Here is a 57,671-nt window from a genome sequence, read left to right on the forward strand (position 1 = left end):
GCCCTAAAACGATAAGTATGAAATTAAAACAATATTGTTTATTAGCATGTTTTGGACTATTTGCACAAAACCTAATAGCTCAAGAAGGCTTGCCAGTATATTCAGATTACTTAACAGATAATTATTACGTTATCCATCCTTCTATGGCAGGTGTAGCTAATTGTGCTAAAATTAGACTTACAGCACGTAAACAATGGTTTGGAGTTGATAATGCACCAAGTTTACAAACCTTAAGTGTAAATAGTAGGTTAGGAGATTCTCCTTCGGCAATTGGTGGTATTGTTTTTAATGATGCTAACGGTTATCATTCTCAAGTAGGTGGATATTTAACATACGCACATCATATTATGTTCTCAAGAAATGAGATAGATCTTAATATGCTATCTTTTGGGTTAAGCGCAGGATTTATTCAATATAAATTAGATGAAACCGAATTTTTGAGTGATGGATTTGATCCTATCATCGCAGGAGTAGAACAAAGTGCAACTAATTTTAATATAGATTTTGGATTCTCATATCATTTACTTGATTTTTATGCACATGCAACTGTAAAAAATGTATTAAAGAACGAAGGAATTAATTTTAATGAACAAGGTCTAAGCTACGATAACCTTAGAACATATTTATTTTCTGCAGGAAATACCTTTAGTAAATATGGGAGTGATTGGAGTTATGAGCCTTCTATTATGGTAATGCATAGAGATGCAACAGATGAAACATCTTTTGACATCAACGGTAAAGTTTATAAGAAAATGGAATTTGGTAAACTTTGGGGAGGATTGTCTTATAGAAGAAGTTTAGATGGTGCAGAATTCAATAATGGATCAGGAGTTAGTAGTCAAAAACTTCAGTATATAACACCTTTTATTGGTGTGGATTATAACAATTTTGTGTTTGCATACACCTACTCTTATCAAGCTAATTCAGTAGTGTTTAATAATGGAGGATTTCATCAATTAACACTAGGTTTTAATTTTAACTGTAGACGCGAGAAATTTGAATGTAACTGTCCTGCAGTAAACTAATATAGATATGATATTTAACAAATGCCAAAACATATTTAATGTCTTGGCCTTTGTTAGTTTAATATATTAGTTAATATGATTTTACCAGTAATAATTTTTCTTTTTAGCTTGAGATTTAATAGCAGATATTAAAGCATCTCCTAACTCATTATCAACCTTAGATTGCGTTTTTAAAAATGCTTTTCGTTTAGTATTTAACTCTTGGATCTGTTTCTGAATATCTAAGCGTTCTCCTTTTTTTCGACTTACGAAGGCTTTAATTTCAGCTAAAGATTTGTTTTTTAATTCATCAGGCAGTTGTTCTTTTTTTACAGATTCAAAATCAAAATCTTTTTCATTTGAGGCGTCAACTAAATCCCATTTAGAATTATTATAGAGATGAGAACTCTTACTTACTGTTCTGCTAACAGCATTAGCTGTACTGTATTCTTCGGCATTAGTATCTTGCTCTTGTTGTAATGCTACTTTATTCTTGCCTGTATTACCATAGGCAATATAAGTTTTGTTAAGAGCAATATTTAACTGTAAAATGGTATCATCATAAGGTGAAGCAATGTGTATCGTTGCTTTGTTATGATTTATTGCCATATAATTTCCACCAGCTATATCAGCACCATCTTTCCAGAATGAGGAGATACCTTGATTATAATCGCCACAGAAAATAGTATTCACTACGATATCTTTTTTTGAAGCATTTTCAGAAGCATCCTGATAGCTAACCGAACCTTGTGTGAAAGGTTCATTGCCAGCAATGAAGATGAGTTTTAAATCACTCTCATTAGTTCCCCAACCTAATTGATTTAATGAGGTTTGTATAACATAACCGCAAAATTCATTTCCACCATTGGTCGTTAAAGAAAATAGTTCTTTAGAGATTTCATCCAGATCACTACTAAATCCAAGAACTTGTCTTATGTAACCTTCTTTATCGTTTAAATTATCATTGCCATACTCATATAAAGCAATTTTTAAATTTGGCTTTTCATTACCACATTTAGCGTAAGATAATTCATTAACTATCTGCCACAATTGTGCTTTAGCTTGGTCAATTAGACCATCCATACTATTGCTAGTATCTAGCAATAAAGCAACTTTGATATGTTGCTTTTTAGGAGGATCTATTTGTTTTAATTCTGCTAAGACCTTCTCATCATTTTTTGTTTTTGCTACACAGGATAAAAATCCTAAGCAGAAAACTAATACTAGTGTTGTTTTTAATACATGTTTCATTGTTTTCGTTTTTTGATTTATGCGTAAATATATTTTGAAGAAATTTTTGCTACAATCTATAATGAGTAAACAAGTCGTTTTAATGAGTAAACTGCCCTTAAAATTGAGGCATAATATCTTTTTTAGAGATTATAAAGCTAGTCTTAGCTGTTAGGTATTTTATATTGTCAAATAATGTGTGTAGTTTAGTTTAAAATCAATTTGTTAATTCTTGAAAACAAACCTTAAATGCATAGCCTTAATTCTGTTACTTAGTAGCATTGAAATCGCTTTTTCGCAAACTCAATTTAAAGAAAATCAAATCTTTACAATAAGAGGATTAGTAAGAGAAGAAGTATCACAAGATCCTATAAAAGATGCAAGGATAGAAGTTAATGGTAACTATTTAGGAAATACGGATTACGATGGTGGATTTAAAATAAAAGCAAAAATAGGAGATCAATTAATTGTTACTCATAATGATTTTGAAATCGTATATCACACCATTATTAATGATGACAAAATAATTATTGAAGTACAATATGCACCATCACCAATTGAGGTAAGTAGAAAAAAAGCTCAAACCTTTAATCAAAATATAGATTCTGCTAAAATCTATCTAAAAAATGATGTTGAGAAAAGTTTAAACTATGTAACAGAAGCACTCAAAAATACAAGCTCGAGAAAAGAAAACAGATTAGCCTATGAAACTTTAGCAGATGTTTATGCCTTTTGGAAACAATACGATTTAGCTATTATTAATTATAAAATTAGTCTTCAAAACGTTGACTCTAATGATGTGTCATTAAAACTTGGAGAGGTTTATAGGTTAAATAAAAACACCGAAGAAAGTATAGCAGTGTTAAATACCCTTAAAAATTCACGTTTAACCAATTGGCAAGACGTTATTTTATATGAAAATCTAGGAGATTCATATTTGCAAGCTAAAAATTACAGTGCTTCAATCACAGCTTATGAGAAAGGCTTAAAGATAGCTCAGAACCATTTAATTACACCAAAAATTACTGATCTAAATTCTAAAATAGCACAAGCATATACTAGTAAAGGTAGCATAAATAAAGCCAAAGAGTATTTTGGTAATTCTTTAAAATTAGCAAATAAAGAAAATAAAAAGCGTGCTTTAGAAGAAGCGGTTATTGTCGCAGATTTTCAAAATACAAATAGAGAATATGATGAAGAAATTGAACTAAGAAAAGATGCTGTGGACGTTATTGATGACTTGGAGTTAGATTCTCTAATAGATAATACAAGCGCTTTAACACCTCAAAAACAAAACTATAAAATTGGTAATGCCTTTTTCCTGCAAAAGGATTACGATAGTGCTATACCATATCTAGAAAAAAGTATAATTCAAGCCGATGAGCGCGAGGATTTAGTAGTAAAGAAAGATGCTGCTAGAAAATTGTCTGACGTTCATAGAGATGCTGGAGATTTTGATAAAGCCAGAGAAACATACGATTTTTATACTAACGTTGTCGATGAGTTATATATAAAGAAAGAGCAAGAATTATCTAGAGTAGATAGATTTAATAAAAAAATATTAGAGAGCGCTATACGAATATCAAGTTTAGAGAGCGAAAGAGTAGTTTCTCAAAGTAAGTATGAAGTTACTGAAGAACGCAGTAAAAGACAAGAGTTAATTATTTACTCTCTAGGAGGTGGATTAGCACTTTTACTTATAACAGGATACTTTATGTATAGCTATATAAAGCAGCAACGTTTTACTAATAATTTACTGGCCTTAAAATCTCTACGAAGTCAGATGAATCCTCATTTTATTTTTAATGCACTTAATTCTGTAAATAGTTTTATTGCTAATAATGATGAACGTACAGCCAATAAATACTTAACAGATTTTTCATTTTTAATGCGATCTGTTTTAGAGAATAGTGAAGAAGATTTTATTCCACTTCAAAAAGAAATTGAACTTATAGAATTATATACCAAATTAGAACACTTTAGATTTAAAGATAAATTTGACTACAATATCAACATTGATAGTAATATTGACATTCAAGATTTTAAAATCCCACCAATGCTTTTACAGCCTTATATAGAAAATGCTGTTTGGCATGGACTACGTTACAAACAAAATAAAGGTCAACTTAATATCTCCATAGTTCAGAAAAATGAGGATGAATTACAAGTAGTTATTACTGATGATGGTATTGGGAGAGAACGATCATTACAAATGAAAACTGAGCATCAGAAAAAGCATAAATCAACAGGAATGAGTAATATTAAAAAGCGTGTTAGCATATTAAATACCATGTATAAAGATAAAGTTACCATAGATATTAATAACTATTTAGAAGTTGAAGATGCTGGAACTAAAGTTGTTGTAACATTAAAAAAGGATTAGAATGAAACTAAAAGCCATTATAGTAGAAGACGAAGCAGCAAGTAGGCAAATACTTGGTAATTACCTCTCTAAGTATTGTCCTAGTGTAGAGATCCAAGGAGAAGCTGCAAATATCGAAGAAGCCCTTGTATTGATAAGAAATAACGATCTAGATTTAGTGTTTTTAGATGTAGAAATGCCTTACGGAAACGCTTTTGATTTATTAGAAAAAGTAGGTGATGTAGATTTTGAAACCATATTTGTAACTGCTTATAATCACTATGCTATAGAAGCTTTAAATGCGCATGCAAGTTATTATTTAATGAAACCAATTTCTATTGAAGAGCTCATTAAAGCTGTAGATTATGTTACAGAAATTAAAACTAAGGAAGATGCACTTCAAAATCAGGTATTAGTTCCTAAAACAGCTACAGCTGATGGTAAAATTACAATTCCGCAACAAGATGGTTTTGAGGTAATAGAAGCTGCTAATATACTCTATTGCAAAGCTGATGATAACTACACAGAAATTTACTTAAACAACAATAAAAAGAAGTTAGTAAGTAAAACACTAAAACATTTTGAAGAAACTTTAAAGGATTCCAGTTTTTCTAGAGTTCATAAATCGTACCTTGTTAATGTTAATGAAATTGTGAAGTACGTAAAAGGAAAAGGAGGTACTGTTGTTTTAGGTAATGGTAAAGAAATTTCTGTGTCAGCGTCTAAAAAAGCACAATTACTAGCTTATTTTAAATAACTATGCCTATAATAAAACCAGTAAATAATAAGCATCCACAAATACCAGACGATTGTTTTATAGCAGATAATGCCACTATTGTTGGCGATGTTGTTATGGGAAATCAATGTAGTGTATGGTTTAGTGCAGTTATTAGAGGAGATGTTCACTATATAAAAATGGGTAATAAGGTTAATGTACAAGATGGTGCTGTAATACATGTTACTTATCAGAAATCACCAACAACGATAGGTAATAATGTATCTATTGGTCATAATGCCATTGTACATGGCTGCACAATTAAGGATAATGTTTTAGTTGGTATGGGAAGTATTATTATGGACGATTGTATTGTAGAATCTAATTCTATCATTGCAGCAGGAGCTGTCGTAACTCAAAAAACACATGTAGAAGCTGGTTCTATTTATGCTGGAGTTCCTGCTAAAAAGGTTAAAAATATTAGCAAAGAATTACGTACTGGTGAAATTGAGCGTATAGCTAATAACTATATAAAATATTCGAGTTGGTTTAAAGATTAATTAAAAGTTAAGATACTCCACAGTTGCCTCTACATCAATTAAATCGTTAAGTACCTCAGTATTTCCATTAGAATAGAAGATCAGTTTGCCAATAGTATTGTTTTTTGTATAACTATTATGATCATGTAAAACGGCTTTAGTTTGCCTAGCAACAGCCTCACCAGAATCTATTATTGTGACTTCCCTTGGTAAAATATCTTTTAATATAGGTATAAGATAAGGATAATGTGTGCAGCCTAAAACCAAATAATCTATTTCAGCCTTTAACATTGGTTCCATATATTTTTGAAGTAGCGATTGCATTTCTGAAGAATTAACTTTTCCAGATTCAACTAAAGGAACAATGCCTTCACCAATTTGCTCAATCACAGTTATACTATTGCTGTAAAGATCACTGGTTTTATGAAATAGCTCACTAGATAAAGTGCCTTTTGTAGCGAGTATTCCAATAGTCTTAGTTTTAGTTTTTAAAGCGGCAGGTTTAATAGCTGGTTCGATACCAATAAATGGCACATTGTAATGTGATCTTAGATAATCTATAGCATTTGTAGTAGCAGTATTACAAGCTACAACAATGAGTTTACAGCTTAGGCTTATAAGTAATTCGGTATTTTTTTTACAAAGCTCAATAATACGATCTTTACCTTTAGGTCCATAAGGAGCATTTAAACTGTCTGCAAGGTAGATAGTGTTTTCATTAGGTAGAAGTTTGTGTATTTCTTTCCAAATTGATGTGCCACCAACTCCTGAATCAAATATGCCAATAGGTAAATTACTCATAGAATACAAAAATAAAAGTCGCTTTGTAATAAAGCGACTTTTAGTAAATTTTATTAGCGTTTTATTTTGCTATTATATCTGTAACTCTTTTTTAACTTCGGCTAAAATATCTTTACCTTGAGCTACAATTAAGGTAGACTTATCTAAAACATAATCAAAACCAAGTGTGCTAGCAACTTTATTTATAGCCGCTAACGCTTTCTCTCTAATAGGCTTTATTAATTCAGATTCTTTCTTTGCTAAATCTTGCTGAGCAGTAGAGTTATATTGACGAATGCTTTGTTCCATTTCTTGGATTTCTTGCATGCGTTTACCGTTTTCTTCTTGAGTTTTAGTACTTGCCTCAGCATCATACTGCTTAGCTTTAGTCTGAATCTCTGTTGTCATTGTTTGTAAATCAGCTTCATAAGTTTTAGCTAATTTTTCTAATTCAGCCCTTGCACTTTTCATTTCTGGCATGGCCTCAATCAGCTCCTGAGTGTTAATATGAGCAACTTTACTTTGAGCTTGTACAAAAGCTGATGTACTTACAAATAGTATTGCTGCTAATAAAAGGGATTTTACGTGTTTCATTGTTAAGGTATTTGTTATTATATATAATTAATTATTAAAGTTAATTTCCTGTTTTGGTTGAGTCTTTTTCAACTGGTTTTTTTGTTCTAGCTTTTCTGATAGAGTCAATTTTTCGTCGACGTTCTTCTAAAGCTTTTTTACGAGCCTCTCTATCTTTTATCTTTTGTTGTTTCTTTTCCTCTATAAGTTGTGCTCTTGTTTTTTTAGCGTCATCTAATGCCTTTGCTGCTTTAGATGGTTCTTTTTTTGCTGCTGTGCTGTCTTTTGCCTTAGTATTTGTTACTTTTTTCACAGCAGATGTATCTGTTTTTTTCTTTCTAGCATTTAGTTTTTCTTGTCTAGCTTTTTCTCGATCTTCTAATATTTTAGCTCGTCTTGCTTCAGCTTCTTTCTTTTTAGCGTCTCTGAGCTCTTGTTGTTTTCTTCTACGCTCTTCTAATTGCGCTTCTCTATCAGCTTTCTTTTCGTCTAACGCTTTTTGACGTTCTTCTTGTCTAGCTTCTAACTCTAAATCTACTTCTGGTACTATATCTTCTTCTTCAGCTTCTTTTCGTTCTTTTTTATTTTTTGCTTGAGTACGTTTAGATGTTCTGGTTATAGATCTTAGTACTTGTTCGCTAATGTCATAACGTTCTGCTGAATATAGCATCACTACATCTGCAGATTTATCAAAAACGAAATCAAATTTTTTAGTTTCTGCAATTTCTTGCACTGCTGCGAAAATTTGATCTTGCACTGGTTGTATTAATTGTTTTTTCTGAATCATTAAGTCACCATTTGGACCAAATCGTTTTTGTTGGTAATCTAAAATTTCAGCTTCTTCAAAAGCAATATCTTCTAATCGTTCTTCGTACAGCTCTTTGGTTAACAGAACACGTTCGTTATCTAACTCTTTCTTCTTTAGATCAACTGCATTAAGACGTTTTTCTACTTCAACCTTCCATTGTTGCACTTTTTTATCTAACTGGGTAGAGGCTTGTTGAAACTCTGGTACGTTCTGTAAAATATATTCTGTATCTATATAGCCAATTCTAATACCTCGTTGCGCATTAGAGCTAAAGCTTAATAGAGAAACTATTATCAATAATAAAAGAACTTTATGTTTCATGTTTAAGTAATTTTAAAAGTTAGGTTCAATAAAATCTAAAATCACAGTGACACTATAGATTTTGTCATTTAGAGCTATTATTTTTCAAATTAACGAAATATATTCATAAAAATTTTAACTCACGGACTAAATCCTTAATGTACTGTTAGAAAATATCGTGCCAAACTTAAAATTGTTGTCCAATAATGAAGTGAGTTTCCCATCCATTTTTTTGCGTTTGTCCAGGTAAAGGATCAAAGCCATGACCAAAGTCAATACCTAATAAACCAAAGGCTGGCATAAATATTCTAAGTCCAAATCCTGCAGATCTATTAATGTTAAACGGATTGTAATCTCTAAAGTTATTAAAAGAGGCACCACCTTCTATAAAAGTTAGTCCGTAAATTTTTGCTTGCTGACCTAATGTAATTGGATAACGTAGTTCTAATGAAAACTTATTGTAAATAGTACCACCATCTTGTGAGGATAAAGACTGATTTGGATAACCTCTTAATTGTATTACCTCTCTACCATCTAAAGTTCTGTTTCCTAGGCCATCTCCACCAACAAAGAAACGCTCAAAAGGAATTACACCTCTATCATTATTATAAGCTCCTAAGAAACCAAATTCTACTGCAGATCTTAATACAAGTTTATCCACAGGATTAGTATACCAATCTCCAGTAAACTTAACTTTATAGAATTCTAACCACTTAAAACGTTCTTGATCGATCTCTCCAATTCGGCTTGCTGCATTTTCTCTATCTATTGTAGAATTGTTAACATCGTCTCGTATATCTAGTAGCCCTTCTCGTTCTTGGTTTAAAGCTTTATAATCTACATTATTAAATACAGAATATGGCAATGAAAATTTTGCAGAAGCTGTAAAATTAGAACCACCAGTTGGATATATAGGATCTGTAAAGGTGTTGTTTCTTGATAATGCTACTGTATATGACAAGTTGTTAGATGTACCATCTCCAAAAGTAAATAACCCTGTGTTGTAATTCTGTAAGTCGTAATGCTGAAAGCCTATAGCTTGTGATAGTTGGAAATAATCATCTGGTACTTTTAATCGCTTTGCTATACCTACACTAATCCCTGTAATATTAAAGCGTCTACTTTTATCTGCATTACGAGTTTGAGGATTAAATAAGAATTGTCTAGAGTGCGAAATAGATGTTGTTAATCTTATAGGCTCCTCACCACCTAACCAAGGTTCACTAAATGAAAAACTATAGGTTTGGAAAAAACGACTCGCCTGAAGTCTTAATGATAAACTTTGGCCATCTCCCATAGGAATAGGAGTATATGCTTCCTTATTAAAAATATTCTTTAGCGAGAAGTTATTAAAAGACAATCCAAGAGTACCAATGAATCCACCACCACCATAACCACCTTGAAGCTCTATTTGGCTAGAACCTCTTTCAACTACAGAATATTCCATGTCTAGAGTACCTTCATTTGGATTTGCATTATTAAGGTTAGGCGATATTTGTTGAGCATCAAAGAAACCTAGTTGACCAAGTTCTCTAATGGTTCTAATAACATTAGACCTACTGTATAATTGTCCTGGTCTGGTCCTGAGTTCTCTGTATATAACATGGTCATTAGTTTTATCATTACCAACAACAGAAATTTTATTAAAATAAGCTGGTTTTCCTTCTGATATTCGTATTTCTAAGTCAATAACATTTCCATCTGCACTGATTTCTACAGGATTAATAGTAGAGAATAAATACCCATTATTTTGATATAAGTTAGTAAGATCTAATGCATCTGGTTTACTATCATCTGCAATACGTTTTCTGAGTTCAACACCATTGTAAGTGGAACCTTCATCAATTCTTAATACTCTTGATAGTTGCTCGTCGGAGTACACTGTATTACCAACAAATGATATTTTACCAAAAGTGTATTTTTCGCCTTCTTCAACATTAATTTTTAAAGAAATACTTTTATCGTTATTGACTACTATAGTATCACTAATAATACGAGCATCTCTATAACCTTTTTCTTTGTATTTATCGATTACTGCTACTAGATCTTCTTTATAGTTTTCTTCAATGTATTTAGAACGTTTTAAAATTCTAATTGGGTTTTTACGTTTCGTGTTTTTCATGGCTTTTCTTAGCTTTTTATCGCTAAGTTTTTCATTGCCTTCAAAATCGATATCTTTAATTTTAACCTTTTCTCCTTTGTCTATATAAACGAGCATGTTTACTCGTTGCTTCTCAATAGAATCATTGATTTCTTTGGTAGTAACAGTAACTTTTGTATTGTAGAAGCCGTTTTTCTTATACTTATTTTCTATATAGTTTTCTGTAGTAGTTATAAGATTCTCTGTGACCTTTGTGCCTTTATTAAGTTTGTTGTCTGCAATGAGCTCGTCCTTTTTACCTTTTTTTACACCTTCAATAGTAACTTCATTAAGCTCTGGTAAATCATAGAGTTCAATTTCTAAATCTATTGTTGAACCCTCTACATTTATTATGTATACATCAATACTGCTAAATAGGTTTGTTCCCCATAGCTTTTTGATAGCATTACTTAATTTTTCTCCTGGAATTTGGATAACATCACCTTTTTTTAGACGAGAGAATGAAATAATTGTAGACTCTCCAAAATTGGTATTTCCTGCAACTTTAATTTCACCTATGGTATATTTTGTACCACTATTGTAGTTTACTTCTTGTGCGCTTAGGTTTGCAGATAAAGTAAAAATTAGTAGAATAAAAAGTAGTTTGTAATATGTATTCAATGAAGTAATATTAAGTAAGTTGTTCGCTTGTTTTTCCAAATCGTCGTTCTCTATTTTGATAATTAACTAAAGCTTTATACAAGTCTTCTTTAGTAAAATCTGGCCATAGAATATCTGTAAAATATAACTCAGCATACGCTATTTGCCATAGTAAAAAATTGCTTATTCGTTGTTCACCACTTGTTCTAATTAATAAGTCTACATCTGGCAAATCTTGCGTGTAAAGATGCTTATTAATTATTGATTCGTCAATACTTTCGGCAGAAATTATATTATTTTTAACTTTATATGTTAACTCTTTAACAACACTAACTAGTTCTTCTCTTGAGCCATAACTTAACGCTAAGGTTAAGGTCATGTTGGTATTATTTTTAGTTTTATCAATAACTTCCTGTAACTCATTAAAAGCTTTTTGTGGTAAATCATTTAGCGCACCAATAGCAGTGAGTTTGATATTATTATCTTGTAGTGTTTTAATTTCTTTTTTTAAGGAACGTACTAAAAGTTTCATTAAGGTCTGAACTTCTAATTTTGGTCGTTTCCAGTTTTCTGTTGAAAAAGCATAGAGTGTTAAATGTTTTATACCTAGTTCAGCACTAGCTTCAACTGTTTGTCTCACAGCCTTGGTGCCTGTTTCGTGCCCAGCAACTCTGAGTAAGCCTTGTTTTTTAGCCCAACGACCATTACCATCCATAATCACAGCGACATGTTTAGGCAAACGGTTTTTATCTATGTGTTCTTTTAGACTCATTGTTCGTAATTACAATAGCATGGTTTTCTACCAAAAGTGTAGGTTAATGTAAAACCAGTAAATACATACCAATCATTGCTGTTTAGATTACCAAAGCTTAACCCATCTAGTTCCTGAGCGTCAGGGACACTACCATCTAATTCATCTGAGAATGTGTAACGCACACCAATTTCTCCAGCTAGGATGAGATGATTAGTGATATTAGATTTTATGCCTAAAACCATAGGTATTCCATAAGCCCAACTATTCGTTCCCTGATCGGTATATTCACCAATTGATGAAAAAAAATAATTTTTGTGTCTTGCGGTTGTAATTCCAGTGTATAAGTAAGGCGTCACTTTTGGTCTATTATCATGAAGATTAAAATCAAAAAATGTAAACTCCATCCCAAGTGATATTTCTAATAATGAATTATCAAAATTATAACCACGCTGCACACGCCTTGGATCATCTGATTTTCCATCAAAACCCTCTAAGTCAGCAAAAATGACACTTGCTCTAAAAGCGTGTCTTGGGCTTCTATTCCATTTAACAATACCACCAAAAACAGGAGCATTTGGAGCTATGTAAGTCGTGGCGCCAACATCACCAATAAAATTACTACCACCAACAAATACACCAACCTCATAGATTTGTGCATTTAAGCTTGTTATAAAACAAGTACTCATTAAAAATAGGACTATGCTTCTCATAGATTTTTAAAAGTTTGCAAATATAATAAATAAGATGAGCCTATAACAATTTAGGCCCATTAGTCTGCTTACTAAAACAAGATAATGAGGGATTTATTGCTTTATTTGCGTCTAATGTGTTTTAATTTCTACGATCCTCAGCCCATAACATTTTTCTCCTAAGAGTATCGATAAAACTTTCATCAGTTAATTCAATCATTTTTACTTTAAAGTTGGATTTTTCTATTCTAACAACTGCTGAGTTGGGTAAAGTTACAATCCTAGAATCTAGAGATAATAAGTAATGATCTTCTCTACCATCTACTTTTAATTGAACTTTGGTATCATCAGGTATAACTAAAGGTCTTACATTAAGATTATGAGGTGCAATTGGTGTAAGTACAATGTTACCAGCTTCAGGCGTAATTATTGGTCCACCACAACTTAAAGAATAGCCTGTAGAACCTGTTGGTGTTGAGATAATAAGGCCGTCAGACCAATAAGAAGCTAGATATTCATCATTCAGATGCGTTTCTACAGTAATCATAGAGGTTGTATTTTTTCTACTTACTGCAATTTCGTTTAAAGCATAATTAATTTCTACTAAATCATTGTGAGTAGGTTCAGTTGTAACGCTTAACAATGTTCTATTAGACAGTTTATAATTGCCTGCAATAATCTCATCAAACGCCATGGTGATTTTTTCTGGCTGAATAGTTGCTAAAAACCCTAATCTACCAGTATTTATGCCAACAATAGGAATGCCTAAATCACCAACTCTTGTTACTGCTCTTAGAATAGTTCCGTCACCACCAATACTAACAAGCATGTTAAATGTATGGTCTAAATTTAAAAACGTTTTAAATCCTTTTAAACCTATATCAGATTGATTATCTATGAGATTGTAGAAATTAGACTCAATAAAAACAGAAACATTTTTGCGCTCTAAATAGTCTAAAAGAATTGCAACACTATCCTCTGAATTTTGTTGATAATATTGACCAAATATTGCAATTTTCATCATGAGTTATAGGTCTAAATATTTTTTAAGATAATCTGAACGTTCTTTTAAATTTTCAATGTATGAATCTTCTTCATGACCAGAAACTAAATTATAACTATACCTTCTAAAGGTTTGTATGATATCATTTAAACTAACATTTCCGATCTTCAAAGTTATCTCAACGACATCGCTTTCAATTTTAGAAATAAATGCACCTAAAAGTTTAGCATTATTAGACTCAACAATTTGGCTTACTTCACTAAAAGAATAATCCTGTAAACCTTTTTCAACAATGAGTATGCCTCCAGGTTCAGCAAAAAAAGGTGTTTCGTTAAATAAACTTATGATATCTTTAAGCTCGTAATAGCCTAAATAATTATTCTTTTCATCTAACACTGGCATTATATTGGTAGAGTTTTGAGCAAAAGCCTCTAAAATATCTAACCAATTAGTAAATGGCCTTACAAAAAACCCTTCTATTGTATGACTGCATTCACTGATAAGTTTTGATCCATCAAAACAGTGAGCATCAGTTTCTGACATACAACCCATAAAAACACCATTATTCTCAATAGGAATATGTGAATAGGTGAGTTGATTAAAGAGTTGCTGCAACTCTCGTATAGGGTTATTAATATTCAATGGACGAATATCATTAATTATGTAATGTTTTAATGGCATAAAACGATTTATGGAATTTGCAAATTAATCAAAAATAACTACAAATTGGGTGTAGCACTTTGTATTTTTGCAACATAAAATTACGTGATGACTAAACTCAGTGTTAACATAAATAAAATAGCAACTCTAAGGAATTCTAGAGGTGGAGATCTGCCAAATGTAGTCCAATTTGCTAAAGATATTCAGCGTTTTGGCGCTGAAGGTGTTACAATTCATCCAAGGCCAGATGAACGTCATATTCGTTACAAGGATGCCTATGATTTAAAACCAGAAGTGTATACAGAATACAATATTGAAGGTAATCCTATACCTAAATTTGTAGATATGGTTTTAGAAATTAAACCTACACAAGTAACTTTAGTGCCAGATGCTGTTGATGCTATCACAAGTAATGCTGGCTGGGACACCATAACCCATAAATCGTTTTTAACTGAAGTTATCTCAGAATTTAAAAGCAATGGCATTAGAACATCTATTTTTTTAGATCCAGATTTAAAACAGGTAGAAGGTGCTAAAAAAACAGGTACAGATCGTATAGAACTCTATACAGAAGCTTATGCGCACCAATACAGATTAGGTAATAATGATGCTATTGAACCCTATAAAAAAGCAGCTGATTTTGCAAATTCATTACAATTAGGAATTAATGCAGGACATGATCTTTCACTAGATAATATAAAATTTTTTAAGCAGAATATCACTGGTTTATTAGAAGTGTCTATTGGTCATGCATTAATTTCTGAGAGCTTGTATCTAGGAATTGAGAATGTTGTACAAATATATTTACATAGATTAAAATAATGCTTTTATACTCAAATATTATTGGGAAAGGAAGACCATTTCTAATTCTACATGGATTTTTAGGAATGGGAGATAATTGGAAAACACTTGGTAAGCAATATTCTAATGAAGGCTTTGAAGTGCACCTTATCGATCAACGTAATCATGGGCGAAGTTTTCATGATGATACTTTTAATTATGAAGCCTTAGTTAAGGACTTAAAATATTATTGCGAGCATTATGATTTAAAAGACATTGCTCTTTTAGGTCATTCTATGGGAGGAAAAACAGCCATGTTATTTGCAACGGAGTATCCTCATTTTATTTCAAAATTAATTGTAGCAGATATTTCACCACGTTTTTACCCAGTGCATCATGATGCTATTTTAGAAGGCCTATCGAGTTTAGATTTTAATGACATAAAAAGTAGAAGTTCTGCAGATAAGCAATTGAGTAATTATGTTAAAGAAATGGGAACACGTATGTTCTTACTTAAAAACTTATATTGGATTGAGAAGGGACAATTAGCATTAAGAATTAATTTAGAAATACTAAAAGTAGAAGTGTCAGAAGTAGGTGAAGCATTACCAATATATGCTACCTTTAGTAAAGATACATTGTTTTTACGTGGTGATAAATCTGAGTACATTGGCCAATCAGACGAAACAATTATTCAACGTCATTTCCCAAATTCTAATATCGTTACTATTGCAAATGCTGGTCATTGGTTGCATGCAGAAAATCCTAAAGATTTTTACACTACAACATTACAATTTTTATTACAATAAAATTGAAGACTTTAATTATGAGATATTGGTTTGGATTCAAAGTAAAAAAAGTTGTATTTTTGCAGCCCAATTTTTAGGTTATAACAGATGAATATTACAAGAGAAAATATTGATGCGTTAAATGCAGTGGTAAAGGTAGATATCGCTAAAGCAGATTATGAAGATAAGGTAGAAAAAATCTTATCAGATTACCGTAAATCTGCAAATATTCCAGGATTTAGAAAAGGTCATGTGCCAATGGGAATGGTTAAAAAGCAATATGGTAAAGCTGTACTAGTAGATGAGGTTAATAAATTGCTGCAAGATGCTTTGGGTAAATATTTAGTTGAAGAAAAATTAGATGTTTTAGGCAATCCACTACCAAAGCCTCAAGATGATTTAGATTGGAATTCTGATGAATTTTCTTTTGAATTTGAATTAGGTTTAGCTCCAGAATTTGATGTTAAGTTGAAAGGTAAGAAAGCTATAACACACTATAATATTGTAGCAAATGATAAAATGATCAACAACCAAGTTGAGCATCTTCAAAAACAGTATGGTAAAATCGTATCACAAACTGAAGTGACTACAGTATCAGAAATAACAGGAAAATTCACCAATGAGGAGCATGCTATTAATAATGTTGCAACATTAACTCTAGATAAGTTAAAAGGAAAAACAAATCCTAAGAAATTTATTGGTGCTAAAGTAGGTGATGTTATTATTTTGAAAACAAAAAACTTATTTAACGAAGACCATGATTTTATGACCTTCTTAAAGGTGTCAAAGGACGATGTTGCTAATGTTGAAGTTAATTTTGAGGTTTCTGAAATCAATGAGCGCGAATTAGCAGATTTAGATCAAGACCTATTCGATAAACTTTTTGGTCCAAAAACTGTAACTTCTGTAACTGAGTTAAAAGAAAAGATAAAGGAAGATTCTGAAAAACAATTTACCCAACAAGGTGACCAAAAATTGTTAAATGACGTTACAGAATACTTGGTTGAGAGCACTAAATTTGATTTACCAGCTGAGTTTTTACAAAAATGGATGCAGACAGCTGGAGAAGAGATTATGACCGAAGATCAGGCAAAAGAAGAGTATGAAAAATCAGAAAAGAGCATGCGTTATCAATTAATTGAAGGAAAGTTAATTGAAGAGTTTAAGCTTCAGGTACAGTTTGAAGATTTAAAAGCTTATGCTATGGAGATGATTAAGGGGCAAATGGCTCAGTTTGGTCAAATGAATCCATCAGAAAAAGAATTAGAAGATATTGCAGCACGCATTCTCTCTAACAAAGATGAGGTTAAACGTTTAACAGAACAGTTAATGAGTCAGAAATTATTAAAGCTATACAAAGAAGAAGCTAATCTCAAAGTTAAAGAGATTACTTATGATGATTTTGTGAAAGAGTTTTATAGTTAAGCATTAGAGAATAAATCATTATATTTAGAGCGTAAAACCATAGTGTTTTACGCTTTTTTTATCAATTAAAAACACATTTTAAAAACGAATGGATTACGGAAAAGAATTTGAAAAATTTGCAATAAAAGATCAAGGTATAAATAGCAATTATTACAGTAAGATTATAGAGAGTATGTATCCTACTAATCTTACGCCTAATATTATCGAAGAACGTCAGATGAACATAGCTGTTTTTGATGTGTTCTCTCGCCTAATGATGGATCGTATTATATTTTTAGGAACAGGAGTAAATGATCAGGTTGCTAATATTATTCAAGCGCAATTGCTCTTTTTACAAAGTACAGATGCATCAAAAGACGTACAGATTTACATTAATTCTCCTGGTGGTTCAGTATATGCTGGATTAGGTATTTATGATACTATGCAGTTTATTAAACCAGATGTAGCTACAATATGTACAGGTATAGCAGCATCTATGGCAGCTGTGCTATTGTGTGCTGGAGAAAAAGGAAAGCGTTCTGCTCTAAAACACTCAAGAGTAATGATCCATCAACCAATGAGTGGAACTCAGGGCCAAGTGTCTGATATGGAGATTGCAGTTCGAGAAACAATTAAAGTTAAAGAAGAATTATATAAAATCATTTCTGATCATTCAGGGAAATCTTATGAGCAAGTTGAAAAGGATTCTGATAGAGATTATTGGATGAAATCTAGTGAAGCTCTAGATTATGGAATGATTGATGAAGTTTTAGAACGAAAGAAATAATAGTTCTTATCGACTAAAATAGAATAAAGAGCGTTGAATTTTCAAATATTCAACCATGAACTTTAAACTTGAAAGATGGCAAAAGAAGAATTAGAATGTTCATTTTGTGGGAGGAAAAAACCTGAAACTAACTTGCTTATAGCTGGCTTAGATGCACATATTTGTGATCGCTGTATTGAGCAAGCTCATGGTATTGTTATTGAAGAATCAAAACAAAGTGGTAATACCGAGCTTAGTTCAGAATTAATGCTAAGAAAGCCTAAAGAGATTAAGGCATTTTTAGATGAATATATTATAGGGCAAGAACACACTAAACGTGTTATGTCTGTAGCAGTATATAATCACTATAAGCGTTTATTACAACCACCTTCGGATGATGATATAGAGATTCAGAAGTCTAATATCATAATGGTTGGTCAAACAGGTACAGGTAAAACTCTAATGGCTAAAACAGTAGCAAGAATGCTTAATGTACCCTTGGCTATTGTTGATGCTACAGTTTTAACTGAAGCTGGTTATGTTGGTGAAGACGTAGAAAGTATACTTACACGGTTATTACAAGCTTCAGATTATAATTTAGAAAAAGCAGAGCGTGGTATAGTATTTATTGACGAAATAGATAAGATTGCTCGTAAAAGTGATAACCCTTCAATAACAAGAGATGTATCTGGAGAAGGTGTTCAGCAAGCGTTATTAAAGTTACTTGAAGGAACTACTGTTAATGTGCCACCAAAAGGAGGACGTAAACATCCAGACCAAAAATTTATTGAAGTTAATACAGAACATATTTTATTTATAGCTGGTGGCGCTTTTGATGGTATAGAACGTGTCATTACAAAACGACTTAATATGCAAGCGATAGGTTATAGCTCTATTAATTCCGATGATAATGTTGATGATGATAATATACTTCAATACATTATACCAAAAGATTTAAAAGATTTTGGATTAATTCCTGAAATCATTGGTCGTTTACCAGTGTTAACACATATGAATCCATTAGATGCTAATACTTTAAGAGCCATTCTCACTGAGCCAAAGAACGCTATAATAAAGCAGTACAAGAAATTATTCTTTATGGATGAAATTGAGTTTACTATTACTGATGGAGCATTAGAATTTATTGTAGAAAAAGCGATAGAATATAAACTTGGAGCAAGAGGTTTAAGATCTTTATGTGAAGCTATATTAACTGACGCTATGTTTGATATGCCATCAAGTGATGAGAATAAACTAAACGTTACTAAGTCTTACGCCCAAGATAAGCTAACTAAATCAACTTTAAAAAAGTTAAAAGCAGTATCTTAAAAAATATAGTAAAAAAAAATCGACCTCATCATTAATTTGCTGAGGTTTTTTTGTTTTTTGAGAGTATACGATTTACTAGTTTGCCTACAGTTAGTCCTTGTACTAATATGGAAAACACAACAACAATGTAAGTAATGACTAAAAACATATCTCTATGCATGTCTTGAGATAAGCCTAAAGCTAGTGCAATTGAGATACCACCACGCAATCCTCCCCATGTCATAATTACGTTTGTTTTAGGTACAAAATCTAATTTATTTTTAAAGATATTTACAGGAAGTAATAATGAAAGGTAACGGCAAACTAAAACAACAGGAATAACTAGCAGACCAACAAGTATAAAGTTTTTATCATACACTAGTACTAACATTTCCATTCCTATGAGTACAAATAATATAGCATTAAGCAGAATATCAATGAGTTCCCAAAATTTATCTACATAAATTTCAGTAGTTTCAGACATTGCTGTTTGCCTTATTGTATCGTTACCAACCATAAGACCAGCAGTTACCATTGCTAAAGGTGCCGAAATATGCATTTTTTGAGCTAAAACTGTTCCTCCCATAACCATAGCGAGAGTTATAATAACTTCAATATCAAAGTCGTCAATAGATTTAAGTAATCTATAAGTTATCCATCCTAATAATAGGCCAAAAGCTACACCACCAAACACTTCAACTCCGAATAATTTTGCTATCTCAGAAACTTCAACAGAACCACTACCAAAGGCTATTTGGTAAATGGTTAAAAATATAACAACTCCAACACCATCATTAAATAGAGATTCGCCTACAATTTTTGTTTCTAATTTTTTAGGCACACCAGCCTTTTTTAAGATGCCTAAAACAGCAATCGGATCTGTTGGCGAAATTAGAGCGCCAAATAATAAACAATAAATAAACGGGACACCAAGACCAAAAATATCTAGTAAAAAGAAAACACAACCACCAACCAAGAACGTAGATACTAAAACACCTAGTGTAGAAAACATTAATATTGGCCAACGTTGAACTTTAAGCTGCTGAAAGTTGGTATGCATAGCTCCTGCAAAAAGCAAAAAACTAAGCATGTGATCTAGTAATAATTCCTTAAAGTTTATTTGTCTAATAAATGCTATTTCGGCTTGTAATAAGGTATCATCAAAATAGCTTAATCCAAAAACAATTAAGGTGTAAACTATAGTAATTAGCATTAACCCAATGGTGTTTGGGAGTTTTAAAAAACGCACATTTATATAACCAAAAATGGCAGAAAGCGTTATTAAAGCCGTAAGTATTAAGTAGTAGTCCAATTGATTATATTATTAAAAACCGAAACCTAGTCTAAAGTTTAATCGTAAGCCATCTGCACTATTAAAAGCACCAAGATTTGCAGACATCATTTGTGCCATATTAAAGAAAAAACCTCCACCGAAAGAGTTATTCCATTTGTCAGAGTTATCATTATCTACCCAAACACGACCATAATCTACACCTCCAAATACACCAATATGAATAGGCATAAGTCCAGTTCTTAAGCTACCAAAATTCCAACGTATATCTGTAGATTGTGAGAAAGCTGTTTTACCAGTAAATCTTTGAAAACGATAACCTCTCAGCCCAGTATTTGCTCCTAATACTGCACCTTGATAGAACTCAAAATCATCACCTAAATTAATATGAGCTCTAATGTGTGTTGCTAAAACTAATTGTCCACTTGGTATTAATTTATAATCAAACCCTAATTGAGGAATGAGGTATCCAAATCCTTTAGAAGTGTCAACATTATTTCTATAACCAACCTGCAATGAAGTTAGTAAGCCAAGAGTTGGGAAAGCATCATTATCTTTGTTTTCAAAGTGATACGTTGCATCAACACCATAAAAATCTTGCTTATCAAAAACAGGATCGTTAGCTGCAAGTAATCCAATAAATCGTCCAGCAGTTCGTTCTACCTCGTTAGATTCATAAGTTAAACCAACTTCTAAACTTCCACCTTGTTGTCCTCGCCAAATTAATGATGGTGATGCTTTGATTCTTCTTATTTTTACTCGGTTATAATCTAAATCTACATCTAATCCATCATCTTCATCTGCTTCAGGATTTGGAGTTTCATTCCCAAAACCAAAAAAGTTAACCGCATAATTAGGACTGTTAAACTGTAAATCTATTCCGAAGTTAATATTTGGAAAAAGGTTAGCGAATTCTCCACTGTAATTAAAATCAAAACCACTTGTTGCAAAATAGTAGAGGGCAGAAAAACTATGATTAGCTGTGAACGGATTACGTTCAAAACCATAAGTAGTTAGCAAGGTGCTTAGACCAACTCTTAAACCATCATCAGGATTTGCACCAAAAGTAGGTACAATCTGTGAAGTACTATTTTTAAGTTTATGATAATCGTAAACATTGGTAGCGTAATTGTCTGTCAGCTTCTTTTTACCTTTTTTAGTTACAATTGTGTTTTTCTTAGATTTATAATCATAGTAGGTTACACGTTTCCCATTTTCTATATTATAGGTATCATTGTTTTGACCACCAACCAGCCTCATTTTAATGTAGTTGTCACCAGTACCATGAACATGAAATGTATCATCATCATCTAAAGCATAAATCCAAATTTCTTTTGTGTCTTCACTACTATAGCTTCGTTCATGGAATTTATCTTTTTTCTCACCATCTTTTATACGATAAGCAGTAACCTTAGTAATGCCATTGGGTAAACGTTCAATATCAAACCAATCATCTTTATTTGTACCCTTAATAACACCATAAGCATTAATAAGATCAAAATAGCGATCTGAGATTTTTTGAAGATTGCTACGACGTGCTTTTAATTTATTTTTGATATCATTAATAGTTTCGTCTCTGACTTCTTCAGGAATATTTAAAAAAGCTTTTTCAATAACTTCATCAGTAACATTGTCTTGTATTAACTTTACTTGAGCATTCCAAACATCTCTACCAGATTGTGCAATTAACTCCATGTCTAAAGGGTAAGGTTCTACATTTACACCTTTTACATCTTTTAAATCGTCACTGTATGCTCTGAGCAAACGTGCCGTAGGTAAAAACTTAACAGCAGCGCTCAGTAAAAAGCCATCAGACATTTTAGAAAATGCTTGATCTCTATCTCTTGGCATTGGTCTGTATACTTTTTTACCATTTTCTTTAAACTCAATCCAACGCCATTGGTCTTGGTGCCTATCCCAATCACCAATTAGCATATCAAATAATCTTGCCTTAATATAAGTAGCTTCATCAATAACAATATCCTCATCTTTATGAATTCTTTTTAGCATATCGTCAGTACTCAATAATTTGTCTTGGTACCCAAAACTAGCTTTATTGCTATGACCTTCAGATGTGTGCTCTTCAATCATGTATAATTCATCTCCAAAATCTTCATTATAATCACCCAAGCGTTCTTGTTTTGGTATGTAATACAAAACAGGGTTTGTATGATAAACACCTGCAGCATCTGCTAGGTCTCCAACAACAAAAGGCGCATAAGGATGCGAACCAGTAAATACATCTAGAATAAGTTTCTCGGTAGCTGTATCATCAAATTGACCTTCAATAAATTGATCTTTAAATAAAACGGCTTGTAAATATTGTAAAGCCTGTTTTCTTAAAGCTCTCATAACATATTGCGTACCATTTTTATCTTCTAAACGCAACGATTTAGATTGGTTACCACCACCTTTTCTAACTACAGTTAAACCACCAAATAAGGTGTCTAATTTTACATTAGGTGCTTTTACTGCTGTACTGTAATATGTTCTGTAACGTTCTCCCCATAGAAACTTATGTAAACCACCTACTTCAGTTTCTTCTTTGGTATAAATAGAAGCTGAAGTATGAGACGCATTATTATCACTATAATTTACAGTAGAGTTTGATTTAATTGCTGAAAACACTTCTGTTTGAAAAACAATTTTCTTATCGTCTGTAGAATAGAATTGTACATGAGAAGAGCCATCTTGGTACACATCAAGTCTTGCATAACCTGGAGTTCCATATGAAAAAACACCACCACCAACATTACGTGTTGCTGAAACTTTTGAGCCAGAACCACTAACTATTTGATGCAAATTATCCTCAATAATATATTGTAAATTATGATCATGACCAGATGTGAAAATCACCTTTTTATTAGCTTGTGCAAGTGTTATTAAGCGCTTTTTAAGATCATTGTATCTCGAATTTTGAAGATCTACATCAACGATACCACCTGTTTTTCTAACAATATTTTTAATGGTACCAATTACAGGAATTGGAGACATATGACTACCAAAAGTATATTGACCACCATGTGATCCATTAGTATACATAGGATGATGAATAGCAACTACAGTAGTTGTACCACGAGCCTTTTTAATGAGACTATTAAACTCAGCGAGAAAACCAGTTCTTGTTTTAATATCGCAATCGTCGTTAATTGTAGGATGTTTATCCCAGTTGGTTAAATACCAATGACTATCGACTATAATTAAGATAACGTCTTCAGAAATTTTAACGCGCTCTATTGGGCAACCATTTTCTGGTAAAAATGTGTTTTTACCTAACGCATCTTCAATACGTTTTTCTTGATCTTTAAGTCCTTTTATTCCAGAATACCAATCATGATTTCCTGGTATAAAAATAGTGTTGCCTTCAAAATTTTTTACAGCATCAATTTGAACATCTAAGCGATGTTTAGCTAGCTTATAATCTGGATTCGATTTTTTTGGTAATCCTTTATTGTAAATATTATCGCCAAGAAAGACTGCTGTACTATTTTTTTTGGCTTTAGCTAATTCTTCTTTAAATGCTTTTAAGGCTTCTGAAGATTCTCCTAACTCTGAGTTACCAGCATCTCCAATAAGATAAAACGAATGTGAAATAGTTTTATCGGGAGCTTCATTTTGAGTTACAGAATCACTGTATTGCGCTTTAAAAGTAGCACATGAGTTAATCAGCAATACCACTATTATGGATAGCAGAGAGTTTTTATTGGTCATAGGAATGTTAGTTAGCGATTTTAAAGGTAAGAATTTTTTTATTTTTCACTAATTTGAGCTTCAATATCATTATACTTATTTTTACCAGAAATTCCCTTTTAATGAACTTTGACGACCTTCTAAATAAACAGCATCTTTTTTTTGACACTCAATCAACAAAGGATTTAAAATTTAGGAAGCAGCAATTAAAAAAATTAAAACAGCTTTTAATTGCTAATGAATCCAAATTAAATGAAGCGGTTTATAAAGATTTTAAACGTTCCAGTAAAGAAAATTTAGTATTAGAGCTTTATCCTATGTATAAAACTATTAAAACTATTCTTAGGAAATTGGATCGTTGGACAAAGTCTACTAAGGTCTCTACGAACATTCTTAATATTCCTGCAAAGAGTTATATAAAAAAAGAGCCTTTAGGTAGCGTTTTAGTAATTGGAGCCTGGAATTATCCAATTCAATTATCATTACTTCCTGCTATTTATGCCATATCTGCTGGTAATACAGTTATTATTAAACCAAGTGAAATTCCGTCGCATACGAGTAAAGTAATCACTGAATTAATCAATTCTAATTTTGATGAAGGGTTTTTAAAGGTTGTTGAAGGTGGTATTCCTGAAACTACTGCTTTACTTAATTTAAAGTTTGATAAGGTGTTTTTTACAGGGAGCACTGTAGTTGGCAAAATTGTATACCAAGCAGCAGCTAGAAACTTAACAGATGTAACTCTTGAATTAGGAGGAAAAAGCCCAGCGATTTTCACTAAAGATGCCAATCTAAAAATGGGTGTAAAACGTTTGGTTTGGTCAAAATACTTAAATGCAGGTCAGACTTGTTTGGCTCCAGATTATGTCCTGGTCGATGAATCTATTAAAGAACGCTTCCTAGAACTTGTTTACAAAGAAATTGAACAGCATAATTATTCAATACATAATGAAAATTATGTTCAGATTATTGATAACAAAAATTTTAAAAGACTTGAGGGTTTAATTGATAAGGATAAAGTGAGTTTTGGTGGAGAAACAGATGAGAATGAGCGACTCATTTATCCAACGGTTATGACAGATATAACTCTTGAAGATAAGATTATGTCTGAGGAAATATTTGGACCAATTCTTCCAGTGCTTTCTTTTAATAATTTAGATGAAGCTTTACATGTTGTAAAGCAATTTGAAAAACCGTTATCACTTTATTTACATACTAAAAAGCGGAACATTAAAAGAAAAATACTCAATGAAATTTCTTTTGGTGGAGGTTGTGTAAATGAATCGGTTATGCATTACACCAATTCTGAACTACCTTTTGGTGGAGTAGGACATAGTGGTATTGGAAGTTATCATGGTAAATTTGGTTTTGATACATTCTCACATCAAAAAGCTATTATGGATAAGCCATCTTGGTTTGAACTAAACTTAAAGTATTACAAGCGAACAACTACAAAAGTTAAATTAATTAAAGCCTTGATTTTAAGTATGTTTAGGTATTAAATGTTGTTTTGCAAGTTTCACATTCGTAGGAGTCTTCTTTTAATACTATTTTATCTAATTTTTCGGCTACTTCGTGTATAAAACTTGTATATGTGTGGTGTTCTGGAGTAATGTTATTAGCTTTAATTTTTTTGTAAAACTCACCATCCCATTCTTGTTTTCCCCAACAATTAGGACAAACTCCATTAGGAGCATTTCCAGTTTCTAGATTATCTATTTTCTTTGAAAAGTATGCTTTTAAATTCGCTATTAGATTCATTGAATTAAGTATTTAATATTTCAGTATGAAAAATGACTTCACTGGCAATGGTTTTGTGAACAGGACAACGCGAAGCAATTTCTTTTAAACGTTGTTTTTGGGCTTCATCTAAGTTGCCAACAAATTTTAATTTTTTGCTAATATGATCTAAGTAACCGGATTTTTCAACATCTACATCTAATTCATCACTATGTTTTTTAGAATGAGAAATATAAACAAATACTTCTTGCAAATCCCACTGTTTGCGATTCGCATACATTTTTAAAGTCATTACTGTACATGCTGCCAAACCTGCATTTAAGTACTCGTAAGGCGAAGGGCCAAAATCATCACCTCCAATAGAAGCAGGCTCATCTGCTAACATCGTGTGATTTTTTGTTTGAATAGAAGTCGTAAAATTATCTTCAAGTAAGTTTAAATGTCCAACCAATTGTTCACCCTTGGTTTCTAACATTATATTTTTCTGTTTTGGAAAATAACGTTGTACCCAAGAACCAATCATATTTCCAACATAAACACTATCTCTAGTATTTGAAAGTAAATGATCTGCATCATCTAAAGTGATAAAACTTTTAGGATGATGAGCATTATGATATAATTTTTCGGCATTGTCAATTGCTACAATGGTATCGAAAGGTGCATGCATAATGAGTAATGGTTTCCTGAGGTTTTTTACAATATTAGGCAGATCTGTTTTGCTAAAATCCTCAACAAATTCTTGATTAATTTTAAATGGTCGTCCACCAATATTAATTTCTACTTCACCTTTTTCTTTTACCTCTTCAATACCATGAGAAAATAAATGTGTTACATGGTTAACTTTAGAAGGTGCTCCAATAGTAGCAACAGCTTTTATTCTTTTTAATTTAGAAGCAGCAACAATAACTGCTGCACCACCAAGTGAGTGACCAACTAATAATGAAGGTTCATCGTAATTAGCTTTCATAAAATCACTAACCGAAATTAGGTCGTCTACATTTGCTGAAAAATGACTTTCTGCGAATTCACCTTCACTTCTACCTAAACCAGTAAAATCAAAACGAACGACTCCAAAACCATGATTAGTAAGTGCTCTACTGACATGTTTTACAGCACCTAAACTACTACTGCAGGTAAAGCAGTGTGCGAAAATAGCATAGTGATTGGGTTTTTGATTTGCAGGTAATTCTAAAAAAGCATTCAGAGTATAACCTCTTTTGTTTTGTATTTTTAATCTAGTGCTTTTCATCTTATTTTTTTATTAAGAACTACACGATAACATGGAACAGCCTACTTTATGTCTTGCCCATTCTGGGCGCTTAGCAAACCATTTTTCATTTTCGGGTTGTTCATCGTATGGTTTTTTTAGTAGATTAAATAATTCATCAATTAAAGTATAGTCACCTTTTTCTGCATCATCAATGGCTAGTTGTGCCATATAATTTCTAAATATATATTTAGGATTAACGGAATTCATTTTATTTTGTCGTTCAGTATCAGAAATTGATTCATTCTTTAATCGATTCCCATAATCAATAAACCATAATTTCCACTGCTGCCTTAGGCTATCTGACACTTCAGTGCTATTATAAAATGCATCATTAATAATAGTTAGCCCTTTTTTAGCATCTTCTTTTTTGAAACTGCTAAGGTTTCTAAAGAATATGGTCATATCTGTCTCAGTAGCATGTAATAGATCTTCTAAAGCGAGTATTAGTTTTTGATCGGTAGATTTTTTAGTTAATAAACCAAGTTTAGAACGCATCATATCTATTGACTTTTGTTCAAAATTTGTTTTGTAGGATTCCAAAATAGATTCTAAAGGCTCAGTCTCTTTAATTAATGGGAATAATGTATTGGCTAATTGGTATAAATTCCAAAGTCCAATATTAGGTTGGTTGCCATAACGATAACGTTTATGTTGTTTGTCTGTGGTGTTTGGTGTCCAACCAAAATCAAAACCTTCCAACCAACCATAAGGACCATAATCTATAGTTAATCCAAGAATAGACATATTATCTGTGTTCATTACGCCATGAACAAAGCCTACGCGTTGCCAATGAATTATCATGTCTAATGTACGATCAGTAACCTCTTTAAAAAATTTAAGATAGATCTCTTTTGAAGGTTTGCCTAAATGAGCGAAATAATTGTTGATGGTGAAATCGACTAAGGTTTTCAACGTCTTATGATCTTGTCTTGCTGCAAAAATCTCATAACTGCCAAATCGTAAAAACGAAGGCGCAACTCTACAAACAATAGCTCCTTTTTCATACGCAGCATTACCATCGTAAAGCATATCTCGCATAACATCATCACCAGACATTGCCAGAGACAAAGCCCTCGTTGTTGGGATACCCAAATGATGCATGGCTTCACTACATAAATACTCACGAATGGAAGAACGTAAAACGGCTAAACCGTCTGCGGTTCTGGAGTAGGGAGTTTCTCCAGCACCTTTGAGTTGAAGTGTCCAATATTTATGATTGTGTTCTATTTCAGTAAGGTTAATGGCTCTACCATCACCTAATTGTCCTGCCCAATGACCAAATTGATGACCTCCATAACACATGGCATATGGGTTTGTATTAGCTAATACCGAATTACCAGTAAAGACATTTAAAAAATCTTTACTGCAAGCATCTTCAGCTGTAATTCCTAAAGTTTTTATAGTTTCTGGAGATACATGAAGAAGTTTTGGTTTTGAAGTTTTCTTTGGTCTAACATAAGAAAAGCAAGCCTGTTCAACTTGTCGCCTTGTATTTTTAGTAATTGCATCTGCTGGTAATGCTTTACTGAATGTATTTTTTATATTGAGCTTCATGTTAGTTTTTCAATCCATTTTAGTAAATCTTTGTCAGATGGATTCCTCAGTTTTTTAGTGGTAATGGTTATTGTTGGAAAATTAAGTTTCCTATTCTTGTATAAGTTACGTAATTCTGCGGCTGCATTACTATTGCGTTCAACATCTAGAAACTCGTAATCTAAGTTACGAGTTTCTAAAAATGTTTTGTAGTGTTGTGTTTTATGACAACGATCTGCTCCATAAAGTTTTATCTTCATGGCTTTAATTTATCTGAATGTAACTGTCTCAGTTTAGCAAGTTTTGGTTTTATAACAAAACTACAATAGCCTTGAGATGGATTATTTTTATAATAATCTTGGTGTTCTTTAGTAGCTTCATAAAAGATATCTAAAGCTGAAATTTCTGTAACTATTGGATCCTCATAATAAGCTTGTAATTCTTTAAGAACAATTTCAGAAATTTCTTTTTGAGAATCATTATGATAGAAAATAACAGAACGATATTGAGTGCCACGATCTGCACCTTGACGATTCAAAGTAGTAGGATCGTGAGTGGTCATAAAAATGACTAAAATATCTTCGTAAGAAATCGCATTAGCATCAAAAGTAATTTGTACCACTTCTGCATGACCAGTTAAACCAGAACAAATTTCACGATAGGTTGGATGCCCTGGAGCATTGCCTCCAGAATAACCAGAAACTACGTTTTCAATCCCTTTTACCTCTTGAAAAACAGCTTCTGTACACCAAAAGCAACCACCACCAACAGTGGCTAAGTGCAAGTCTTTAGTTTTCATTTACAACCTCCTTATTCAAAATCATAGATTCAGAATTTACACAATAACGCAATCCGCTTGGCTCAGGACCATCAGGAAACACATGTCCTAAATGTCCGTCACAAGAATTGCACATAACTTCAACGCGAACCATACCAAAAGAAGAATCCTTTTCGTACTTGATAGCGTTTTCTTTTATGGGTTGGGTAAAACTTGGCCAGCCAGTACCAGAACTAAATTTTATTGTAGAATCGAACAATGGTGTATCACAGCATACACAATTGTATTGGCCTTCGTCATAAATGCTACACAAAGCACCACTATGAGGTCTTTCCGTACCTTTTTGTCTTGTAATTCTAAATTGTTCTGGAGTTAATTGAGCTTCCCATTCACTTTCAGATTTTTCTACTCGTCTATCTGGAGTAGGATTTCCATTTACGGAAAAGTTAATAACGTTTTTCCAAGTTAGCATACTTTAGGGTCCTTTCTTGTTAGTTAATAATATGCTTATTTTAACCTAAATATAGTCGAAAAAAGTTCAGTTTACTTACAATTCTTATATTTCAATACTAAATACCAATATCATAAATTTTGTGTTCATTAAAGTTTAGTATTTTTACTTCGTAATTTTTAAAACTATGAGCACTTTACTTGAAGACGTTGAAAAATTTATTGTCAATCATTTTTATGAGAATTTAGATAGTTCTTTTGTTTACCATAACCTCTCACATACACAACGCGTCGTAGAAAAAACAAAAGAGATAATAGAAACAGAGACAATTTCTGAATCTGAGTCTCAGAATTTAATAATTGCAGCTTGGTTTCATGATTCTGGTTACACAAAAACGATTAAAGGACATGAGGAAGAGAGTGCTTTAATTGCTAGAGATTTTCTTAAAGATAAAGGCTTAGAGGAAAAAGATATTATTACTGTAGAAGCAATAATACTTGCTACTGAAATGTCTTATGAGCCTAAAACCATCTTAGGAAAAATTATTAGAGATGCTGATAGTTCTCATGTAGGAAGTAAAAATTATGCTGATTTTAAGCAGTTACTAAGAAAAGAGTGGGAAGTTACTCAAGACCTTGTATTTACAGATGAAGAGTGGCAAGAAACTAATATTGATTTTCTTATGAATCACCATCAGTTTTATACGTTTTACGCTGCTTCTAAATGGGAAAAACAAAAAGGAAAAAGTTTAGCATCATTACTGAAAACACAAAATAAAACTAAGCTTGAACACTCTAAACTTAAACATAAAAAGGAAGAATTAGCTTTTAAGAAAAGCAAGGTAGAATTACCAGAACGTGGTATTGAAACCATGTTTAGAGTAGCATTACGAAACCATATTACTTTAAGTGATATTGCAGATACTAAAGCAAATATTTTACTTTCAGTTAATGCGATTATTATTTCTGTGGCTTTATCTAATTTACTTCCTAAATTAGATAACCCTTCTAATTCGTATTTAATTTATCCAACTTTAATATTTTTAGTTTTTACAGTAGCATCTATAACGATGTCTGTAATTGCAACGAGGCCAAATGTTACCAGAGGTAAGTTTAACAAAGAAGATGTAGCTAACAAAAAAGTGAACTTAATGTTTTTTGGTAATTTTCATAAAATGAGTTTACCTGAGTTTGAATGGGCTATGACTGAAATGATGAAGGATAGAGATTATTTGTATGGTTCTTTAACAAAAGACCTTTATTTCTTGGGTCTTGTTTTAAATAGAAAATATAATTTGTTAAGGCACACCTACACTGTATTTATGATTGGTATATTAATTAGTGTTATTGCTTTTGGCGTTGCATTTTATCTACAAAGTGGAGGCGAAGACCCTAGAGCTGCAATGAATATTTTGTCTTATTTAGGCTCAAGTGACATCACATAGTTATGACTTTCTATTAGGTATTCTCTGAGTTTTGAGATATCCTTAAAAAGACTTTTAGGCATTTTTACATAGCCACGCATTGTGGCACCATAAGATTTATAATCAGTAGTATTTAATTGATTTATGAGTTCTTTTTTTCTTGCTTCAGAAAACCTGAATCCAATGTCACCAGCTTTATTGTAAAGAGAAAACATATAACCATTATCTGAAGTGTAAAGCATATTTTTACCTTTTAACTCTATATTTGAACATGCATTAATAACGGCTTTATAAATGTCTAGATTTTTGTCATCCATTATTTAAACTCTTCCATTAATTCATCAATAGTAACTGAAGACTTATCACAAAAATGCTCTTGATAAATTACCTCAACTCTTAGAGCTTTTAAACCAGATACACCTTGTAAATCTTCTAATTCTAATTCTTCAAGTTTACCAAAACAACCCTTAGATTGAAGGTATTTTATATATTTTTTATATTCTCTTGCATCTTTGTCTTGTGAGTAAACAATAGCAATTTTACCAGGAACAGTAAGACGATCTTTGGTTCCTTTTATATGTGCTTTATCTATTCGTTTTTTAATAATCTCATACCTAATATTATAAGCGCCATCAACATCAAACTGCTTCTCATCCATTCTAAATTTAATAGCCATAGCATTACTATGCACTAAAATAAGCGATGCAACATCAAGTTTATGATCCATGTCATTTTTTGCTTGATGAGCAACTTGCTCCATTTCATACATATTTTGTAATTGCCATAATCTTAGATTGTATAAGTATAATTCGTCAAAGGTTTTGTGCTTAACTAAGGACTGTCCTATGTACATGTTATATTCAACACCATCTGTTTTATAGCGTTCAAAGTAATGTGGAAACATTTGCTGAGCTTCGTCTTGTTTTTTATCTAAAAAGTTAGATAGCTTATCATTTAGAATCATAACACTATCTTCGTATGCCTTTCGCTTTTCATAGACAACATTTAAATCTTTGTCTAAGCGATTTTTGTAAACTTCTACTAAAGATTTAAGCTCGTTATTAATTTCTTTAATATGTCTAAAAACAGGGTATATATCTTTTTTTAAGAAATCTAATATGCCGATTTCATCACCAGCTTTAAGCCCTTTTTTAACCTCTACTAAATATTCTTCAACTCTGAACATAAGTTCTTTGTATATAGGAAGTTGTTCCGTATCACAAGCTTTTCTTAGAACGTCTATTGCGAGAGTGAGTTGTGTGGTTAAATCTTCTTGTATGGCATGATTTCGAGCTAATGAAGATCCTTTGATATCACTTTGGCCAAAAAGTGGATAGACATCATCAAAAACGATTTCGTCAATTTTTGGGTTGTCCTCATTACTTTCTAAAGCAGCAAAATACTTTTCTGCTGCTTCATAAAAACGCCATTTTACTGTTGGATGAATCGATGTATAGTGTTGTTGAATTGTTGCTTCTAAAGTGTTTTGGTGCTCTTCTGATGAGCGTTCAACTGCAGCCTCAAAAGCTGGAATAATATCTTTGAGTCTTTGCTGATTTACTGAGTTTAACTCAAATGGTCTTGGTGATGCAATCTCTAAAACTGCTAAATCATCATTAGCTGTAGCTTTTATTGGTAATAAAATAATACTATGTATACCTTTTTCTTTAAGTCTTTGGTAAAAAGGATTACCATCTGTATGTTGTCCATATTTTTCAACATCAGAAATAGCAATAGGTTCTTTATTTTTAAAAACTTTAGTTATTATTCCGTTACAAAAGAAACCATTACAGTTCTGAGAAAGTTCATCACTTAAAATAAGACTTTTAGACTTCTTGGCCTTTGTTGAGCAAATTTGATTATGTACTATATCAAAGATTGAGAACCCCATCATTAAATCTTTAATATTGAAAAACTCTCTTAGGTCATTTTGGAGGTTTGTAATGAGATCATCACCAGTCTTTAAAAGATCTGTGCGTATGGAAGAAATCGTTTCATCTGTAGTAACATCAAACAAATTCATAATACCAAAGCCTTTGTATATATAGCTATTTGGAGGAAATTTTTCTTTCCAAATGTCAATATTATCAAAGTTATCTAAAAGCAGTTTATAATCCTCGTCTGTAATTTCGGGTGCTGAATCTGTTTTAATAATTTCGGTGAAATCTGCATTAAAAGCCACTCTATAATGATGCATTGTTCCAGTTTTGTTATTAGGAATATCAAACAAAAAAGGTCTTTTTATATCCATTGGTTTACCATAATAAAAACCTAGGATCATTGCGCATGCATTGATGTATAATTTATCTTCTTCAAGATTTCTTAGCGTAATTTCATAATCCTTACCTGCATTATCTAAAATGGTTTCAAATCGCTTCGAAAAATTAAAAGATGTAAAAGAGAAAGGTATACTCGCAGCCTTGATTTCATTTTCTGATAGAATCTCTGGAAATAATCCATCTAAAACAAGTGCTATTTGCTCGCTATATTTTTCTATTAAAGTGAAATCATCAAACCCTTCAATTAAATCTGAATATTGAAGTAAATAAGCTCTTATTTCTTTAGCAGATTTATGATAAGGGTGATTTTCATCATCGGCATATGCGCCATAGAAATCAATAACTTTTTTAAAGCTAATGAATTGCTTCATAGGTAATTGCACATCTTTATTCTTAGAGTGAATAATTTTCATACGATCAGTATTGAGTCTAAACAAAGGTACTAATTATTGGTTAGTCGATAATTAGTAGACTACTTTACAGTAAAAATGTTACGTTGTTAAGACTAAATTTAAAAGAGCGCTAATTAATTTTTTCTAATAAAATGATATCAAAATCTGAGGTAATATTTACAAGGCCTTTATCAACTTTAACTACTTGACCAGAATAAGCATCTCGTAATTGGTCACCGTTTTTAAATAGTTTAGAAACGTTTACTATTTTCTCACCCTTTTTAAGATGTAAACCTATGACAACAAGATCTCTAAAATTATCTTTTTGATAACTTCTGTAAAATAGATAGGGTTCTTGGGTTAACATTTGATGTGTACCAGCACCAACTGCTGTATGTTTAGCTCTAAACTGACCTAGCTTTTGCCAATGTGTAAGGATTTCTTTCGTGCCAGTATAACTTTCAATGTCTTTCCAGTTCATAAATGAGCGAAGGGTTGCATCGCCAACCGTTCCTTCAATAACTAAAGGTCGTGCAGATTCATCGCCATAATAAACTTGAGATGTACCTGGAGCTAATAATAATTTATTAGCAGTTTTAAATGGTTGCTCTCTATGAGCATCAAAAGGTTGACCATCGTCATGAGAACTTAAATAGTTTAATACACCATAATCTTTTAAATCTGTTTTAAGCACATTAGAATAACGTTTAAAAAGTGCCTCATAATCTAACTCTTTAGAATTCCATTTAAATTCAAAGTTTATTAAACTTTGAAAAGCATCATCAAAATAGTTAACCTTTTTATCACCAAAATCAAAATACTGTCCTCCACTTATATTATAATTGTAAACTTCACCAACTAAATAAAAGTTGTTATCGTCTAATACTTTATCAGGATTTTTTTTTTTGTATTCTGAAAATGTATAATCACATTGATCTTTAAACTCCTGCCAAACATATTCTTCAGTATGTTTTACAGTATCAACTCTATAGCCATCAATGCCGAATTCATCAATATAATCTGTGAGCCATTTCATTATGTAGAAACGTGGTGCTCTAGGATAGCCTGTTCTTGCAAAGAACGCATCCAATTCTTTTATTTCTTGCTCATAACGTTCTTCGGCTTTCCATTTTTCAACTAATTGAGGAGGTAACTCAACATTATCATTACTTTCGGTTTTAATATCTGGTAAGTTTTTTACCAATGTACAAGTAATTGTATTTTCATAAGTATCGTACTTACATTGTGGATTTGTTCTTACCCAATCATTAGGCCAAACAGGATCCTTTTCTGTAACAGGACCAGTATGATTAATAACAGCATCTAGCAGTATACGAATACCCTTAGCATGTGCAGCATCAACCAATGCTTTTAAATCTTCTTTAGTACCATAATTGGGATCAATATTAGTCCAATCTTTAGTCCAATAGCCATGAAATCCATAAGTTAGTCCTGTACCTTCATCTGTGCCACCATGAATTTGTTCTACAATTGGTGTCATCCAGATGGCATTGATTCCTAAATTTGTAAAATAGCCTTCATTTATTTTTTGGGTAATACCTTTAAGATCGCCACCTTTAAAACCTCTGAGTATACCTGTTTCTTTGGTGCGATTAAAATTAATATCGTTAGTACTATCACCATTATTAAAACGATCGGTTAGCAAGAAATAAATATTTGCTGCGTTCCATACAAAAGGAGCTTCTGTGAGTGAAGGTTCTAAAACATGATCTCCAATAAGTGTATTAGAATTTTTGTCTTTACAATTAAAGACAAATAATACAACAAAAAGAAAGGCTAATTTTTTCATGTGCTTAGTGTAATAAGATTTTATATTCCCAAGGTTGAAGTGTAATTGATGATGTGGAAGAGTCATAAGTTTCCATTGTACTAGTCAAATAATCTTGATATTTACCATTAAGCATATTACTAACTGTTTGCTGTTGATTACTCATATTTGCTAAAAAGGTGATCGAGGTATTGTTTTTTGATCTGGTAAAACTTAAAATATTTTTATTATCATTTTCTAACCTGGTATAACTTGCTGCATTTTTACCACCATGCAATGCAGAGCTTCTACTCTTTAGATTAGCCAATTTATTTAAAACAGACCACATTTCACCTTTGGTTTTAGGAATAGAATCTTTTTCGAAAAACTTTAAACGATGGCTCATGTCATATTCCATACCAGAATAAATAAGAGGTATACCTGGAGCGACATAGCTCAAAGTTGTGAAGAGTTCAGCACCATTTCCCATGCGCTCTTTTATAGTGCCATTCCAAGAGTTTTCGTCATGGTTAGTAACAAAATTCATAAGAATATCGTCATCTTCATAAAGCTCATTTATGGTTTCCATACGTTTGTCCCAAGCTTCAACATTTTCTTTTCCTTGTGCGATATGATTCATAACATGATGCGTATCCCAACCATAAGCCATATCAAATAAATTTCCTTTTAATAATTCTGGTTCCCAAGCTTCTGCTAGCATAAAAAGATCTTTTTCTGCTCTAAGCTGTGGTATAGCTTCTTTCCAAAAATCTGTTGGTACTGAACCTGCTACATCGCATCTAAAGCCATCAATATTTTCATTAATTATCCAATGCTTCATATCTTCAATCATTTCTTTACGCATCTCTTTATTATCGTAATTTAGATCTGCAACATCTGTCCAGTCTGTGCCTTCTGGATGAATAACATCTCCATTTTCGTTTTGTGTATAGTACTCTGGATTTGATTTTAACCACTCATGATCCCAACCTGTATGATTAGGAACCCAATCTAAAATTACATAGATATCATTCTCATGTGCTGTTTTTACAAGCGATCTAAAGTCTTCAATGTCACCAAATTCTGGATTTATTTTAGTAAAGTCAGTAACTGCATAATAACTACCTAAATATTTTTTGCGCTCGTTCTCAGGAAATTCTGATGCAAATTTTCCACCAGTTGCTTTACGTTTTGTCTCTGAAATAGGAAAAACTGGCATTAACCAAATCACTTTAACACCTAATTGCTTTAATTGAGGAATATCTTTAGTAAAAGCATCAAAGGAACCTTCAGGTGAATATTGACGAATGTTTGCTTCATAAATGATTGCTGTTTCCATCATGTCCTTGGAAACAGGTTCAATGACGTTTTTAGCGACTTCATTTTCTAGTGTTGCCACTTGTGCTTCTTTTTCATCTTTCTTGCAAGACGATACTATAAGTGATATAAAAACAAAAGTTAATAGATGTTTCATTAGTTTAATTTTAGTTTAATTTTTAAATCTTTAGAGGTATTCCATTTTACAGGAATAGTGAGCGTTTTCTTTTTGCTATTATAAGTTCCTTTGACTTTCTTATTTCCTAATTTAATGCGTTTTGGAAGTTTAGTTATATTATGGATAACCAATGCAATATTTTTGTTTTGAGGTAGAAATTTTCTTCCAATTTTAGCTTCCATTTCAATTTTTAATTCGGATGCTTTAAAAGTACTTTTAAACTCTAAAAGCTCATACATGCCTTTTTCAAAAGCCATATTTGTTTTTCCATCATCATTATAAAAATGACGTACGCTTTCTTTTGTAGAAGCATTAAAAAAGTAATGTACGATCAAATCATTAGGATCATATGCTGAAGTTGATTGAATCGTTTTAGACATTGGTAAAAATGCACCAGCTCTTACAAAAGTTGGAATTGTATTTTCATTGAGTTTATAGTTAATTTGTGTTCCACCTTTGTATTGATTAGTAGAATAAAAATCAAACCAATCTGAAGATTTTGGGAAATAAATTGTTTGTTCTTTTTGCGCTGCATTTAAAATAGGAGTGACCAAAATATCTTCTCCCCAGAAATACGAACTTGAATAAGTTGATAATTTAGAGTTTGTTGTATTTTCAAAAAACAAAGGTCGCATTAGTGGAGCTCCTGTTTGATTGTTGTCAAACATTAGATCGTAATTGTAGGGTAAAAATCGATATCTCAATTCTACAGCTTCTTTGGCTAATACCTTAGCCTTTTCACTTCTAAACACAGGCTCACTAGGTACACTTTCTTGAGCATGTGGTCTAAAGATAGGCTGAAAAATACCATACTGCAACCAACGAACATAAAGCTCATCATCTAAGTTGTCGCCTGCAAAGCCACCTAAATCAGAGTGCATATAAGCCAAACCTTGCATGCCCATTTGTAAGGCTATTTCTGGCTGACTTTGTAATCCGCCCCAAGTTCTATTAACATCACCAGACCAAGGCACCATGCCATAACGTTGCGAGCCAGAATATCCTGCTCGCATTAATATAAAAGGACGACTATTTGGATTGGCTTCTATACTTGCGTCATAAACTAATTTTGCCCAGTCGTGTCCATAGATATTATGAATTTCATCTGCACTGCCTGTAGTATGTTGTACCCAACTTGGATGTACTTCTGGTTCGCCTAAATCTCCCCAAAATCCATTAACTCCCAATTGGGATAAGTCTTTATAAATGTTTTTAAACCATTGATTTCCTTTTGGGTTGTAAATGTCTATAATTCCTGTATTACCAAAATAGAAATCGTAGGTTGCAGGATTTCCTATAGAATCTTTTGCAAGAATATTCTCCTTTACTGCTTCTTCCCATCTATTTGATGTTGTTAGAATATAAGGTTCAGTAATTAGAATAGTTTTAACGTCTTTAAATCTTAAATTTTTGATCATTTGCGTTGGATTAGGAAAGGAGTCTTTATGAAATTCTAAATTTCCCATAGTGCCTTTAAGATCTTTACCAAACCAAAATAAATCTAGGATAATGGCATCCACAGGGATCTCTTCTTCTCTAAATGTATTAATCGTTTCTGTAGTTTCCTGTTGCGAGTGATATCCAAATCTGCTTGAGAAATTACCTAAAGCCCAACGAGGTAACATAGGTTGTTTTCCTGTTAAATCGGTATAACTGTCTAAAATATCATACCATGATTCACCTGCAATAACCTGATAGATTTTACGACCAGAAATGGTTTCATAAGTCACTGTATTATCACTTCTGCTATCTAAATCTAAATACCCAATTGGCGCATTGTCAAAATGTAACATATACTTATTCGATGACATCACGATTGGCATCGTATAATTCATGAGTTTTGATTCGGTTTCATAACCATAATGTGCTTTATTGTATAGTCGCAAGCGGTTTCCTCGACGATTCATACCTAATGCTCTGGCTCCTCCACCATACAACACCTCATTATCAGTTACACCAAATTGGATGGTTTCAAAGGCATCATTTTTTTGATAGCCATTTCGTTCAGATACTATTGGTTTTCCGTTATACTCATAAGCTATTTTAAATGGGTTCTTATCTATTTTTACCGAAAGACCTTTAGAGGTAAAACGAAGTTGTTCATCATCATCATCGAAATTGAGCACTAGCTCTGTTGGGTTTAAAATGATAGCATGAGATTCATTGTTAACAGTTTCACCTTCTGGGATAAAAGACGTTTCAACAATATCTTTAGTATAAAATTGAATATTATACGTTCCGTCTGAAACTTTAATCTCTAATCCAGCATTTGTTTGATTTGCAGAAACGAACTGTCTTTTTTTAATAGCTTCAGGAAATAACCATAAAATGGCATCTTTAAATTCTTCACGCCAAAACTTTTCGTTGTGTTTGCCTTCAGGTGTGACTTTAGATTGAATATTTTCAGCTGAGAATCCTTCAGTTTTAAGCAATTCAACCATACTATTCATATCTTTTGCCGTTTGGCTTATTTCATTGAATGCAACGTTATTACCTTCTTTTCCTCCTGCGAGGAAATACAATTTCGAAGTTTTGTTATTGGCATTAGCTTCAGAAAATTCACTAACCTTTTTTGGTGCAAACCAGTAAGATGGCGAAAATATTGCTGCTTTTCCGAAGATATTTGGATATTTAAGTGCAGCATAATGTGAGATTAATCCTCCCATTGAGCTTCCAATAATTGCAGTATTAGTATTATCTGTTAAGGTGTTGTAATTAGTATCAATAAATGGTTTGAGAGTGTTTTTAATGAAATTGATATAGGCTTCTCCTTCGCCACCACCATATTTAGTATTTGTCCAAGGTGAATATTCATCTAATCGTTTATCGCTACCATTATCAATACCAACAATAATTAGCTTAAGATTGTGGTCTCTAAATAATGTATTCATGGTCTCATCAGCATTCCACTCACCTGAATAAGCAGTTTTATTATCAAACAGGTTTTGGCCATCGTGCATGTAAACAACAGGATAGGATGCGTTTGATGAATAATAATCTGGAGGTAAATACAACCAAATACGACGTTTTCTATTGAGCTCCACTAGGTAGAACTCTTCTGAAATAATAGATACATTCTTGGCTGCTGTTGATGCTTTTGAAAGGTCAAATGAATTAGACCAACCTTCTATTTCTACATGTATGGTGTCGTTAGGTTTTTCGAAAATAAAATTTCGATTGTCTATAGCTTCACCTTTGTTATTACATTCTACAGATTGCCATGATCCTTGAGTGAATTTAAACAACAAGTTTTTTGTTGTTTGTAAAGTGATTAGATAGGTACCTTCTTTTTTCTCTAACTTATACTTGTCTTGACCACCAGTCCAATCTTCAAAACCACCAGAAATAAAAATAGAAGCATCTTTTGGTGTCTCTTCTGGTAGCTTGTCTACCACAATTGTAACTTGAGCCGAGACATTAAAAGCTAATAGTAATATGACTATGTAAAGAAAGATTTTTTTCATTTAATTATTGCCTAACAAAAAGATTAGTGGTTGATCTAAGCGTTTATTCCATGAGTTTTCTGAATGATCTGTACCTTCAAAGAATAGATTTTTTGAATCTGAATCTGTATATCCTTTTTCTTTTAGAATACTATCTACTCTAGGTGCATATTGAGGGTAAAACTGATCTAAAGTTTTGTTACCATAATCAAAATATACCTTATGTTGTCCAGCTATAGGAAAATGTTCAGACATATATTTAAAGATGGCATCGGGATAAGGATTATTTTGCTTCGGCATTACACCAACCCAATGGGTTGAGATACAGGCAGCAGCAACAAAAATTTCAGGATATTCAGACATGGCATACATACTCATTAATCCTCCCATACTAGAACCCATAATAAAAGTCTCATTTCTATTGTTGTAAACGGAATATGTACTATCGATAATAGGCTTTAACTCTTCAACAATAAATTTTAAATAATTATCACCATTAAGGTTAGTGTTAAAATTATTCTGTTTTGCCATTGTAATTAGAGAATCTCTAACCTTTAGATTTATGTTTTTAAACGCTTTTTGAGGAAATAAATCTTGCCAGCGTACCTTAGGAATATTATGAACTGCTACAACAATAAAATCTTTGGTTTTATTCTCTTCCATGAGTTGTGTTGCCCATTCATCTACTTTCCATTCTTGTTTGTTCCAAGTCGTTGTACTGTCAAATAGCATTTGCCCATCATGCATGTAAAGTACTGCGTATTTTTTATCTTTTGAATATCCTTTAGGTAACCAAACATCCACTGGTCTTGGCATAATATATTGTGATGGAAAACGATCTGATCTATACAGTGTGCCGCTGGATAATTCAGCGGAGTTGAGTTCTGAAAAAATGGTTACGCTAGTTGCATCAGTGTCATTTGAACTCTGACCCTTTATCTGGCCCTTCTCATTTTTACAAGAACATATAACGCATAATACAAGTAGTACTAGTATGTTTTTCATATTTAAAGGTTGGTTGTTAAGAGGGTAACACCTTTAGATCTTAAATCCATGACTTCACCCCATTTTACATGCTCACCAGTAATGATATTTTTTAAAGTTTTCCCTTTCAGCCCTATTTCTTGTTGATAATTAAGGTCTATGGAAATGATGTCTTCATTTTTATTTAGAATAAGAACAACGGTTTCATCTTCAAATGTTCTATATAAAAAGTAAGTACCTGCAAATGGTGCAAAGTGAATGGTTTTACCTTTATGGATTGCTTCACTATTTTTTCTGTAGTTGAATACCTTTGATACGAATGCTTGCATATCTTTTTGCTCCTCGGAAAGTCCAGTTCCTGTAAAGGCATTAACGGAATCTTCTTCCCATCCTCCAGGAAAATCTGTACGTATTAAACCATGGTCTCCAGGCTTTTCAAAATCGTCCATTAGAATTTCTGTACCATAGTACATTTGCACAATTCTTGGCAATACGGCATAAGTTGCCAAAGCCATTTTAGTGTTTTCTACACTTCCATCCATTTGGGTGAAAATGCGACTCATATCATGATTATCAGGAAAAATCATGATATCCTTTGGGCTAGCATAATGGAAGTCATTGGCCAAGCCTTCATAAATTTTAACCAGACCTTTATCCCAAGATTCTTCTTCACTAATTCCTTCAACTACCTTTTTTTGCATGGCAAAATCCATTGTTGATTTTAAATTAGAATCGTAACCATCTTTGTTGTTGGCGCCTTCTTGCCAATACCCAATTAGAAGGGGATTGTAACTCCATTCTTCTCCAACGATGCTAAAGTTTGGATATTCAGTCATAATGGCTCCAGCCCAATCACTCATAAAGGTTTTATCAGGATAAGGATAGGTGTCTTGCCTAATACCATCTAATTGAGCAGTTTCAATCCACCAAATACTATTTTGAATGAGATATCTTGCCATAAAGGGGTTACGCTGGTTGAGATCTGGCATCGTTGCTACAAACCATCCTTGGTTATTACCTTTTCTATCAGCTTCAGAAGCATATAAATCTTGATTGGTGGTGCGTCTGTGGTTAGAATGTTTAGTCACTTCCCAGTTCCAATTCTCCTTATTGGTTTCGTAATTTTCTTGATAATTTAGCCAATCTTCAAAGGGTAAATCGTTCATCCACCAATGATATAAACCACAATGATTGGCCACTTGGTCCATAATAAGCTTCATGTCTTTTTCCTTGAGCTTTGCCGATAATTGTTGGTATTCTGCGATTGTGCCAAATCGTGGGTCAATTTGATATAAATCTGTAACGGCATAACCATGATATGAGCCTTCTTTCATATCGTTTGTTAATAATGGCTGAGGCCAAATAGCTGTGAAACCAAGGTCATGGATATAATCGATATGATTCGTAACACCTTTTATGTCGCCACCATGTCTGGCATAGTTATCAGATCTATTTATGATGTTTTCTTGCAATGCTATTTCTCCTTCGTTAGCCAGAGGTGTGTCATTTGAAATATCACCATTAACAAAGCGATCTGGAGTTATGAGATAGAGTGCATCAGAACTATTAAAACCTACATAATCTTCTGCAGGTTTTTCTCGCTGTTTTAACTCGAAAGTATGTGTTTTTTTATCTCCAGATTCGTTAGTGAACTCAATGTCAAACTTCCCTTCAGAAGCATTTTCTATAGCTAGATCGATAAATAGGTAATTAGGACTCTTTGCCTTGTGTACCTTCTTAATAGTAACACCTTTATAGGATATACTTGGTTTATAATCACCAATATCATCATGATGTACTAGAAGCTGAAGCTCTGTGTTTTTCATTCCAATCCACCAATTTGGTGGCTCAACTCTGTTTAATGACTGATTAGACACCTCTTCAGTGTTCGTAATAGTTTGGCTGTTGTCCTTCTTATCTTGTTTGCACGAAAAGAAGAAGCTAATAACGATTAATAGAATTAGTTTCTTCATAATACTAGTTTTTAAACGGTTGTTAATTTATTTGGTGATATGGTAACGGCTTTACCATTTACCAAAATATCAAGGTCTTGATCGCCTTCTAGCTCAAAATGCGTGTGTCCTTGGCATGCATTTACTTTGATTATTTGACCTCTAAAATTTATTTTAAAAGAATAGGCTTCCCATTGCTGTGGTATTTGTGGCTCAAAAGACAATGTTCCATCTTTGATTCTCATGCCTCCAAAGCCTTCAACAATACTCATCCATGTACCAGCCATTGAAGTGATATGTAATCCTTCTTCTACTTCTTTATTGTAATCATCTAGATCTAAACGCGAGGTACGCAAGTAGAATTCATACGCCTGATCCATTTTACCCAGTTTTGCTGCCTGAATACTATGCACACAAGGCGATAAAGAGCTTTCATGTACAGTAAATGGTTCGTAGAAATTAAAATGTTTTTCAAGCTCTTCTTTAGTAAAATGATCTTCAAAAAAATAAAACCCTTGAAGCACATCTGCTTGTTTAATGTATGGTGAACGCAAAATACGATCCCAAGACCATTTTTGGTTAATTGGTCTTTCGCTCTTTGGTAAGTCTAAAACTGTAATCAATTCTTTATCTAAGAAGCCATCTTGCTGTAAATAAACCTCATGCTTTTCTGAATAAGGGAAGTACATATTATTAGCCACTTCTTCCCATTCTTTCATTTCAACTTCAGATAGTTTAACCTTATGCATTACACGTGTATAGTCTGTAGAAAACTCCGCTTTTACCTTTATGATATTTTCTAGTGCATAGGTCATAGACCATTGTGCAATATAGTTGGTGTACCAGTTATTATTAACGTTATTTTCGTATTCATTAGGACCAGTTACGCCTAGTATTACATATTTATTTTTATCTGTTGAAAATGTTGCTCTTTGGTGCCAAAACCTTGCAATACCAATAAGCACTTCCAAACCTTTTTCTGGAATATAGCTGTAATCGTTAGTAAAACGATGGTAGTTAAAGATTGCAAAGGCAATAGCACCATTTCTATGAATTTCCTCAAATGTAATTTCCCATTCGTTATGGCATTCTTCGCCATTCATAGTTACCATAGGGTAAAGTGCAGCACCATTTTTAAAACCTAATTTTTCAGCGTTTTCGATGGCTTTTTCTAAGTGATTATACCTATACTCAAGTAAATTTCTTGCAACTTCTTGATCTTTAGTAGCCATATAAAAAGGAATGCAATACGCTTCAGTATCCCAATACGTGCTTCCGCCATATTTTTCGCCTGTAAACCCTTTAGGCCCTATATTTAATCTTGAATCTTTTCCAAGATAGGTATGGTTTAATTGTAAAATATTGAATCTAATACCTTGCTGCGCCTTAACATCGCCTTCTATGGTAATGTCTGACATTTCCCAGATTTCGGACCAGGCTTTTTTCTGGTCATTTAAAAGTGTATTAAAACCTTTTTGGGTGGCTTTTTTTAGAGCTCCAGTTGCTTCTGAAATCAGTTCATCTTTATCATGATTTCTGTCTACGGTATAACCTCCAAACTTATGTATGGTATAGGTGCTTCCTTTTTCAACAGCTTGTTTATAGCTAAAAGAAGCAAAATTAGCATCTGCCTTTATGTTTGGCTCTACTAAAATACATTTGCGATCAATGAATAATTGAGATTCCATGAACGTACAGATATAAAAATCGGTTTTCATGGTTTTGGCGTTGATGAAGGCTTGGTTGTTTTGATGGCTCACCTTAAGGGTGTCCCAAAACTTATCATCCCAATTTGAATCTTCGTTGGTTATACCACTATCTAGATAAGGCTGATAAAGAATTTCAGCATCCTTGTTTAATGGTTTAATATTATAATTGATGGCACCTAATTCGTCAAGGTCTAAACTCAAGAAGCGTTTAGTATTTACACTAATTTCCGTTCCATTTTGTAAAGTGGCATTAAAACGTCGTGATAGCCAACCTTCTTTCATGTTAAGCTCTCTTCTAAAATTTTCAACTTTTTTACAAGCGTAAAGGTCTAGTTGTTCGCCATTGATTATAACGTTTATGCCAATCCAACTCGGTGCGTTAAGTACCTTAGCAAAATATTCTGGATAGCCGTTTTTCCACCAACCAACTCTTGTTTTATCTGGATAATATACTCCAGCAATATAACTGCCTTGAAATGTATCTCCTGAGTAGTGTTCTTCAAAATTGGCACGTTGTCCCATGGCACCATTACCAATACTGAATAGGCTTTCGGAGGATTTTATACGCTCGTTATTAAAGCCTTCTTCAATGATGGACCATTCATTAGGTATGATATAATCTTGATTCATTTTTATATGCAATGATTAGAAAAGTTCTAATCGGTATTTTAATTAGTAATCAGTTCGGTTAAGAATTCTTCAGAGATTTGGGTAAAATCTTTAAACACATAATCTGCTTCACCAAGAATCGATATTTCTCCAATTCCGATGGAAATCATGTTTGCAGTATTTGCCGCTTTAACACCAGCCACAGAATCTTCGAAAACGATGCAATGTTCTGGAGCGATATTGAGCTGTTTTGCAGCTATTAAAAATACTTCTGGATCTGGTTTGGCTTTTGAAACATCGTTTCCATCAACAATGGTTTCAAAGCTTTTTTTAAGTTTTACTTTTTTAAGAATGGTTCTTGCATTTTTACTAGCTGAACCCAAGGCTATACCTTGCTTTTTATCTTTAATGAAGTTAAGCACTTTTGGAATATCAGGCAGGATTTCTTGAGTATCCATTTTATCAATGAAACTGAGATAATCATCGTTCTTTTTAGCCATAAGCTCCATAAACTTATCTTCTGAAATAGATTTATTTCCCCAGGACAAAATCTTTTCTAAAGATTTTACTCTGCTCACGCCTTTAAGTTGTTCGTTTTGTGTTTCAGAAAAATCAATATCCAAGCTTTTAGCAAGCTTTCGCCATGCCAAGAAATGATACTTTGCAGTGTCTACGATAACACCATCTAAATCGAATATGAAACCTTTTTTACTCATTTTATTTAGGTCTAAACAGCTTCTTGATAAGAAATGGCTGCTCTATTAGTAATTAAGAAATTAGAAAAGCCTGCAATAATTAAACTAATTCCAGCCACAGTCATGGCATTTATAGCTTGTTCTCCCAATAAACCAGAAACAAAATTTATACCTCCAACAGCAGCAATTATTTGAGGGATTACAATAAACATATTGAAAATACCCATAAACATGCCCATTTTTTTTGGATTTACAGAACTTGATAGCATAGCATAAGGCATGGATAGAATGCTTCCCCAAGAAATTCCTATAAGAATGAAACAATATTTTAACTGGCTGGATTCTACAATGTTCATTAATAAAAATCCTAGTCCACCTAGAATAAGCGAAAACATGTGGACATATTTTCTGTTAATATTTTTCTTTGAAGTGTAAAGCACCAGTAAAAGGGCAAATGCCATCGATGATAATCCATAAACTCCCATTGCAGAACCTACAGCGTTAGAAGATTTCTGAAAAGCTGTATTTGCAACATCAAATGCCTCTTTATCCACTGCAATATCCATATTATAATTAGTTTCTATTGGAGCAGGTGTGTTAAAAACATGTTCAGTTAAAGCAGGATTTGCCATACTCCACATGGTAAAAAATGCAAACCAACTAAAAAACTGGATGACACCTAGTTTTTTCATGGTTTTTGGCATATTACCAATATTGTTAACAATGTCTGAAATAAAGCTATTTTTCTGAGCTTTTTCTCTTTCAAATTCTTCCATATCCTCAGGAGGATATTCTGTGGTTGTAAACACAGTGTAAAGTATACTTACTAAGAATACAAAAGCACCAATCGCAAAAGCTACTTTAACGGAGTTTGGTACAACACCCAAATCAGCAGAATCACTAACACCTAACTCAGAAACCAACCAAGGAAGGTTACTGGCTATCCATGTGCCTATTCCAATAATGAGGGTTTGCATAACAAACCCATAAGTTCTTTGAGACTCGTCTAGCTTATCGGCTACAAGCGCTCTAAATGGCTCCATGGAAATATTTATTGAGGCGTCTAAAACCCATAGAAAACCAGCTGCTATCCATAGCGTTGGAGAGTAAGGCACAAAGAATAAAGCTATTGAACTTAAAATTGCACCAACCAAAAAATAAGGACGTCGTCTTCCCCATTTTAAACTCCAGGTTCTATCGCTCATGTAGCCAATTATTGGCTGAACGATTAAACCGGTTAAAGGTGCTGCAATCCATAGAAGTGGTATATCATCTTTACCAGCTCCAAGAGTTTGAAAAATTCTAGACATAAATCCGCCTTGCAGAGCAAAACCGAATTGTATTCCTAAGAAACCGAAACTCATGTTCCAGATTTCCCAAAAGCTTAATTTACGCTTTTTCATTATCGTAAGTATTTAATTAACAATACGATAAGCGCTAAGACTTATCAAAGTTTATTTGTGAGAAGTGAAATATAAACTTTGATTTTCGTGGTAAATATAGTAAAGTTTTCTAAAGAACAATGTTAATTTTCTATTTGGTAGAATTTCGTTCTATTAAATCGGTTTCAATAATTACTTTTTCAAAATGCTCTTCATCTTCTTCGTTTTCAAGCCTATTAATGAGTAGACTTGCTGCCTTTTCTCCCATAGCCTGAGCGTGCTGACTTACTGTAGTTAAACTAGGTGTAGCATGTTTAGATAAGACGCCATCTGTAAAGCCTATAAATTGAATGTCTTCAGGAATTTTTAATCCTCTTTTTCTGGCTACTTTCATGGCAATTAATGCATAAAGTTCATTTACAGCAAAGACACCATCCATGTTTTTATTGTTTTCAAAGAGCTGTTCAATCTGCGACTCTAAAATATCAATTTGCTCTTCGGATGTATTACTGTCATCTATTTTTAGTATGAGTTCGGCATTTAATTCTGCACCTTGATTTTCTATAGCAGAAATATAACCTTGAGTTCTTAATCTACCTACACTAACGTAATCCATGGTAGTAATAAGACCAATGGATTTACAACCCTTATCAATTAAAAAATTAACAGCTTTTGTAGAGCCTTCGTAATCATCTACAATAACCTTATCACAGTTTAAATCATTAATTACACGATCAAACATAACAATTGGCATGCCTTGGTTTATAGTTTCATTAAAGTGGTGGTAATCTTGTTTCATTAAAGTCTCCTTAGATATTGAGAGGATAAAACCATCAATACTACCATTGGCTAGCATTTCCATGTTGAGCACTTCTTTATCAAAAGACTCATTAGATAAACCTACAATAACATTATAACCTTTTGTGTTTGCTAATAGTTCTATACCTTTAATTACTTTAGAAAAAAAGTGATGTACAATTTCAGGGATAATAACACCAATAGTTTTTGTTTTTCTGTTTTTAAGGCTAAGAGCAATATTGTTTGGTCTGTAGTTATATAGTTTAGCGAAAGCTTGAACTTTTTCTCTTGTATCTTCACTAATTTCAATACTATTTCTTAATGCTTTTGAAACAGTAGAAATGGATACATCTAATTCTTTAGCGATTTGTTTTAGGGTAATTTTTCGCTTCATATGTTAAAGATCGATATGAGTTTTTAAATAGGAATTTCGATTTGGAAACTAAGCTAAGATACATTAAATTTGATTTTACAATCCTAACTTCACAATTTTTACATTACATAATTGATAAAATCACAATTATGACTCATTAATAATGCGTAATTGATATTTTACGGAAAGTTGTTAACACGAAAACGTTTTCGCCCAGTATTTACGTTGCATTAACGTAAAAATGATATAAATTTTACATAGATTTATCTCGAGAAGTGAAAATATAAACAATTAACTAAATCAATTAACATTAAAAATAGTGTATGAAAACATTTTTGAATAGCTTGCTTTTATTCGCGTTTTTATTTTCTAGTTCATTAATTGCTCAGACAGCAGTTTCTGGAGAAGTAAAAGATGAAGCAAGTAATTTACCGTTACCTGGTGTTAACATCATTGTGAAAGGAACAACTAACGGAACCTCAACAGATTTTGATGGTAAATACACCATAAATCTTAACACAGGAGATGTCGTTGTATTTTCCTATTTGGGTTACACCACAAAAGAGATAACGTATACTGGTGGAAGCACGTTAGATGTTTCTATAGCAGAAGATGTTGCTCAATTAAACGAAATTGTCCTTATTGGTTACGGTTCTACGACTAAGCAAGATGCTACAGGAGCCGTAGAAAAAGTATCTGATGAAGAATTTAACCGAGGAGCTATCGTAGCGCCACAGCAACTTATTGCTGGTAAAGCAGCAGGTGTAAGAATTACAACTGGTGGTGGTGCAGCAGGTGAAGGTGGTGAAATTAGAATTCGTGGTGGTGCGTCGCTTTCTGCAACAAACGATCCACTTATTGTAATCGATGGATTACCAATAGATCAACGTGGAGGAGCTCAAGGAAGTAGAAATGCTTTAAATGCTATAAACCCTGCAGACATTGCAGATTTTGTAGTTTTAAAAGACGCCTCTGCTACTGCTATTTATGGATCAAGAGCATCTAATGGTGTCATCTTAATCACAACTAAAAAAGGTAGAAGAAATCAACCTCTTAAGATTGAATATGGATTGCAAACATCTTTAAGACAAGTTACTAATACAGTAGATGTGCTTTCTGCAGATGAGTATAGAAGTTTACAATCGCAACCAGAATTTGACCCTTCTACTTTGGGTAATGCTAGTACAGATTGGCAAGATGAAATCTATAAAACTGCTGCAGGTGCAATCCACAACTTAACTGTATCAAAAGGTTATGAGACTTTTAACTTTAGAGCTAATTTTAATCATGCATCTCAACAAGGTCCATTATTAGGAGATTTGTATGAGAGAACAGGCTTAAATTCAGCTTTTGAAAAAAGATTACTGGATAATGACTTAAAGTTAACTTTAGTCACTAAAGCAACACACGAAGAATTTAATTACCCAAATGGTGGTGCCATTGGAGCAGCTGTTGCATTTGATCCTACTCAATCTGTAAGAGATGAGTTTGGAAATTATGTGCAATTAGGAGATCCATTAGCGCCAGCTAATCCAGTATTTTTATTACAGGAAAACCAAAATAAAAGTACAGTTAAGCGTCTGATAACTAATTTTAATGTAGACTATAAATTTTGGTTTTTAAAAGATTTAAGATTTAATCTTAATGCTGGTATGGATTATGCAGAAAATGATGGTGCAGAATTTAATCAACCTAATCCTAATAATGCCAATGCTTTTGCATTTAGAAATATATATTCTGGTTTAAACAGAAATACATCATTAGATTTTTATTTTAATTATAAATCTACACTAGAGTCCATCAATACTGTTGTTGATATAACAGCAGGATATGGTTTTCAAGAGTTTTATGTTCGTAGTAATATAGACCAAACCTCTGGACCAAATGTTACTGTAGATACAGACATTAACAGAAACGCTTTACAGTCTTTCTTTACCAGAGCTAGTTTTGATATTTCTGACAGATATTTACTATCAGCAGTATTTAGACGAGATAGAACCTCAAGATTTGCAAATAATCAATGGGGAACTTTCCCTGGAGCTTCTGTTGGTTGGAAAATTACTAATGAGAAGTGGATGGAAAATTCGTTCTTTTCAAATTTAAAGTTAAGAGCAGGTTGGGGTGTTACTGGTCAGCAAGAAGTTGGTCCTAGTTATGGAGCACTTGGTTTGTACACACCATCTAGAAACAACCAAGCTAATATTCAGTTTGGAACAGATAGTTCTGGTAACCCAATTTTTATTAACACTCTAAGACCAGAAGGATTTGACGAAAACCTTAAGTGGGAAGAAACTACACAATATAACCTTGCTTTAGACTTTGGTTTATTTGATAATAGATTAACAGGTACTGTTGATGGTTATTACAGAGAAACAGACGATCTTTTAGCCACAGTACCAGTTCCTGCTGGAGCTAACCTTACGGATTTATTATTAACTAATGTTGGTTCTACAACAAGTCGAGGTTTAGAAGTTAGTCTTAACGGAGTAATAGCTCAAGGCGAAAACTTTAATTGGGATACCAATTTCAATATTACTTTCCAAGAAAGAGAAATTACTAAATTAAGTTTAAGTGATGATCCAAATTTCTTTATCCAACAAGGCGGAATCGCTGGTGGTGTAGGTAACACTATTCAATTATGGAGACCAGGTTATGATCCAACAACATTCTTTGTATTTAGACAAGTTTATGACTCTAATGGTCAACCTATCGAAGGTGCATATGTTGATGTAAATGGTGATAACCAAATTACTGAAGCAGATAGGCAAGCATACAAGAAAGCGACTCCTGATGCATTTATCGGTTTTACCAATAATTTTGCGTATAAGAATTTTGATTTAAACTTTACATTTAGAGGGAGTTTTGGAAACTATGTTTACAATAACTCAGCATCTAGTTTAGGTAACTTAGCAACAGTTGTAGATGCAGCTGGTTCTTATCAGCCAAATGCTCACTCCAGTTATTTAGATACTAACTTTAGAAATCAAGAGTTGTTTTCAGATTTATATATTCAACGTGCAGATTTCATAAGATTAGATAACATATCACTAGGATACACTTTTGAGTTGTCTAAGACTACATTAAGAGCATCTTTAACAGGTACTAACTTATTTGTTATAACTGAATATGATGGGTTAGATCCAGAAATTTCTAATGGTATAGAAAATGGTTTTTACCCAAGAACTAGAGATGTTGTACTAGGTTTAAATCTTACTTTTTAAAATTATGAATACTTATATAATTAATAAAGCTATGATAACAAGAACAATTAAAATGGTATTAGTGGTCTTTACAAGTTTTGCATTAATGCAATCTTGTGATGATCGTTTCGACCTACAGCCAGAGGATGAACGTCTCACGGCTGATGCAGCTTTCGAAGATCCAGCTGCTTACAAGGAGTTCCTAGCAAAAATATATGCAGGTATATCTTTGAGTGGACAACAGGGTCCTGCTGGAGCACCAGATTTAGCTGGTTTAGATGAAGGGTTCTCAAATTATTTGAGACTCTATTGGAAGATGCAAGAGCTAACTACTGATGAAGCAATCATCGGATGGAATGATGGTACTATACAAGATTTACATGGCCAGATATGGACCTCAGGTAATGAGTTTATCAGAACCATGTATAGTAGATTAATGTACCAAGTAGCATTATGTAATGAATATTTACGTCAAACAACAGAAGCTAAGTTAGATGGTCGTGGTGTTGCTGCAGATTTAAGAGCTGAAATTCAGACTTACAGAGCAGAATCCAGATTTATGAGAGCGCTTACCTATTGGCATGCTATGGATTTATTTGCTAATCCTCCTTTTGTAACCGAAGATGATCCTATAGGAGCTTTTCTTCCACCACAAATTCAGAGAGCAGACTTATTTGATTTTGTAGAAACTGAATTATTATCAATTTTAGATGAAATGGCTGCACCAATGCAAAATGAATATGGTAGAGCTGATAGAGCTGCAGCATGGATGCTTTTAGCTAAACTATATTTAAATGCAGAAGAGTACACAGGTAATGCTCGATATAATGATGTAATCACTTACACAAACAACATCATTGGAGCAGGTTATACTGTAAATACTGGTATTCCATATTTTCACTCCTTTTTAGCTGATAATCACGAAAACGGAGCTGAGTCTGAAGTTATCTTTACTATTCCTTTTGATGGTTTAAGAACACAAGCCTTTGGAGGTATGACCTTCTTAGTTCATGCACCAGTTGGAGGTTCAATGAATCCAGCGGAGTATGGCATTAATGGTGGTTGGTTTGGCATAAGAACAACACCAACATTTGTAGAGCAATTTCCTGGAGAGGAAAATTCTGCTGATGGAAGGTCACTATTGTATACTGATGGTCAAAATAAAGATATTATGGAAGTTGGCCCTTTTAATCAAGGGTATGCTGTTTCAAAATTCAGAAATGTAGATGTGGATGGTAATCCTGGATCTGATGCTTCAGGAAATCATACAGATATAGATTTTCCTATGTTTAGATTGGCTGATGCTTATTTAATGTATGCTGAAGCTACTCTAAGAGGAGGAGGAGGAAGTGTTGCCACTGCTGTAGATTATATCAACGAATTACGTCTAAGAGCGTATGGCGATACTAGTGGTAATATTTCAGATACAGATTTAACATTAGATTTTATACTAGATGAAAGATCTAGAGAATTGTATTGGGAAGGACATAGACGAACAGATTTAGTACGTTTTGGTCAATTCTCAGATCAAGGTGTTTGGCAATGGAAAGGTAATGTTCAGCAAGGATCTACCACTGAAGCATTTAGAGATATCATGCCAATACCAGCAACAGACTTAGGTCTTAACACTAATTTATCACAAAACCCAGGATACTAAAAACTATTAATAACATGAAAAAATTATCAATTATAGGACTTTTCATCTTTGCCTTATTCAGCTTCAATAGCTGCGAAACAGAAGATGATGTAGTATTTGTAGTTAATGAAGCGGCATTTTCTTTTACCAATTCATTCTCTGCAGAATATGTATTAACACCGCAAGCTGCAGGTAACTTAGGCGAGCGTTTTACTTGGAATTCTCCTGCATTAGATGTTCCAACGAACATTTCGTATGAACTCCAAAAATCAATCTCTGGAGATTTTTCAGACATGGAAGTTGTAGGTACAACAAATGCTAATGAAATAGCAATAACTATTGGAGATATGTTAGGTTATGCTGCACAAGCAGGCTTAGACAATGATCCAGCTACACCTAATCCAGATACAGGTAATGTAAGTTTTAGAATTAAATCTTCAGTAGGAACTACAGGAGGTTTAGAAACATTCTCTGATGTTGCTGTGTTAACACTAAGATTACCAGAACAAACAACTACAGAAGAAGCTATATGTGATCTTGATCAATACTTTTTAGTAGGTGCAGCTGTTAAATTTACAGGATGGGATTGGGCAACACCGCAAAGAGCAGTATGTACAGGAACTAATGTGTATACAGTTAATGTTGACTTAGTTAACAATGTAGATGGAGATGGAAACTTTAGATTTTTCACTACTGAGACAGATTGGGGATCAGGAATCAACTATCCAGGATTTTCTGATGATGGATGGACAATAGATTCAATGTTTGAAGATGCTATGGATGGTGATAATAATTTCTTATTCACAGGACCTTCAGGAAAATATTTCTTAACCATAGATGCTCTTAATAAAACAATAACACTAGATAATCCTACACCACAAGGAACATGTGATTTAGATCAGTATTGGGCTGTAGGAGCAGGTTTACCAGATGCTGGTTGGGACTGGGCAACTCCAGTTCAGTTAATGTGTGAGGCAGATGGAGTTTACTCTGGTTGGGTAAATTACACTTCAGATGGCGATGCTAACTTTAGATTCTTTACTACTGCTACAGATTGGGGATCAGGAATTAACTATCCAGGATTTGCAGATGAAGGATATACCATAGACGCTAATTTTGAAAACGCCAATGATGGTGATTTAAATTTCAAATTTATCGGAACAACAGGGCAGTATTTTACAACTATTGATACTGTTGCTAAAACTATTACTTTAGAGTAGTCTATAGATTCTAAAATAAATAGAATTCACAAAAAAAGGCTATGTTTTTACATAGCCTTTTTTAAACTTTTTAAGCTATGAAAAAATTATTACCTCTTTTAGTATTTATGTTTTCATTTTATATTGGAGCCCAAGTTCAAAATGGAACTTTTACTATTAATCCTCCAGCATTTGATGAAGATGAAGAAATAACAATTACGGTTTCTGGAGTAGACCCTTCCATTTGGGGAACAACAGATGTTTATTTATGGGCTTGGTATTTTGATTCTAATGGAAATTTTGCGGACAACTCGCCAACCAATGGAGAGTGGACAAATTCTAGTGAAACACAAATAATGACTAACAATGGTGATGGTACATTTAGCTATACACTAACTCCCACGTTATTTTATGGAGATACTGGGATTTCCCAGATTGGGATGCTAGTAAAAGCTAAAGATGGTACAGGAGATAAAAAAACTCAAGATAATTTGGTTGCTGTTGGTAGAGTTAGAGTAGATTTAACATCACCAACAGATGATTTTGTACTGTTATCATCAGGGAGTAATTTATCAATATCTGGAACCATAAGCGAAGCAGGATCAACTACTGTCGCTGGTTCTTATGAAGTGTTCTATAATGATATTTCTGTAACTTCAGGAACTTGTGGATTTCCTACTTGTAATACAACTTTAACTAATATTACAGAAAGTGGAATTGTTCGTTTTGTTGGTACTCCTCCTGGATCAATGGACTCTGCTGAAGCTACTTTTCAAGTATTTATTATTCCAACAGTTACTGAGCAATCCTTACCAGTTGGTTTAAAAGAAGGTATTAATTATGGAACAGACCCAACTAAAGTAACGCTTGTACTAAATGCACCTGGAAAGGAATTTGTTCAAATAGCAGGTAGTTGGAACAATTACAATCCATCTAGTTCTGATGTAATGAGACGAGATCCAAGCACAGGAATTTATTGGTTAGAGATTTCAGGATTAACTTCTGGTCAAATAGAAACGTATCAGTACTGGGTTTTTGATACGAATCCAATTGCAGATTCACCAACTTTAGTAAAGGCAGCTGATCCTTACTCATCTTTAGTATTATCACCTTTTGATGATCCGTTTATTCCATCAAGTACTTTTCCAAACCTTCCAATATATCCAGATGGACAAGAGCGTGAAGTTACTGTGTTACAAACTGGGCAAACACCATATAATTGGGTCGTAGATAACTTCAATAAACCAAAAGAGGAAGATTTAATTATTTACGAAGTACTTGTAAGAGACTTTGATGCTGATAGAAATTATCAAGATTTAATTGATAGAATTGATTACTTCAAAGATTTAAAAGTTAACGCCATAGAGTTAATGCCTGTCATGGAATTTGAGGGTAACGAAAGTTGGGGTTATAATACCGCTTTTCATATGGCTTTGGATAAGTTTTATGGTACTCCAGAAAAGTTTAAAGAGTTAGTAGATGTTTGCCACCAAAATGGGATTGCAGTAATTTTAGATATAGCTTTTAATCATGCTTTTGGTCGAAACCCTTTAGTAAGAATGTGGATGGATGATCCTGATGGTGATGGTTGGGGAGGACCTGCAACCAATAATCCTTATTTTAATGTCTTTCCAACACATGCTTTTAACGTAGGTAGTGATTTTGATCACAGTAATCCTTTGACTAGAACCTATGTTAAAAATGTAATACAGTATTGGATTGAAGAATATAAAATTGATGGTTATCGTTGGGATTTAACAAAAGGATTTACCCAAAATTGCGGTAATGGTACTTTTGATGGAGATTTTGGTTGTACCCAAGTATATCAGCAAGATAGAATTGATGTTTTAAAAGAATACGTAGACCATACTTGGTCTATAGATCCAGATCATTATGCCATTTTTGAGCATTTAGGTAATGATGATGAAGAAAGAGAATGGGCTAATTATCGTTTAAATGAAGGTAAAGGCGTAATGATGTGGGGAAAAATGACAGACCAGTATAACCAATTGACTATGGGCTTTTCATCAAATACTAATTTTGATAGAGTTGGTCATCTAGCGCACTCAGGGTTTAATGGGAAACGAGTTATTGGTTATCCAGAAAGTCATGACGAGGAACGTTTAATGTATAAGAATTTAGAGTTTGGAAACAATTCTACAGGTTCTCATAATGTCAGAAATTTAGGCACAGCATTATCAAGAATGTCAGCTTTAGGAGCAGTTTCTGTTTTGGTTCCTGGTCCAAAAATGATTTGGCATTTTGGAGCTTTAGGAATGGAGAATTCTATTTTCACATGCAATAGTGGTATAGTAAATCTTCCTGGAGGTAATGATGGCGACTGTAAATTAGATACAAAGCCACAACCTCAATGGGTA

The 57,671-nt window shown here is 32.9% G+C and carries 43 protein-coding genes (1 of these 43 running past the window's edge); 15 read left to right on the plus strand and 28 right to left on the minus strand.

Annotation, left to right across the window (positions count from 1 at the left end):
* The first annotated feature begins 17 nt into the window (after positions 1–17).
* Complete coding sequence (locus RM697_RS09555; RefSeq protein WP_311427862.1) at positions 18–1,025, plus strand: PorP/SprF family type IX secretion system membrane protein; 1,008 nt, start codon at positions 18–20, stop codon at positions 1,023–1,025.
* Between the two features lie 81 nt (positions 1,026–1,106).
* Here RM697_RS09555 and RM697_RS09560 read toward each other — a convergent pair whose 3' ends face one another.
* Entirely contained in the window at positions 1,107–2,255 is a 1,149-nt protein-coding gene (locus RM697_RS09560) for a vWA domain-containing protein (RefSeq protein WP_311427662.1), read from the minus strand.
* Positions 2,256–2,466: 211 nt separating this feature from the next.
* Here RM697_RS09560 and RM697_RS09565 point away from each other — a divergent pair, with 211 nt between their 5' ends.
* The 3 genes from RM697_RS09565 to RM697_RS09575 are packed head-to-tail and all read left to right on the plus strand — an operon-like array spanning position 2,467 to position 5,871.
* Positions 2,467–4,617, plus strand: a complete 2,151-nt coding sequence (locus RM697_RS09565; RefSeq protein WP_311427663.1) for a tetratricopeptide repeat-containing sensor histidine kinase — start codon at positions 2,467–2,469, stop codon at positions 4,615–4,617.
* Between the two features lies 1 nt (position 4,618).
* Positions 4,619–5,353 (plus strand): LytR/AlgR family response regulator transcription factor, encoded by a 735-nt coding sequence (locus RM697_RS09570; protein WP_311427664.1) that lies wholly within the window; start codon positions 4,619–4,621, stop codon positions 5,351–5,353.
* Positions 5,354–5,355: 2 nt separating this feature from the next.
* Entirely contained in the window at positions 5,356–5,871 is a 516-nt protein-coding gene (locus RM697_RS09575; RefSeq protein ID WP_311427665.1) for a gamma carbonic anhydrase family protein, read from the plus strand.
* Here the strand turns inward: RM697_RS09575 and murI are convergent, their stop codons facing one another.
* From murI to RM697_RS09615, 8 genes are all read right to left on the minus strand, one after another.
* Positions 5,872–6,651 carry a glutamate racemase gene (gene murI, locus RM697_RS09580; protein ID WP_311427666.1) on the minus strand — a complete coding sequence of 260 codons (780 nt, stop codon included), beginning with the start codon at positions 6,649–6,651 and terminating at the stop codon, positions 5,872–5,874.
* 72 nt (positions 6,652–6,723) lie between these two features.
* Positions 6,724–7,224, minus strand: coding sequence for an OmpH/Skp family outer membrane protein (locus RM697_RS09585; RefSeq protein WP_311427667.1), 501 nt, complete (start codon positions 7,222–7,224; stop codon positions 6,724–6,726).
* Positions 7,225–7,264: 40 nt separating this feature from the next.
* On the minus strand, positions 7,265–8,332 hold the full coding sequence (locus tag RM697_RS09590) for an OmpH/Skp family outer membrane protein (protein WP_311427668.1): 1,068 nt from the start codon (positions 8,330–8,332) through the stop codon (positions 7,265–7,267).
* Positions 8,333–8,498: 166 nt separating this feature from the next.
* The gene (gene bamA, locus RM697_RS09595; protein WP_311427669.1) at positions 8,499–11,111 is read right to left on the minus strand and encodes an outer membrane protein assembly factor BamA; all 2,613 of its coding nucleotides are present in this window, start codon (positions 11,109–11,111) and stop codon (positions 8,499–8,501) included.
* Positions 11,083–11,823: an undecaprenyl pyrophosphate synthase gene (gene uppS, locus RM697_RS09600; RefSeq protein ID WP_311427670.1), complete on the minus strand. Its 741-nt coding sequence runs from the start codon at positions 11,821–11,823 to the stop codon at positions 11,083–11,085. The genes bamA and uppS overlap by 29 nt, the downstream gene beginning before the upstream one ends.
* Positions 11,820–12,491: a type IX secretion system protein PorG gene (gene porG, locus RM697_RS09605; protein ID WP_311427671.1), complete on the minus strand. Its 672-nt coding sequence runs from the start codon at positions 12,489–12,491 to the stop codon at positions 11,820–11,822. The genes uppS and porG overlap by 4 nt, the downstream gene beginning before the upstream one ends.
* Before the next feature lie 145 nt (positions 12,492–12,636).
* Positions 12,637–13,515: an NAD kinase gene (locus tag RM697_RS09610; protein WP_311427863.1), complete on the minus strand. Its 879-nt coding sequence runs from the start codon at positions 13,513–13,515 to the stop codon at positions 12,637–12,639.
* A 6-nt stretch (positions 13,516–13,521) separates the two neighbouring features.
* Positions 13,522–14,178, minus strand: coding sequence for a CBS domain-containing protein (locus tag RM697_RS09615; protein ID WP_311427672.1), 657 nt, complete (start codon positions 14,176–14,178; stop codon positions 13,522–13,524).
* An 87-nt stretch (positions 14,179–14,265) separates the two neighbouring features.
* On the opposite strand from RM697_RS09615, the gene RM697_RS09620 reads away from it, so the two are divergent.
* The 5 genes from RM697_RS09620 (at position 14,266) to clpX (ending at position 19,224) form a co-directional block, all read left to right on the plus strand.
* Positions 14,266–14,979 (plus strand): pyridoxine 5'-phosphate synthase, encoded by a 714-nt coding sequence (locus tag RM697_RS09620; protein WP_311427673.1) that lies wholly within the window; start codon positions 14,266–14,268, stop codon positions 14,977–14,979.
* The gene (locus RM697_RS09625; protein ID WP_311427674.1) at positions 14,979–15,746 is read left to right on the plus strand and encodes an alpha/beta fold hydrolase; all 768 of its coding nucleotides are present in this window, start codon (positions 14,979–14,981) and stop codon (positions 15,744–15,746) included. The genes RM697_RS09620 and RM697_RS09625 overlap by 1 nt, the downstream gene beginning before the upstream one ends.
* Positions 15,747–15,833: 87 nt before the next feature.
* Positions 15,834–17,150, plus strand: coding sequence for a trigger factor (gene tig / locus RM697_RS09630; RefSeq protein ID WP_311427675.1), 1,317 nt, complete (start codon positions 15,834–15,836; stop codon positions 17,148–17,150).
* An 88-nt stretch (positions 17,151–17,238) separates the two neighbouring features.
* On the plus strand, positions 17,239–17,916 hold the full coding sequence (gene clpP, locus RM697_RS09635; protein ID WP_311427676.1) for an ATP-dependent Clp endopeptidase proteolytic subunit ClpP: 678 nt from the start codon (positions 17,239–17,241) through the stop codon (positions 17,914–17,916).
* A gap of 75 nt (positions 17,917–17,991) precedes the next feature.
* Complete coding sequence (gene clpX / locus RM697_RS09640; RefSeq protein ID WP_311427677.1) at positions 17,992–19,224, plus strand: ATP-dependent Clp protease ATP-binding subunit ClpX; 1,233 nt, start codon at positions 17,992–17,994, stop codon at positions 19,222–19,224.
* Positions 19,225–19,255: 31 nt separating this feature from the next.
* Here clpX and RM697_RS09645 read toward each other — a convergent pair whose 3' ends face one another.
* Both RM697_RS09645 and RM697_RS09650 read right to left on the minus strand, forming a co-directional pair.
* The gene (locus RM697_RS09645) at positions 19,256–20,515 is read right to left on the minus strand and encodes a cation:proton antiporter (protein WP_311427678.1); all 1,260 of its coding nucleotides are present in this window, start codon (positions 20,513–20,515) and stop codon (positions 19,256–19,258) included.
* Positions 20,516–20,527: 12 nt separating this feature from the next.
* On the minus strand, positions 20,528–24,205 hold the full coding sequence (locus tag RM697_RS09650; protein ID WP_311427679.1) for a metallophosphoesterase: 3,678 nt from the start codon (positions 24,203–24,205) through the stop codon (positions 20,528–20,530).
* Positions 24,206–24,306: 101 nt separating this feature from the next.
* Here RM697_RS09650 and RM697_RS09655 point away from each other — a divergent pair, with 101 nt between their 5' ends.
* On the plus strand, positions 24,307–25,686 hold the full coding sequence (locus RM697_RS09655; protein ID WP_311427680.1) for an aldehyde dehydrogenase family protein: 1,380 nt from the start codon (positions 24,307–24,309) through the stop codon (positions 25,684–25,686).
* Here RM697_RS09655 and RM697_RS09660 read toward each other — a convergent pair.
* Genes RM697_RS09660 through msrB form a run of 6 tightly spaced genes read right to left on the minus strand, consistent with a single transcriptional unit; the run spans position 25,676 to position 29,977 of the window.
* The gene (locus RM697_RS09660; protein WP_311427681.1) at positions 25,676–25,945 is read right to left on the minus strand and encodes a hypothetical protein; all 270 of its coding nucleotides are present in this window, start codon (positions 25,943–25,945) and stop codon (positions 25,676–25,678) included. The two genes, RM697_RS09655 and RM697_RS09660, sit on opposite strands and share 11 nt — an antisense overlap.
* Positions 25,946–25,949: 4 nt before the next feature.
* Positions 25,950–27,173 carry a bifunctional alpha/beta hydrolase/OsmC family protein gene (locus tag RM697_RS09665; protein WP_311427682.1) on the minus strand — a complete coding sequence of 408 codons (1,224 nt, stop codon included), beginning with the start codon at positions 27,171–27,173 and terminating at the stop codon, positions 25,950–25,952.
* Positions 27,174–27,185: 12 nt separating this feature from the next.
* The gene (locus tag RM697_RS09670; protein ID WP_311427683.1) at positions 27,186–28,748 is read right to left on the minus strand and encodes a protein adenylyltransferase SelO; all 1,563 of its coding nucleotides are present in this window, start codon (positions 28,746–28,748) and stop codon (positions 27,186–27,188) included.
* Entirely contained in the window at positions 28,745–28,987 is a 243-nt protein-coding gene (locus RM697_RS09675; RefSeq protein ID WP_311427684.1) for a glutaredoxin family protein, read from the minus strand. Before RM697_RS09675 ends, RM697_RS09670 begins: the two co-directional genes overlap by 4 nt.
* Positions 28,984–29,526: a peptide-methionine (S)-S-oxide reductase MsrA gene (gene msrA, locus RM697_RS09680; protein ID WP_311427685.1), complete on the minus strand. Its 543-nt coding sequence runs from the start codon at positions 29,524–29,526 to the stop codon at positions 28,984–28,986. Before msrA ends, RM697_RS09675 begins: the two co-directional genes overlap by 4 nt.
* Entirely contained in the window at positions 29,516–29,977 is a 462-nt protein-coding gene (msrB, locus tag RM697_RS09685; protein ID WP_311427686.1) for a peptide-methionine (R)-S-oxide reductase MsrB, read from the minus strand. Before msrB ends, msrA begins: the two co-directional genes overlap by 11 nt.
* A gap of 166 nt (positions 29,978–30,143) precedes the next feature.
* On the opposite strand from msrB, the gene RM697_RS09690 reads away from it, so the two are divergent.
* Positions 30,144–31,400 carry a Pycsar system effector family protein gene (locus RM697_RS09690; protein WP_311427687.1) on the plus strand — a complete coding sequence of 419 codons (1,257 nt, stop codon included), beginning with the start codon at positions 30,144–30,146 and terminating at the stop codon, positions 31,398–31,400.
* Here the strand turns inward: RM697_RS09690 and RM697_RS09695 are convergent.
* The 11 genes from RM697_RS09695 to RM697_RS09745 form a co-directional block, all read right to left on the minus strand.
* Entirely contained in the window at positions 31,373–31,696 is a 324-nt protein-coding gene (locus RM697_RS09695) for a hypothetical protein (RefSeq protein ID WP_311427688.1), read from the minus strand. The two genes, RM697_RS09690 and RM697_RS09695, sit on opposite strands and share 28 nt — an antisense overlap.
* Positions 31,696–34,071 (minus strand): GAF domain-containing protein, encoded by a 2,376-nt coding sequence (locus tag RM697_RS09700; RefSeq protein WP_311427689.1) that lies wholly within the window; start codon positions 34,069–34,071, stop codon positions 31,696–31,698. Before RM697_RS09700 ends, RM697_RS09695 begins: the two co-directional genes overlap by 1 nt.
* Before the next feature lie 109 nt (positions 34,072–34,180).
* A complete protein-coding gene (locus RM697_RS09705) occupies positions 34,181–35,860 on the minus strand; it encodes an alpha-amylase family glycosyl hydrolase (protein WP_311427690.1) in 1,680 nt (559 codons plus the stop codon).
* Between the two features lie 4 nt (positions 35,861–35,864).
* Positions 35,865–37,292, minus strand: a complete 1,428-nt coding sequence (locus tag RM697_RS09710) for an alpha-amylase family glycosyl hydrolase (protein ID WP_311427691.1) — start codon at positions 37,290–37,292, stop codon at positions 35,865–35,867.
* The gene (locus RM697_RS09715; RefSeq protein WP_311427692.1) at positions 37,292–40,777 is read right to left on the minus strand and encodes a TIM-barrel domain-containing protein; all 3,486 of its coding nucleotides are present in this window, start codon (positions 40,775–40,777) and stop codon (positions 37,292–37,294) included. The genes RM697_RS09710 and RM697_RS09715 overlap by 1 nt, the downstream gene beginning before the upstream one ends.
* The gene (locus RM697_RS09720) at positions 40,778–41,761 is read right to left on the minus strand and encodes an alpha/beta hydrolase (protein ID WP_311427693.1); all 984 of its coding nucleotides are present in this window, start codon (positions 41,759–41,761) and stop codon (positions 40,778–40,780) included. It lies immediately after the preceding gene.
* Between the two features lie 2 nt (positions 41,762–41,763).
* Positions 41,764–43,713 (minus strand): glycoside hydrolase family 13 protein, encoded by a 1,950-nt coding sequence (locus RM697_RS09725; protein WP_311427694.1) that lies wholly within the window; start codon positions 43,711–43,713, stop codon positions 41,764–41,766.
* An 11-nt stretch (positions 43,714–43,724) separates the two neighbouring features.
* On the minus strand, positions 43,725–46,031 hold the full coding sequence (locus tag RM697_RS09730; protein WP_311427695.1) for a glycoside hydrolase family 65 protein: 2,307 nt from the start codon (positions 46,029–46,031) through the stop codon (positions 43,725–43,727).
* Positions 46,032–46,069: 38 nt separating this feature from the next.
* Positions 46,070–46,726: a beta-phosphoglucomutase gene (pgmB, locus tag RM697_RS09735; RefSeq protein WP_311427696.1), complete on the minus strand. Its 657-nt coding sequence runs from the start codon at positions 46,724–46,726 to the stop codon at positions 46,070–46,072.
* 11 nt (positions 46,727–46,737) lie between these two features.
* Complete coding sequence (locus RM697_RS09740; RefSeq protein WP_311427697.1) at positions 46,738–48,108, minus strand: MFS transporter; 1,371 nt, start codon at positions 48,106–48,108, stop codon at positions 46,738–46,740.
* Between the two features lie 130 nt (positions 48,109–48,238).
* The gene (locus tag RM697_RS09745; protein ID WP_311427698.1) at positions 48,239–49,279 is read right to left on the minus strand and encodes a LacI family DNA-binding transcriptional regulator; all 1,041 of its coding nucleotides are present in this window, start codon (positions 49,277–49,279) and stop codon (positions 48,239–48,241) included.
* Positions 49,280–49,581: 302 nt separating this feature from the next.
* On the opposite strand from RM697_RS09745, the gene RM697_RS09750 reads away from it, so the two are divergent.
* From RM697_RS09750 to RM697_RS09765, 4 genes are all read left to right on the plus strand, one after another.
* Positions 49,582–52,479 (plus strand): SusC/RagA family TonB-linked outer membrane protein, encoded by a 2,898-nt coding sequence (locus RM697_RS09750; protein WP_311427699.1) that lies wholly within the window; start codon positions 49,582–49,584, stop codon positions 52,477–52,479.
* 31 nt (positions 52,480–52,510) lie between these two features.
* Positions 52,511–54,115, plus strand: a complete 1,605-nt coding sequence (locus RM697_RS09755) for a RagB/SusD family nutrient uptake outer membrane protein (protein WP_311427700.1) — start codon at positions 52,511–52,513, stop codon at positions 54,113–54,115.
* A 14-nt stretch (positions 54,116–54,129) separates the two neighbouring features.
* On the plus strand, positions 54,130–55,314 hold the full coding sequence (locus tag RM697_RS09760) for a SusE domain-containing protein (protein ID WP_311427701.1): 1,185 nt from the start codon (positions 54,130–54,132) through the stop codon (positions 55,312–55,314).
* Between the two features lie 77 nt (positions 55,315–55,391).
* A protein-coding gene (locus tag RM697_RS09765) for an alpha-amylase family glycosyl hydrolase (protein ID WP_311427702.1) crosses the window boundary here: on the plus strand, positions 55,392–57,671 show its 5' portion. 612 nt of this gene lie beyond the right edge of the window; the window shows 2,280 of its 2,892 coding nt (coding positions 1–2,280); its start codon is at positions 55,392–55,394; its stop codon lies off the right edge, out of view.

Origin of the sequence: Microcosmobacter mediterraneus, from assembly GCF_031846265.1 — a bacterium.
GTDB lineage: Bacteria > Bacteroidota > Bacteroidia > Flavobacteriales > Flavobacteriaceae > Microcosmobacter > Microcosmobacter mediterraneus.

Bases quoted from the DNA above. Each gene is read 5' to 3' on its own strand.
- clpP (WP_311427676.1), top strand. From the start codon at position 17,239: ATGGATTACGGAAAAGAATTTGAAAAATTTGCAATAAAAGATCAAGGT.
- clpX (WP_311427677.1), top strand. From the start codon at position 17,992: ATGGCAAAAGAAGAATTAGAATGTTCATTTTGTGGGAGGAAAAAACCT.
- RM697_RS09625 (WP_311427674.1), top strand. From the start codon at position 14,979: ATGCTTTTATACTCAAATATTATTGGGAAAGGAAGACCATTTCTAATT.
- RM697_RS09710 (WP_311427691.1), bottom strand. From the start codon at position 37,292: ATGAAACATCTATTAACTTTTGTTTTTATATCACTTATAGTATCGTCT.
- RM697_RS09725 (WP_311427694.1), bottom strand. From the start codon at position 43,713: ATGAAGAAACTAATTCTATTAATCGTTATTAGCTTCTTCTTTTCGTGC.
- uppS (WP_311427670.1), bottom strand. From the start codon at position 11,823: ATGAGTCTAAAAGAACACATAGATAAAAACCGTTTGCCTAAACATGTC.
- pgmB (WP_311427696.1), bottom strand. From the start codon at position 46,726: ATGAGTAAAAAAGGTTTCATATTCGATTTAGATGGTGTTATCGTAGAC.
- RM697_RS09620 (WP_311427673.1), top strand. From the start codon at position 14,266: ATGACTAAACTCAGTGTTAACATAAATAAAATAGCAACTCTAAGGAAT.
- RM697_RS09610 (WP_311427863.1), bottom strand. From the start codon at position 13,515: ATGAAAATTGCAATATTTGGTCAATATTATCAACAAAATTCAGAGGAT.
- RM697_RS09730 (WP_311427695.1), bottom strand. From the start codon at position 46,031: ATGAATCAAGATTATATCATACCTAATGAATGGTCCATCATTGAAGAA.
- RM697_RS09660 (WP_311427681.1), bottom strand. From the start codon at position 25,945: ATGAATCTAATAGCGAATTTAAAAGCATACTTTTCAAAGAAAATAGAT.
- RM697_RS09575 (WP_311427665.1), top strand. From the start codon at position 5,356: ATGCCTATAATAAAACCAGTAAATAATAAGCATCCACAAATACCAGAC.
- RM697_RS09675 (WP_311427684.1), bottom strand. From the start codon at position 28,987: ATGAAGATAAAACTTTATGGAGCAGATCGTTGTCATAAAACACAACAC.
- RM697_RS09715 (WP_311427692.1), bottom strand. From the start codon at position 40,777: ATGAAAAAAATCTTTCTTTACATAGTCATATTACTATTAGCTTTTAAT.
- tig (WP_311427675.1), top strand. From the start codon at position 15,834: ATGAATATTACAAGAGAAAATATTGATGCGTTAAATGCAGTGGTAAAG.
- porG (WP_311427671.1), bottom strand. From the start codon at position 12,491: ATGAGTACTTGTTTTATAACAAGCTTAAATGCACAAATCTATGAGGTT.
- RM697_RS09705 (WP_311427690.1), bottom strand. From the start codon at position 35,860: ATGAAAAAATTAGCCTTTCTTTTTGTTGTATTATTTGTCTTTAATTGT.
- RM697_RS09695 (WP_311427688.1), bottom strand. From the start codon at position 31,696: ATGGATGACAAAAATCTAGACATTTATAAAGCCGTTATTAATGCATGT.
- RM697_RS09590 (WP_311427668.1), bottom strand. From the start codon at position 8,332: ATGAAACATAAAGTTCTTTTATTATTGATAATAGTTTCTCTATTAAGC.
- RM697_RS09650 (WP_311427679.1), bottom strand. From the start codon at position 24,205: ATGACCAATAAAAACTCTCTGCTATCCATAATAGTGGTATTGCTGATT.
- RM697_RS09745 (WP_311427698.1), bottom strand. From the start codon at position 49,279: ATGAAGCGAAAAATTACCCTAAAACAAATCGCTAAAGAATTAGATGTA.
- msrA (WP_311427685.1), bottom strand. From the start codon at position 29,526: ATGAAAACTAAAGACTTGCACTTAGCCACTGTTGGTGGTGGTTGCTTT.
- RM697_RS09555 (WP_311427862.1), top strand. From the start codon at position 18: ATGAAATTAAAACAATATTGTTTATTAGCATGTTTTGGACTATTTGCA.
- RM697_RS09570 (WP_311427664.1), top strand. From the start codon at position 4,619: ATGAAACTAAAAGCCATTATAGTAGAAGACGAAGCAGCAAGTAGGCAA.
- RM697_RS09665 (WP_311427682.1), bottom strand. From the start codon at position 27,173: ATGAAAAGCACTAGATTAAAAATACAAAACAAAAGAGGTTATACTCTG.
- RM697_RS09760 (WP_311427701.1), top strand. From the start codon at position 54,130: ATGAAAAAATTATCAATTATAGGACTTTTCATCTTTGCCTTATTCAGC.
- RM697_RS09720 (WP_311427693.1), bottom strand. From the start codon at position 41,761: ATGAAAAACATACTAGTACTACTTGTATTATGCGTTATATGTTCTTGT.
- RM697_RS09755 (WP_311427700.1), top strand. From the start codon at position 52,511: ATGATAACAAGAACAATTAAAATGGTATTAGTGGTCTTTACAAGTTTT.
- RM697_RS09585 (WP_311427667.1), bottom strand. From the start codon at position 7,224: ATGAAACACGTAAAATCCCTTTTATTAGCAGCAATACTATTTGTAAGT.
- RM697_RS09700 (WP_311427689.1), bottom strand. From the start codon at position 34,071: ATGAAAATTATTCACTCTAAGAATAAAGATGTGCAATTACCTATGAAG.
- RM697_RS09655 (WP_311427680.1), top strand. From the start codon at position 24,307: ATGAACTTTGACGACCTTCTAAATAAACAGCATCTTTTTTTTGACACT.
- msrB (WP_311427686.1), bottom strand. From the start codon at position 29,977: ATGCTAACTTGGAAAAACGTTATTAACTTTTCCGTAAATGGAAATCCT.
- RM697_RS09750 (WP_311427699.1), top strand. From the start codon at position 49,582: ATGAAAACATTTTTGAATAGCTTGCTTTTATTCGCGTTTTTATTTTCT.
- RM697_RS09560 (WP_311427662.1), bottom strand. From the start codon at position 2,255: ATGAAACATGTATTAAAAACAACACTAGTATTAGTTTTCTGCTTAGGA.
- RM697_RS09615 (WP_311427672.1), bottom strand. From the start codon at position 14,178: ATGCCATTAAAACATTACATAATTAATGATATTCGTCCATTGAATATT.
- RM697_RS09670 (WP_311427683.1), bottom strand. From the start codon at position 28,748: ATGAAGCTCAATATAAAAAATACATTCAGTAAAGCATTACCAGCAGAT.
- murI (WP_311427666.1), bottom strand. From the start codon at position 6,651: ATGAGTAATTTACCTATTGGCATATTTGATTCAGGAGTTGGTGGCACA.
- RM697_RS09690 (WP_311427687.1), top strand. From the start codon at position 30,144: ATGAGCACTTTACTTGAAGACGTTGAAAAATTTATTGTCAATCATTTT.
- RM697_RS09740 (WP_311427697.1), bottom strand. From the start codon at position 48,108: ATGAAAAAGCGTAAATTAAGCTTTTGGGAAATCTGGAACATGAGTTTC.